Below are 57671 nucleotides of genomic sequence, written 5' to 3' on the forward strand. Positions count from 1 at the left end.
GATAATGAGCGTCTAAATAAAGATATATTTCGTTCTGATTTTGATAAACTTAAACTCTTTACCAAAATGTTACGCACAAATAATCTTTTCAATAAGGCAGTGATTATTCATAAGTAGTTTATATGGACGTTTTGGATGAAGTATTACTGCGATTTTGGAGTTCTTTAAATAATCATGATGTAAAATATATTATGGTTGGTGGATTTGCTATTAGATTTCATGGTTTTAACCGAAGTACTGATGACCTGGATATTTGGTTGTACGATACCCTGGATAATAGAAAAAATCTCAGGGCTGCATTTAATGAATTAGATTATGGTGATTTTCCTTCTTTTGAAACGATGGAATTCGTACCTGGGCGGACAAGCATCTATATAGATAATGCAATCGAACTGGATATTATGACCTCTATGAAAGGACTAGAATCCCTTTCCCTTTTGGAATGTCTTGACCTCGCCTCTATTGCAGTCCTTGAAGCTATAAAAGTTCCTTTTTTGCATATCAATCAACTAATAGCTAATAAAAAAGCTGTAAACAGACCAAAAGATCAAATCGACGTAACTGAGCTGGGAAAAATCAGGGAATTAAGAGATCATAAATAATTATATTTCTTAACTGATATTACGCAATCAGGAAAATAGCATTTGCAGCTAAAGCGTATTAAAATAATTTTGATTAGAATTCAACAAAACTATATCAGCTGTCACTTCCCTCAAAAATGGCACGACCTCATACTCAAACCACGGATTTTTCTTTTGCCAGATCTTATTTCTCGGTGAAGGGTGTACAATTGGTAAGAACGCAGGCAGATAATTACTAAAATCCCTTACCCTTTCTGTTAATGTAGTACCCTTTATATCTCTCAAATAATAGTTTTGCGCATACTGGCCGATAAGTATGATCAATCTTACATCTTTCATTTCAGCCATTAAACGCTGATGCCATTTAGGTGCACACTCAGGACGAGGAGGAAGATCGCCTGAATTACCTTTGCCAGGATAACAAAACCCCATTGGAACTAAAGCAAACAGTTTATCATCATAGAATTGCTCCTTGCTCACCCCTAACCATCTTCTTAACTCATTTCCACTCTGATCATCCCATGGAATACCACTATTCTGAACTTTTTGTCCGGGGGCCTGCCCTATGATAACAATCTTGGATTCAACACTTGCCTGCACAATGGGCCTTGGAAAATTAGGCAATAGCCCCTTACAGATTATACAAGACCGGATCTCTTCTAAAAGCTCTTTCAATGGTTTAAAATTAAAGGATAAAAATAATAAGAATAAACCAAGGTTTGATGACATCAATCTTTATATTATTTTAGCGTAATGGACCCTATCTCCCTTACCAAATCACAAGCCCGTAAAATTATCCTTAACGCTGCCGGCCTCGCCAGGAAAGCACAATTCGGAGAGGGGATCGAGGCCGTTTACAAGGTAATCGACCATTTAGGTTTTGTACAGCTAGATACAAATTACGTCGTAGAACGTGCGCATCACCACGTAATGGCCGCACGCATACCAGACTATCAAACAGAATGGCTGGCTGAACTTTCCGAAGACGGGCGCATATTTGAATACTTCACTTCAGACGCAGGTTATATCCCCAGTCGCGATTTTAACTATTCATTGCCTGTTAAAGAAGCGTTTGCAAAGAATGGAAAAACAGCGACTCCCGCAGAAACCCGGATGATGAAAATAGCGCTTGACCGGGTAGAACGTGAAGGACCTTTGATGGTGAGCGATTTCGATGACGACAGAATAGAAGCAAGCACTGGCTGGTGGGACTGGCGGCCAGCTAAAGTAGCACTCGAACGCCTGTATCTGGAGGGCCAGCTCATGATCAGCCGCACCAAAGCCTTCCAGAAAGTATACAACCTGCCGCTCAACCTAATATCTCCGGAAACAGACCTGACTATGCCAGCAAACGAAGAATTTGCCAGGTACATTATCCGTCGTACACTTGGCGCATTGGGAATAGCATCTGTTAAAGAGTTAACATGGCGGGCAAGAAGGGTAAAAGGAAATAGCGTAAAAACTGAACTGGAGCAAATGGTTACAGAAGGCGAAGTACAAATAGTCAGGGTTGACGGACTAAAAAGCACACCGCTCTATATGTTATCGGATCAGGATCTGGATATTGAACTAGCTGAAGATGTCTTCATCCTCTCCCCTTTTGACATCCTTAACGTCTTCCGTCACCGCTTAAAGGATTTCTTTGATTTTGATTACCAGATTGAATGTTTTGTACCAGCCGCTAAGCGCAAATATGGTTATTTTTCACTGCCAATACTTTCTGGTGATGTTTTTATTGCACGGATGGATGCGAAAGCCGATCGCAAACAAAAAGTGCTGATCATCCACAATCTGCATTTTGAACCAATTGATCTCGATCAAATCACTATTGAAAAATTTATCCAGACATTAAAAGCCTTCATTTTATTTAACCAATGCAGGAATATTATCCTCAAGAAATCCAATAATGAAACTTATCTCAAAGCCATAAACAAAGGTTTTTTCGAATAGCTGAAACAAGCAGTCTTTGAGATTTTACCGGTTATTTCTCTGACAGCATAGGCATTTTGTGAATAAAATCCTCGCTATATAAATTATCAATAAAGAATTTTGCCAGCAATTTGCGGCTCATCTGGAAAGGCTTTGGTGTATGATCATAACTTACTGCTAACGTTCCAATCGTATCGTTTTCATTCAATCCCGCGGGCCTGGCAATAGTCCAGGTTGTTCCAGATGCCTGAATTAAGTCTTCCTGCGCATTATGATCGGCAAATATAACTTTGAAATTGGTGAGCCTGACCAATAGCTTCACATACCATGGCGTATATTTCCAGGAATTTCCCACACCAACAGAGGATAAAATTAATATACGTTTAACTCCATATTCATTCATCACCTGCACCACATTAGCCATGCTTTTTTCAAGCACACGCGGCGCATTTATTTTCCGGAAAGAAATCGCTTCCCCCCTGGTTAAAGGGCTTAACAAACTGAGAACAGCATCGCAGCCTTTCATAGCTTTGCGAATATCATCGATGTTTGCAGGAAGCCCTTCCACAATGGTTAATCCATCATGCTGAATAGCGATCTTTGACGGATTTCTAACCAAAGCAACCACCTGGTAACCCTTTTCCAATGCCAATGGTATCGCGTATTTACCAGTTCTGCCAGTAGCACCTAATATTAATATTTTTCTTGACATACGTTCAATTTCCCGATTTTTATGCTCTCATCCCACAACTTTGATGCGACACTTTTATCTAAATCTATTTTTTCCTTTATTGCCGGTTTTGCAACCTTTGGAAAGAAATAACCAGCATCCCTGGCATCAGTATCAGCCAGTGCAATCACATTCACAATGGCGCTTTCAATACTGTTTGCCAATATAGGTCCTAAAATAAGGAATACAAGCTTCATAACGCCCTTTACCTTTCTATCAATACCGGTTTTCACCATGCCTGCATTCACAACATTAATGGGTATTAAACTGCCATATCGTTTACTGAATTCCTGAGCATGCAGGTGAATGGCGAGCTGATTTCGTCCTATACTCTTAAACAATGAATAATTGGTCTTCATTTGTAAGTCCTCGAAATTGATAGTGGCACCTTTTCTAAGCGGACCACCAACAATAATTACTTTTCCCCGTCCACTTTTCAATTCGTCCACTAATAGATAATCCAGCATAAACTTACACAAGTAATTTACAGCAAAGCTCTCGTACAACCCATCTTTCGTCTCCTGTCTTTCAGAATTGAGTGTACCCGTGGCCTGAATTAATAGATCTATTTTATTGGTTAATTTCCTGATGGCTACCGCGAGGGCTTTTATTCCTTCGACGGAAGACACATCGGCGGCAATAAACCTTGCAGTAGTGCCATTAATTTTTGAAAGTTCCTCAGCGATCTTCTTATCCTTATCAGTATCACGCCCCTGGAAAATGATGTCATTCCCCTGCTTAGCCAGTGCTATGGCAATAGCATATCCAATGCCGCCAGTTCCACCAGTAATCACAATTGTTTTATTCATGCCATAAAGGTAGATCCTGCCCAGTGCGATGAATAGCCCGCACAGGTTAAATAATAGCCCGATCAGGTAATAAAGTTTGATGCGGCAAATAGCCAAACTGCCTTTTATAAGCCTGAGAAAACTTACTCAGATTGTTATAGCCTATTTTTAAGCCTACCTCTCCAATAGTAAATCTCCGCCCTTCTATCAAATTCCGCGCATACACTAACCGGTGATACTGATAAAATTCAAAAACAGGCATGCCGAAAACCGAATGGAACAGGGTTTTTAGTTTGGAAGCACTCATCCCAGCTTGTTTTGCTAAAACGTCAATAGTTGGATAATTCATGTTCTCTATATCAAGCAACTGTTCTCTTATCCTAAAAACAGCTTCGATGTCACTTTGATGTTTAAATGCAGATAAATTTGAATTAGCCTGCAGGTCAAAAGCCGAAAAAAGATGGCTAAGTGTATCATAAGCAATTGCCTTCATTCGTAAATTGAGCGGGCCCGAATCTATTTCAAGAGTAAACAGATTTAGTGCTGATTGCAAAATTGCTGGCTTAACATGCTCGAACTTAAAAAGCGGAAGCTCAAATAATTGCTTCTCCGAAAATATAGAATCAGCATGAAATGTTTTTTTGAGCCAATCCGCATGTATCACAAATGAAACTATCTTAAATCGTTGCCGGACCTTGAATAATGACTTTAATTTTATGTGAGAATTATACAGAAGAACACCTGGAGTTGAAATTTGATAATACTCGGAATCGTACCTTGCCAAAGTATCTAAATGGCACTCTGGCAGATATAACTTGATGAACAGGTAATCCGGGGGAATGTTTAATTCTAACTTCGAAAGAATAAGATTTGATTTAATCTCGGTTAAAACCATGATCAGGCCTTCTTCCAAAACAAACATTCTGATGGAGCCCTCATCCGCAGAACCGTTCAGGATTAAGCTGTTATTTTCAACAGTACCACCAACTTGCGCAGCAATGTCTCTCAAATATTGAACCGGATCAACCCCTTCAGCATAAATCATCATCAAAGGTACATTATTATTATAGCAGGAAAAAAAATCTGTAGTTTGTACAGATATAATCACTTAGCTTACAAAACTCCCGCACAAAAACTGCGGGAGTTTCCCTGATAAACAACCCCTGGCTTATTTATTTCAAAATGGTATCATAAATCCCATTCAAAAGATCCTGTCTCATTTTTGAATTCCTTTGGTCCAGCAGGATGATGATACCCCAATTTTTAATCCTATTGTAGCATATAATCGATGATTGTCCCATAGAATCGCCTGATTTTAAATAAATTGTATTTTTTTCATCTGTTCCAATACTTAGTCCTAATCCCATTTCTCTATTTTTATCTTTATAGAACATTTTTTCCGTAATTATCGACGCTTTTCCCACTGCAGTTTTTTCATTTAAGACGGCTTTTAAATACTTAACCATATCAGAAGCATTAGATTTTACTAATCCGGCAGGTGCTGTAACATTCCATTTAAAGAATTCCTGAATACCGCCTTCTGGATTATGAGCAGTTGTCCTGTTTTTTACGTTAAAGTCTTTCGTTAATGTATTGGACATCTTTAACGGTTTAATCATTTTCTCTCTGATAATTTCATCATAACTCTTGCCATACACTTTTTCCAGTATTTGTCCTAATAAAGTATAACCAATCGTAGAATAACGGTATTTCCCGTAATCTTTAAGTTCAGTACAATTATTGATTATAGCTGTCAGCGTTTCTATAGTCACATTGTCTACAGGCTGTTGCGGATTTAGTGCAATTAACTTTGCAAAATCTATATCAGGCAAACCGGATTGATGAGAAGCCAGGTCTGAAATCCTTATTTTGTTTTTAAGGTTTTCATGTAACACATACGCTTTTGGAAGGAAGCCGTCGATATAATCATCCGTTTTTAGTTTATGCTCAATAACAGCTTGCGCAATCAAATTTGAGGTTAAAATTTTAGTGATGGATGCAATTTCGAATATGGAATTTTTATCAATTTTAATTTGACTATCTGCATTCAAATTGCCATAAGCTGTATAGTATTCTTCATTATTTTTGATAAAACCAACGCTGATACCTACGTCAGGATTTTTTTTATAATTATCCTTTATTAACGAATCAATTCTTTGCGGAATGTCTTGTCCAAAAGAAACGTTGCTTACTAATAATAGCGCTGCTAAAAATTTTAATGAGGTTTTCATTGTACCGGGTTTTAGGTTAAAAATTATTTCGATACAAATATGTGGAAGGGATCAAGACTGTGCGACCGAGTAAAAGTAGTCGAACGCATTTGTTTCAAAAAATAAGTACGAGTAATTAAAAAGACAAGTACGAGTAATTACAAAACCCTTTTTTACAGTCTTTTACGATAAGCAGTAGGTGTATTACCAGTGTGTTTTTTAAAGGCCGTATTGAAAGAAGATTTGGAATTAAAACCAACCTCGTATAGAATTTCCAAAACAGTGACCTTACTTTTGGTAACATCCCTTAAAATATCCATAGCATTCTCTATACGATAGGTGTTCACGAAATCATAAAAATGCTGTTCTAATTTATGATTGATTAAAACTGATAAGTCCCGGACAGGAATTTTAAGATCTTTAGAGAGATCTTGAATCGTTAAAGAAGGATTAAGAAATGGCTTTTCTTCCATCATATACCTCTTTAATTTCAATAAGTCTTCAGTGTATTCTTTTTCACTTACAACTAACTGCGCACTATTTTTATCTTCGGAAACTATATGCGCTACAAGTTTTAATCTTGAATCGATATTTCTAAATAAGCCCGGATTATTTAATGCTTTATATAAATACCAAAAAACAATGATCAGTTCAAATAAGTAAAGTCCAATTTTTAACCATTCGGAAATGTTAGGGTATTCAGTAAACTTGAACACATTTTTTAACAACGCCACAAAATAAAAGACTGAAAGTGCCACAGTCAACTGAAATAACCAATTAAGCGACTCCATGCTTGCCCCTGCATAGTTTTCAAGATATATTTTTCTTGCTTTTCTTAATATCATGAAAGCCGCAATGAGGTACAATATAATTTGAATATGCACGAAAACATGATTGAATTGTATTTCCAGCATACTACTGCTTTTTTTAAGAAAACTAATTTTAGAAGCCAGGCTGACAGTATAAAAGCGGGGTAATAAGATTAGATTGGCTCCCAAAAAACCAATCACATGAATTAAATGTACTGGTTTTAGCCTGAAATTGGAATAGCAGACAGATAAAACGTATAAATAAAAAGTTGGCAGTTGTAAGAAAAAAGTTAAGCTTATAAAAACTCTTGCATTTAAAGGAATATCAAACAAGTAGCCTGGATTTGAGCTAAGATCAATCGCATTTAAAACCAGGAAAAAAGCAAAAAGACGATTACTTAATTTATGTTCTGTTTTGACTGTAACCAGAAAAAATGATAAAAATAATGAAATGAACATCGCTATTACAGCGATTATAACTGATAAATTAATTTTGTCCATTAATCATTTTTCATTGTTTGTTTTGAGGAATTATTTGTTCACCTAATATGGCTAATTTAACCAATTTTTACAATTATTATTTATAATCTAAAACCTCATGTCAGCTTACTCTTGCTGCCTGAAGTTCATCGGGCTCAATTTCCTCCTGCTTTTAAAAAAGTGCGATAAATGGCTTTCATCTGTAAAGCCAAATTCGCCGGCAATATGCTTCATACTTAACGAAGGGTCCTTCAGCCGCTTTTCAATCAGCTTGATGCGGTATTCACTAACATATGCCCGGTAGCTGATCTCAAATTTATTTCTAAAATAATCACTAAAATAGGTAACAGCAATATTAAAATGAGGGGCAATATGCTTGATCCTGATTAGTGAAGGATCATAAATATGCTGATGAATGTAAGAAATCAGTTCCTCCTTTCCAGGCTGACCATCATCAATACGGATACTCAATTTTGCTGCTGCCTCTCTGATCAATCCGAATATAGACAGGATCTGATAATAAACCAACGGTGATGAAGCTACGTCTTTCCGGCAATTATAATCTACAATATTTTCTATAATCTTCCGGAGAATAGAAACACAAGGCTCATCCATTTTCAATTTCACTTCTTTCAACAACTTATGGCTCATTATAGCTTCCGGAGTAGATAGGATCAACGCATCCGGTCTGTTCATCTTATGTCCGGCAAAGTAACTGTCCGTAAATTTGATGAAGGTAAAATGCGTACTTCTCTTAATTTCAAAATGATGGTGATCTTCTGGACTCAGGATAAACAAATCTCCTGTAGTATAAGGGATTTTATTACTATTCAAAAGGTGTATGCCTGAACCTTTACGGATGTACACAAGCTCATAGTAAGTATGGCTATGTGAAGGCAGGTGAAATACTTTCTCTTCAAAATCATGTATCACTAACTGATCAAACTGTGTCCTCTTCATAAATACCTGCAAAAATCAGGATAAATCTACAACAAAACACCAGATTTCTACAAATCAAACAAAATAGGTTTACCGAGCTTTGTAAGAGCACAGGGATTCATAGCGCTCAGAAAAAACAAAGTATCAATGCTGAAGGTTTATCAATAAGCACATAAAAGTATATACCAATGAAAAATATAATTACAACAGGGGTTTTATTGCTCAGCACAACCCTGCTGATGCCCTCCTTCAAAAGTGCAGATTTACCGGGTGATGGCGGCACTTTATTGAAAGACGTTACACTGATCGATGGAAACGGCGGCAAACCACAAGAACATGTAGACATTCTGATCCAGGGCGACAGCATAGCCTCAATAGGCAGCAAATTGAAGACTGCAGGACTGCACGTTATTGACCTTAAAGGTAAAACCATTATGCCAGCACTCATCAGTGCACATATGCACGCAGGTACGTTAAAAGGGACAAGCACTAAAGCAGCAAACTATACACGAGAGAATATTTTGGCGCAGCTGAAAAAGTATCAGGATTATGGGGTTAACAATGTTATGATCATGGGTACAGACAGGCCGCTGTTATTTGAAAGCGGTCTTCGTGACTCATCGCTTAACGGCTTATTACCTGGTGCGCGGATACATTCTGCTGGTTATGGATTCGGTGTTCCTAAAGGTGCACCACCCGTTGAATTTGGAATGGACAATGTATTTCGCCCTGCCTCAGCAGCACAGGTACCTGCCGAAATGGACAGTCTGTTAAAGGTAAAACCAGATTTGGTAAAGATGTGGGTAGACGATTTCGGTGGCAAATTCGCGAAGATGAAACCAGAAATCTATCAGCGGATAATCACTGAGGCACATCAGCGCAATTTGCGTGTAGCAGCACATGCTTATTATCTGAGTGATGCACGCAAGCTCGTTAATGATGGGCTGGATATTATTGGACATAGCATCAGAGACAGCGTAATCGATGATGGCTTAGTACAACAGATGAAAGCCAAAAATGTAGTTTACATCCCTACCCTGTCGCTGGATGAGTTTGCTTACATCTATGCACGTAAACCAGAATGGCTGAACGATCCTTTTTTCAGGAATTCACTGGAACCAGGCGTATATGAAATGATCACTTCAAAGAAATACCAGGACGACCTGAAAAACTCACCAGACTATGCTAAAAATGTAAAGGCTTTTGAAACAGCACTTAAAAACCTTAAAAAGCTCAATGATGCTGGTATTCTGATAGCTATGGGCACTGATAGTGGTGCCACTCCTGTAAGAGCACAGGGTTTTAGTGAACACCTGGAACTGGAACTGATGGTACAGGCCGGTTTAACTCCATTACAGGCCATTACTGCGGGTACCAGAAATGCCGCCAAAGTGTTAAAGATAGATCAGAAATTCGGTACTATAGCAAAGGGAAAAATAGCCGACTTGCTGATCATAGATGCCAATCCCGCTCAGGACATTAAAAATACCCGCAAAATTTTCGCCGTTTACAAAGCCGGAAAAGAGGTGAGCAAAGGACCATTAAAAAAATAATATATGCTTGATCTTATCAGACTGGACCATCTGCTGATTATCATACCGCCAGGCTCAAAGAAAGCAGCTAAAAAGTTTTATACACAAGTACTGCAACTTAAGGAAATACCTGGCGCACATCCCCGTGGAGCCATATGGTTTGAAATGGCAGACATACAATTACATCTCAGGGAGGAAGAAGGCCATAAAACCACCTCAGACCGGCATCCGGCTTTTGTGGTGCCTAAATTGCAGGCCGCTATCGAATTTCTGGAACGGCAGGGTATTCCAGTTAGCTATTCATCTGAAATAGATGGCAGAGCGCGCTGTTTCTTCCGTGATCCATGGGGTAACAGATATGAACTGATTGAGTACAAAGTATGAATTGATTAAATACAAAGGAAATGAACATAATGAAACATATTATCCGGGTATCTTTTTTACTCTTAAGTATAGTTCCATGCAGTAAGCTGATCGCACAGCAACAGCAGCCAGAAGTGATCGCAAGGATAAACCCTCCTGCACCAGATATGTCTGGTATTGCTGTAACTTCAGACAACAGAGTTTTTCTTGGTTTTCCGCGTCATGCCGACAACCATCAGTCATTTGCGCTGGCAGAATTAGTGAAGGGGAAGCCTGTCCCCTTCCCCGATGCGGCATATGTTTACCCATCAACCAAAGCTTTCAAAGAATGGCTGGTATCTCCACATGGCCTGTACATGGATAAAAATGATGTATTGTGGGTTTTAGATGATGGTAAGCGTGATGGAATAAAGGAAATACCAGAAGGTGCTGCCAAAGTGGTTGCTCTGGACAGCAGGACTAAAAAAATTCTCCATACGCTGGTGATCCCAAAGCCAGTACTTTCTGATGATGCCCATTACAATGACCTGCGGGTAGATTTATCACATGGCGCAAAAGGTACAGTATACATTGCAAATTCTGGTTTCGGAGAGCGTTATTCGCTGCTGATTATAGATGTTGCAACTGGTAAAACCAGGGAAGTTTTGCTCAATCATTACAGTACCTCTCCCGAACCAGGATTTATGGGCTTTTTAGAGGGGAAGCCTCTCACCTATAGTTTTAAAGAACAAACCTTTCCAAGTGGTGGTATTGATGGCTTAGCACTCAGCCCCGACAGCAAGACCTTGTACTGGACAGCAATTACCGGTCGCAAGATGTACAGTCTGCCCACAGAAACCTTAAGCAATCCTGCTACAAGTATACAGCAACTGAGTGATTCTGTAAAATATGAAGGCGAACATCCTGCCTGCGACGGACTGGCAGAAGATGAAAAGGGAAATATTTACTTTGGTGCTTTTGAGCAGCAAGCTCTTGTACAGCGGACAGCCGACGGCAAATTTCACTTGCTTGCGCACGACAAAGATAATTTTGTCTGGCCCGATGGTCTGGCTTATCGAAATGGTTACCTGTACGTAACCCTTGGACAGTGGAACCGCCTGCCCAGCTATAACAAAGGTAAAGATTTACGGAAACCGCCCTACCTGGTGGAACGTATTAAAGTAAACGCGAATTAATAGATCATATATTAAAAAAAGAAAAATGGAATACAGACAATTAGGCGCATCGGGATTACACGTACCAGTACTGAGTTTTGGAACAGCCACATTTGGTGGTGGCAATGATTTTTTCAAAGCCTGGGGAAGTACAGAAGCCGAAGAAGCAAAGAGACTAATCGATATTTGCCTGGAAGCAGGCGTAAACTTTTTTGATACCGCAGACATTTATTCAGATGGACTGGCAGAGGAGGTACTTGGAAAAGCTATAGCCGGTAAGCAAAGAGATAAGCTGATCCTTTCTACCAAATCAACCTTTACTTTTGGTGAAGGGCCTAACAACCAGGGTTCCTCCCGCTTACATATCTTAAAGCAAGTCGAGGGCAGCTTAAAACGCCTCGGTACCGACTATATTGATGTTTATCACATGCACGGTTTTGATGGTAACACGCCAGTGGAAGAAACACTGAGAACCCTGGACGACCTGGTACAGAGTGGTAAAATCCGTTATATTGCTGCCTCTAACTTCTCCGGCTGGCATTTGATGAAATCCCTTGCAGCCTCCGAGAAAAACAGCTGGAACCGTTATGTGGCTCACCAGGTTTATTACTCCCTGGCAAACCGCGAATATGAATGGGAACTGATGCCGCTTGGGCTTGATCAAAATGTGGGCGCTATTATCTGGTCACCTCTTTCTGCTGGTCGTTTAGGTGGTAAATATGGCCGTAACAAACCTATTCCAAAAGAAGGACGGGTAGCACAAGGCGGCAGCCCCGTTCCGGAAATGGTAGTCAAAGAAGACATATTTTACAATACAATTGATGCACTGGAAGAAATAGCTGAAGAAACAAATAAAACGGTAGCACAGGTAGCCCTGAACTGGTTATTGCAACGACCAACGGTATCCAGTATTATTATTGGTGCACGTAATGAAGAACAGCTGAAACAAAACCTGGAGGCTATTGGATGGAACCTTACCGCAGCTCAGGTGAAGAAACTGGATGAAGCCAGCACTGTACCTCCAACTTATCCATATTGGCATCAGTGGCAGAATAAGTCATTGAACCCTACACCAGATTTCTATGGCAAATTATAAAAACTGATTTTAACTGTTCCGCAATTTAAAATCAACAGCAGAAAGTAATTGTGAGGGTGTCCCGAAAACACCCTCACATTGTCACAATTGCCCCCGCATTCCCGCGTTTCGTTCGTTTAACTTTATGCCAATATTAAACCTAATGCAAATAAAATGAGAAAGATCAGGATCATGGAACATATCTCAATTGACGGCATAATCCAGCAGGAAAACGGCGAAGGTTTTGCGCATGGCGGATGGACACTACCTTACCGCACTCCAGCTGGCTTAGAGGCTGTTGTTGAAGCCCAGGGCAGCAACTTTGAGCTGCTGCTTGGCCGTCGCACCTACGATAGCTGGGCCGGATACTGGCCGAAGGCAGGAGATAGTCCGATAGCGAACAGTTTGAACGCCGCAAAGAAATACGTCGCGACCCATAGACCAGAAAGCATGGAATGGGGCCCTGTTCGCGACTTAGGCGCGGACATCATCACAGGTATTCGCAAAGTCAAAGCAACAGAAGGCCCCGATCTGATTATTTGGGGAAGCTCTACACTGACCACCGTATTGCTCGACAAAGGATTGGTTGATGAAGTTGTGCTGCTGGTCTACCCAGTTTTACTAGGTCAGGGAAAACGTTTTTTTTCAGCGAATGCCGACCCACGCGAACTCGCTTTCATCAGTTCCAAGGTTACCTCTACAGGTGTGCTCATCAATACTTACCGGCATGTTGGATCACTGCCTCAATCATCATCATAAGCAGCAGCATTAATATTTTTATAAAAAAAAGTCCCTGACGGGGGCTTCTTACAATCGCTGACGAATCTAATAGCGTCTGTATAATTTACCACGTAATGAACTTTAAACCATTATCAGTTGTTTAATTTACATGACCAAGCAACAAAAACCCTCCTACCTTAATTTTGAGAAAGAAAACTACCCCTGGAAAGCTAACATAGATTATCGGGAAAACCCAGAGGCTTACCGGGTGGGAAAAGGGGAACAAGGAGTATTGATCTGCGAACCCTATAAAACAGAAATACAAAGCCACTGGCGTTTTAAAACCTCTGAAATCGCTACCAAAAGCAGCGAGGAAATATTTAGAATTTTCCAGAATTACTTAAATAAAAACGATTTCGTAGGCGCAGACATGGCCAGGAAATTCCTGCAAATGGGCTACACCCGTGCCAGGCGCTATGCGAATTACAAAGGCGGAAAAAAATACGATAAGGAAAATAATTATGTCCAGCTTGAGCGGGGAACCGGGGAAATAGAAAAAGCAGCATCAGCTGCCATTTTTTACACTAAATGGAAAGCTGCTGAAGCCGATACCAATTATGCTAAAATGAAAACAGAGTGGAAAAAAGAGCGTGGTTAATATAATCTTTGCGGCCAAACCCCAAACTTTACGCCTATATTAAAATGATTATTGGTTTAAGACAATTAAAACAATCGCAGAACATTCAGGTTACTAAATACAAAATAGACCTGAGTGATTCTTTACAGTAACATAATCATATGGTATTTCCAGAAACGACTGTACGTGAAAAAGCCCGCCTGTTAAAGCGGGCCAATCCTTGTTTAAGGTAAAAACCAAATTAATTTACAACGTCATTCTCTAAAACTTTAATTAATTCTTTAGCAACAGGCCCGGCTGATAATGGGTTCTGACCTGTAATCAGTAGTCCATCGGTTTCCACGTGAGAGAAAAAAGGAACCAAAGCAGACTTAAAATCAGCTCCAAGCTCAATAAGTTTATCCTCTAGCTTATACGGGATATTGTCTGCTCTGCCAACCAAATGTTCTTCTGCATTGGTAAAGCCTGTCAGGCGTTTGCCAGCTAATAATCCAGGTACCAGCTCAGCTGCCTTAATCAAAGCCGCCGGGCCATGACAAACAGCAGCAACAGGTTTATGCGCATCAAAGAACTCCTTGATCAATCTTGCACTAGTCTCATCATAAGCTAAATCCCAGACTGGTCCATGACCACCAGGAAAAAATACCGCATCGAAATCAGCAGCGGATAATCCAACAAGCATATGTGTATGATTAAATGCGCTTTGGGCAAATTCATCCGCTGCAAACCTGCGGTTAGCACCAGTAATATGCTCTGTCAATTCACTCATCGTATCCACTGGTGGCTTTCCACCCAAAGGACTGGCTAAAGTGACCTGATAACCCTGGTCAATAAATTCATAATAAGGATCAGTAAACTCTCCAAGCCAAACGCCGGTTTTGCTATCAGTATTCTCCATCTGCTGATGGGAAGTCAGGATCATTAATATTCGCTTCATAAGTAATCTGTTTAGGCTTTCAGGTTAAATTTTATTTTTAAATGCCACTACACTGCCATTCGCGTCAACTCTCTTCTGCGCATTAGCTTTTCAATGAGTATTTTCAGCTTTTGATGATAATCTTCCCGAAGCCACTCTGTATAATTTTTAGTGACCTTACCCAGGCATTTTGCATATTGTCTGATCCTCCAGTCAATTTCTCTCTCCAATTCACTGATCAGTGCGATGGCACCAGGAATACAATCGCTATTGTCTGCACACATTAAAGCATGCTGCCTGATAGAATCACGAATAACAATTTTAGGTTTTAAACCATTTGCCAAGGCCTGCTGATGTGCTGACTGCACATCGAAAGAAATCTCAAAACTATTAGGAAATTTAGAACGCATTTCAGCAGGCATCTGGTGTGCCTGGTAACTGGTTTTTGCCGTTAAACTTTCATGATAAACCTCAGGGTTTTCAAAAACATGTTTCCAATCAACCTCAGCATTCCAGTGGCCAAAACGATCAGTATTATTGCCCAGATCTACAATCGTAAAAGTCTTCTTTTGAGGAAGACATCGCGATCCCCTGCCAATCATCTGGTGATAAAGTGTTAAAGAAGTGGTTGCCCTGTTCAGGATCACCGCCTGCACCGAAGGCTCATCAAAACCAGTAGTTAAAATGGAGACTGAAGTCAGGATGGCACCTTTGGTTTTTTTTAACCAGCGCAAAATCTCCTCCCTTTCTTCAGGCCTGGTCTTGTTGTCCAGATGCCTTATAGGATAACCAAGATTTGAAAAAACCTCCATAACCTTACGTGAGGTAAAAATTCCCGTATTAAAAATTAAAGTCTTTTTACCTTTGGCATGAGACTCATACGCGTGAACCAGCAGATCAAGCATCGCCGGGGAAGCATATAATTCATCAGAGGTACTCACTGTAAAATCGCCATTTAAGCCTGTTTTCAAGGTGTTCAGCTCTACATCATACCTGAAAGTCTTTGGCCTTGCCAAAAAACCCTGTTCAATAAGCGCCCCAATAGGAGCACCTAACACCAGCTCATCATAATTTTTATTCATCGGTAAATTAATATCTGAACTGAAGGGAGTAGCAGTTACACCAATAACCGAGGCATACTCAAACTTGCTGAGGAGTTTATGAAAAGAATTGTGGTGGGCCTCATCCACTATAACCAACCCTACACGTTTCACATCAATCAAACCATCCTTGATCCGGTTCTTTAATGTCTCCACCATCGCAACATAACAAGGATAATTATCTCCCCGGCCTATTTTTTTGAGCGCACTGTTCACCACTTTGTTGGATATGCCCGCTGTTTTCAAGACTGAAGAAGTTTGCCTGCATAGTTCTTTGCGATGCGTCAGCACGATCACTTTTTTCTGGTATTTCGCAATATATCTTCGGGCAATCTCTGAGAAGATTACAGTCTTTCCACCACCAGTAGGTAACTGGTATAGTAACCTGTGATTGCGCTCATGAGCTCCTAGTTTTTCAAATAATATGCTGATGTCATTTTCCTGGTAAGGATATAACTGTGGGCTGCGTTTTGACTGAGGGTTCATCATCACAATCCGAATTACTTAAGTTTTTTCAAAAGTTTTTCCACTTCAATGGCCGATGTTCCAGCTGACTTAACTGCTTGCTTTAATTGATCTGGCGTAACTTTAAATTTTTTAGACCAATATTCCAGTTCATAGCTTTCTTTGACATTGATTTTGTCTTTATCAGGACTTCCTGTTTTCTGTTTGTTATCCATAATGCAAGTTTTTTGGGGCTATAACATCTTTATTTTAAAGTTGTTTTTTAATTCTATTTGAAATGCCCTCCTCATAAAATGTATTTTTTGATACTGTCTTCAAGACTTTAGGAGAAATTAATGAAACATATAGCAAGGATAAGCTGTTTAGAATCTGGTGATCACCTAATACGATTAAAATTTACACTAAGACAGCTGTAATCTTCTCATTCGTATAATAAAATTGAAATAATGAAAGAAATATCCTCAAAATTTGGCAAAGTTTTAAATGCGTCCGCGTCTAAAGTAAATGTAGACCATGAGCCCGATTCCAGTAAAGAACAACAACGTAATACGCCACAAAAATCCATGCCTTTTGCAGATCAGATTGGAAATTATCAACGGAACATTGGCATTCCATTAAAATCTTATAAGAATAGTAAAGTTTACATTATAGGTAGTGGTATTGCTGGCATGGCAACGGCCTATTATCTTATTCGTGATGGGCAGGTCCCGGCCAAAAACATCACCTTTTTAGAACAACTGCATATTGATGGAGGATCTCTTGACGGTGCAGGAAATGCTAAAGAAGGGTATATTATCCGTGGTGGCAGGGAAATGGATATGACCTACGAAAACCTTTGGGATATGTTCCAGGATATTCCTGCTCTTGAAATGCCAGCTCCATATTCTGTGCTTGATGAATATCGCCTGATCAATGACAATGACCCAAACTATTCTAAAGCAAGGCTTATTCACCACCAAGGGGAAATTCAGGACTTTAGCAAATTTGGTTTGAATAAGTTAGATCAGCTGGCTATCATTAAACTGTTACTTAAGAAAAAGGAGGATCTGGACGACTTAACAATTGAAAATTATTTTAGCGAGTCCTTTTTAAGCAGTAATTTCTGGACATTCTGGCGGACCATGTTTGCCTTTGAAAACTGGCACAGTTTACTGGAATTAAAACTTTATATGCACCGCTTTCTGCACGCTATAGATGGGTTAAATGATTTTTCTTCTTTAGTTTTCCCAAAATACAATCAATACGACACCTTTGTAACGCCACTGCAGAACTACCTGAAAGACAAAGGTGTAAGCATCCAGTTTAACACACTCATTAATGATCTCGATATACAAATCAATACGGAAGGAAAAGTCGTAGCGGGAATTATCATGGAAAAAGATGGTAAAGAAGTGAAGCTTCCGGTAAGAGAGGAAGATTTTGTGATTGTAACTACCGGGTCTATGACTGAGGACACTTGTTATGGTGACAATAAAACCGCTCCTATCATAGCAATAGACAACCATACCAGCGGAAAAAGCGGAGGCTGGAAACTATGGAAGAACCTTGCTGCAAAATCAGAAGTTTTTGGAAAACCAGAAAAATTCTGCAGCAACATCGAAAAGTCGTCCTGGGAATCCGTGACTTTAACCTGTCGCCCGTCTGCACTCGTTGATAAATTAAAGGAATACTGCGTCAATGATCCATACTCCGGAAAGACAGCTACAGGAGGGATTGTTACCATTACAGATTCAAACTGGCTGATGAGTTTTACCTGTAACAGACAACCTCATTTTCCTGAACAGCCAGATGACATCCTGGTTCTTTGGGTATATGCACTGTTCATGGACAAGGAAGGAAATTATATTAAAAAACCGATGCCTGAATGTACAGGAGACGAAATCCTTGCCGAATTGTGTTATCATACAGGTATCATAGATCAGTTGGAAAATGTGGTCAAAAGTACTATTGTGCGCACTGCATTTATGCCTTATATCACCTCCATGTTTATGCCAAGAGCTAAAGGTGATCGTCCGCGTGTGGTTCCCGAAGGATGTAAAAACCTCGGATTGATCGGGCAGTTCGTCGAAACAAACAATGATGTCGTATTTACGATGGAAAGTTCTGTGAGGACAGCAAGAATCGCCGTTTATGAGCTGTTGAAACTGAATAAACAAGTACCGGACATTAACCCGCTGCAATATGATATTCGTCATTTGCTGAAGGCGGCAAAAGCACTCAATGACAATGAATCTTTTTTGGGCGAAGGTATATTGCGTAAAGTATTAAAAGGAACCTACTTTGAGCATATTTTGCCAGCTGGTCCTGAAGGAGATCAAGAACATGAATCTTTTATAACAGAACAAATGCACAAGTTTAAGGATTGGATAAAAGGTGTAAAAGACTAATAAACATCCTGATAAATTTCGGTGGGGATGTTACTATCCCCACCGAAATTAATGTTAAGCTTATTATTGCTGCGCATAGTACAGCTAACCGAAGAATTCGACCTTCCCATTGTCCACATCATAAACAGCTCCTATAATCTTAATGTCCTTCTGCTGCTCTAGTTCAGCAACAATCTGACTTTCATTCCTAATGCGTTCAATTGTTAACTCTACATTTAGTTTAGTGACATTATTTACAAATGAAGGATTTGAGCCATTTCTTTCCGTTTGAGTAGTTTTCTCGCATGCTATTGCCGGCATTACCTTCTCCAGTAATCCCGTAAGATTACCCATTTTCACCTCATTACAAGCTCCAACGATAGCACCACATTTAGTATGCCCAAGCACAATGACTATTTTAGTACCTACTACCTTAGTCGCAAATTCCATACTGCCTAAAATATCTTCATTCAGAATATTACCTGCAATGCGAATACTGAAAATATCACCAAGCCCCTGGTCGAAAATCAATTCTGCAGAAGTCCGGCTATCCATACAGCTTAAGATAGTAGCAAAAGGAAACTGTCCGTCAGAAGTCTCATTGACTTGTTGTAAAAGGTTCCGGTTTGCTTTCAAATTATTGACGAACCTCTCGTTTCCTTCTTTTAAAATTTCCAGTGCCAGATCAGGTGTTAAACTATTTTGTGTTTCTTTGGAATGGGTACGCATAATTAACGTTATCAAAGTTTATATAAAAAAAATGACACTAAAGTCATCAGTTGACAAGCGCTAATATAATAAATCATCATTTATAAAGTTCCCGGATAACCAAATCAAGGTCCATCGAACTTTGAACAATCATCTTCACGGCATCCTGCATATCATCAATCTCGTCAGCCGCCTGGATTAATTTTCCAAGCCCCACTAAATTTGCAACATGCCGTCTTACCAAATGAGAGTGACTCATCTTTACTTCTTGAAGTTCTCCGCTAATTTTCATCAGTTCTGTGATGTCATGGCCAATACAATAAATCCCGGCAGGTGAACCTTCCTCATCACATGGCCTTATACTCCCAGCGGGTAATTATAAAGCCACCATGACCATCATATTTACGAAGAGTTGCAGGAAAAACTGAATCTGGATAGCTAAAGGCCATTTGAGAAACAACCTGACATGTTTGCTGATCATCAGGATGCATTGTCACAGCATAGTGCCTGCCTACAAGATCCCCGTGGATAGGTTTGAAAATATCTGCATAACGTTTATTTACATAAGTGTAATTGGAACTCATGTTTACCGCTATAAGATAGTAGGTCCCTGAATTTCCCAGTAAATCTTTAACTGCTTCAAATTGTTGCTTTCCGGTCATGGTATGAAAATAAAAAATCTGCAGTAATTGTTTATTTTATTTTTGATTCAAATCTCCAGCCCGGCTGCTCAAAAATGCTGGCAATTGCCGCACAAGTCAATGGTCAGCTATGATCTTTAGTCCACTATCAATTACTTTCAAGGCATGTTGCCTAAGTCCCTGATCACCTTTGGTCATCGTACCTAATAACAACTTCTTTTTCTTCAGATATACTTTTGCATGCTTTTGATCAAACTTTAAAACCCAATCCATATTATAAAGCAGATCGCAATATTTAACGGTCTGGGCTGCCGGGCTCATCTTGATCAGACGTTGCGCTTCAAGCTCTTTTCGTTCCGACTTGCTCAGCTCAGGATAAGCAGCAGCAGTAAAAACATCCGTAAGCTCATTTACACAGTATACGATTGAATTGGCATCACTCAAAGTATAGCCAAAGCCAACCAAAGCCTCGTTCAACTGCTCTGCACTTGTATTTGTATCTTCCAGCAGGTCATGACAAAGACCAATCTCATAGCCAAATGCAACCGCAGGTTTTGCCATTTCAGCTACAGCAATCAAATGATTAAAATAGGGCTTTCCGGTACGCCTGATTAATTGACCGGCATGCCTGGATGCTACCCAATCCGATAATTTTTCAGCAGCTATCATTTGAGCTTATCAAGCTTAAGATAACCTAAATGGATAATATCCTTTTCCTGTCCGGCTGCCGGGGTAACCGATAGATGATACTTATCTTTAAACTCATCTGCAAGTATATCCTCTATCTTATAAATATCATCTACATCTATTCCGTATTTTTCATCAATATGGGAACCAGCACCTTTAACTTTATTCTGCTTAAAAAAAACAGTTTTCTTGGCCTCTTGGATTGCCTGCGTACGTTCCTCGTGAACACTCAATACAGTATAGTGCTGTTCTTCCAGAATATCAGCCTGATAACCTCCAAGATTAATAAAGAAAAGCTTCCTGGACGAAAGTACAGAAGCCTCCTCTTTTAAAACAACCTTAACCTGGTAACCATCTACCAGGGTTATCTCCCGCCAGCCATCTAAATGAATACTATTTCCAGCTTCCGGCCAGAATGAACGGATTGCAGGTACCAGCTCCTTTAAATTATAACCGATACCGAAAAAGAAATCGTGCTGTTCTACATTTCTTCTGGGGGCTTTCGAGCCTAATAAAATCATGAATAATTTAAGTTCTCCGGATATTTCTTCGCTCATTTTTATGCTAGTAATTGTTTAATAATTGCAGCCGAAGCTGCCTCACTGAAATCCAGACCAGAATAGTCAGGATTGTAGCCACCGATGTAAGGTACAGCCATCATATAAATACGATCATTAAGTGCACCATACGCATCAACTACCTGGAAATGATCATTAATGGTAATTCCTGAAACTTTCAAATAATAGTCTCCATTTTGATCCAGTGTGACCTCTTTACCATTCGCCAATGCTTTTTTACCTTCTTCCAAAGACCGGAACCTGATTTTGGCAGGGCTGACTGTCCTTCCGCTCAATAAACTTTTAAAAGGGAGATCCTCAAAAGCCAGGTGAGGCTGACCTACACAATCAACATAAGTATTAAAATATACGGCTTGGTCCTGACCAGACTCGTCCGTATAATGGTATGTTGCCCCCCCCTTGTCGTTGGCCTCGATTTCACTCTCATCCCCTACCGGGATAAGTTCCAGCACACCTGCCTCATACATCGCTAAAATTTCTTCACTGGAACTTTGAGGGATATAGGCAATCACAATGGAAATTAAAGGAGTCAGGGATTTGTGTAAACGCTGCATATCTTCTGCAGACAAATATTTGGCCGGATAATTCAAAGCAAAACTTAATACCCCAAGCATTTCCTTCCAATAAACTGACTTTTTCCTTAAAATAGATTTCTCAGCTTCAGCATATTCAGCTTTCAACAACTGAAAAGGATTTAGCCGCTCTCTCAAATCCATCATTGCGCTGACGAATTCTTCCAGCTCCATATTTTTTATCTTTTCATAAAACTCAGGTTCCTTTGCTTGTATTGGCAACTTGAAATCTCTTTCAAATATGTAGTCCAATGATAAAAACCCGTCATTTGACGCGATATGCGCAGCTAACTCTTCCTCAGTTAACAGAGAATCATTAGTTAAATGCGAATCTTCCAGATGAAATCTGACCGCAGGCAGCATTCCATTCCGCGTATGCAATACCAGTTTAAAATTTGGGCTCTGATCCAGCAATTGATAAAAAAGATTGCCGTTACTATCCTTATCAAAAGTCCCATTATAACGCGCAAGCGTCCTGATGGCATCAACTGCAGTTAACGACGACCCCTTGATCGCCACAGGATGATCAAGTTGTAATGCAAGTTTGACGGGTGGATAGGGCGAATCGAAATATCCCGGCACCTTACCCTCATGCCTGTGTGGCCAGTTATGACCTGTGCAAATAATCACGTGGTCAAATTTAAATTGCTCCTTATTGTTTATTTCTACAACAACCCGCTGTTGATCCGGATAATCAATAATATCAGTAACTATACTTTTATAATATACCTGGTAATCAATTCCATTGTCGCTGGCCATTTTTTGCAGCAGCGCAAACTGGGCAGTTAAGTATTGACCGAAAAGCAGTCGTGGAAGAACTTTATATTCATTGAAACGCGATGGATCAATATGAAATTTATCAAGGGTATCTTTAGGAACCGATTTGATCCAGTCGGCAAGTGAAGTGACCAGCTGAGGGATTTCATTACTTGACACATTAGTAATATGCTCATCATTAGCTCCTTCCGGGCTATAGGGCATCCCTACGCCTAACTTGTTCTTTCTTTCGAATATCTTGATCACCAGGTCCGTTCTGCCCGATTCCACCAATCGTTTGAACATGAATAATCCGCTCGGGCCACCACCGAGAATAGCTATATGTTTATCGTTTTCCAATTTTTTTACAGGCTTAAATAAAGATTATAGCATCAACACGATTTGCCAGCAAATGTTTTATTAGAAATTATTTCAGCTACAAAACAAATTATGATCTTTTCCTGTTTTTTTACGATAATTGCCTGTTTTTATTCCAAAGTATTGCCAGTTTTTATTCCAAAGTTATGATCAATCCCTCTAAAATACCTGTACCTGATGAACATAAGCTTGCTGCAAATGAGGAGCGTTTTAGCGCGTTGGTCACTGCCACCTCTGATGTCATTTATAGCCTGAGTGCCGACTGGAAGGTGATGCACGAACTTGACGGACGCGGTTTTTTGAAAGACTCCTACGAACCCACCACTGATTGGATGTCTGACAATGTCTATCCACAGGATATGGAAAAGGTAAAAGTGGCTATAGCAGATGCCATCAAAGAAAAGAAAATATTCCAATTGGAGCACAGGGTAGTAAGAGCCGATGGTACAACTGGATGGACATTTTCAAGAGCAGTCCCTATATTGGACGATCAAGGTGAAATCCAGGAGTGGTTCGGTACAGCTAGCGATATTACTGACTATAAAAATGCTGAAGAAGCTTTGAGAGTATCAAGGGTACAATCCGACCAGCAAAAAAGAGTGTATGAAACAATTACCTCCTGCACACCTGATTTAATGTACGTTTTTGACCTTGATTATCGCTTCACCTATGCCAATAGCGCACTCCTTTCCATGTGGGGTAAAACCTGGGACAATGCAATCGGCAAAGGACTATTGGAAAACGGATACGAACCGTGGCATGCCACAATGCACGAAAACGAAATCGATCAGATAAAAAGGACTAAACAACCCATTCGTGGTGAAGTATCTTTCCCACACGCCACTTTAGGAAAACGGGTTTATGATTATATTTTAACGCCTGTACTTAATGAACAAGGCGATGTAGAGGCTATTGCTGGTACCACCCGTGATGTTACAGAGCGTAAACAATGGGAAGAATCACTGGCAAAAAATTCGAAGGAATTACGGACTATCAATGAAAAGATGGCCTCTACCAATGAGGAGCTCGCTGCCACCAATGAAGAACTTGCTGCTTCCAATGAAGAATTGACTGCAATGAATGAAGAGCTGGCCTTTGTCAATCACGAACTGGTCATTGCCCAGCGAAAGATTGAAGAAGGGCAAGTGGCCTTTCGTTTAGCAGTTAATGCCGCTAAATTTGGCACCTGGTTTATCCATTCGGTTACGCGCGAATTAATTTCTGATGATCGCTTAAAAGAGTTATTTGGATATTATCCCGGGCAATCCCTTTCCATTGAACAGCTATTAGCACAGGTTACAGAAGAATATCGTGATGAGGTAGCCGCAAAAATGGAGAATGCTATTTATAATAACGATGATTATGATGTCATCTATCCGGTGATTGGGCTGAATGACAATCGATTGCGATGGGTCAGGGCTATTGGCAATTTAAAAGTAGATCCTTCCGGCTCATTTTCTGCTTTTACCGGTTTAATGATGGATATAACAGAGCAATACCTGGCAGCTGCAGAAATTAAACGTGCGGAAGAGAGCCTTCGCATTGCGATTGATGCTGCCGGATTGGGTACTTTTTACATCAATGCTACAGACCGTATTTTTATTACCTCACAAAAGTTAAAAGGTTTTTTTGGTTTCTTACCAGAGGAAGAAATCCCTTACGCCACTGCAATCAATCAGATCCATCCTGATTACCGCCAGGAAGTTGCTGACCTTGTGGAATCAGCTTTTAATAAAGGTACCAGGTTTGACATGGAATACCCGATTATTGGTTACCATGATGGCAAGGTCCGCTGGGTACGCGGAATAGGTGAAATGCAGCACAGTGAAGGAAAGGACTACTTTACAGGTGTACTTCACGAGATTACAGAGAAAAAGCAAGATGAAATCCGCAAAAATGACTTCATAGGAATGGTCAGCCACGAACTTAAAACACCACTCACTTCCATGAAAGGCTACATCCAGCTTTTGCTGATTAAGCTAAGAAAACAGGAAGATGATTTCATGGTAAGTGCATTGGAAAAAGCAAATGCACAAGTCACAAAAATGACCGGCATGATTAATGGATTTCTAAATATTTCCAGGCTTGAATCAGGTAAGATACATATTGATCGCCAGCACTTTGACCTCGCCATGCTGATTAAAGAATCTGAAGAGGAGTCTTTAGCCACCATTTTAAGCCACACTATAATATTTGAACCAGTTGAAACCACTTTTGTGAGTGCTGACAGGGATAAAATTGGACAAGTGATCCATAACCTGATCAGCAATGCGGTGAAGTACTCCGTCCAGGGCAGCATCATCGATGTTTCCTGTGTCACAGTTGAGGGCATTGCAAAAGTCAGCGTTAAAGATCAGGGAATGGGTATTAAACCTGAAGATCTTTCAAAAATATTTGACAGGTATTACCGTGTTGAAGGTAGTCATATGTACTCAATCTCTGGTTTTGGGATCGGACTATATTTATGTTCGGAAATCATCAACCGGCACCACGGAGAAATATGGGCAGAAAGTGAGTTCGGCGAAGGCTCCACATTCAGCTTTAGCCTGCCGCTGCCAACTTCATCAGAAGTAGAAAATGATAAAATGTAAAAACTTTCTGCAAGCGGAACTTGTAGTTATTATAATTAAAATTTATAAATTAATTAAAATACTATGGGACAATTAAGCAATCGGAATATTGCCGTTTTATCTGAAAGCGGTTTTGAAGAAACAGAATTGACCAGTCCGGTTCAAAGATTAAAAGAAGAAGGTGCTACAGTTCATATTATCTCTTCCAAACCAGGAAAAATTCAGGCGATGAAGGGCGATCATGACTGGACTATTGAAGTTGATGTTGATAAAACAATCTCAGCAGCTAATCCAGAAGATTATAATGGCCTGTTAATTCCAGGAGGAGTATTAAACCCTGATGCGTTGAGAAAGAATGACGAAGCAGTTGCATTTGTGAAAGCCTTTTTTAATGCAGGAAAACCTGTAGCCGCCATTTGTCACGGCCCTCAGGTGTTAATAACAGCTGAAGTAGTGAAAGGCAGAAAGATGACTTCAACAAAAACTATAAAAATTGATCTGGTGAATGCAGGTGCCCATTGGGAAGATTCAGAGGTTATTGTTGATCAAGGGTTGGTCACCAGCAGAAGCCCCCACGATCTTCCTGCATTTAATGATAAAATGGTCGAAGAATTTGCAGAAGGAATACATGAGAAACAACACGCTTAGCAAAACATAAAAAAGGGAATCTTAAGATTCCCTTTTTTAATATTATACGATATGGCTGACCATTATTTCCTGATAGCCGTATTGGGCTTATAAGCTGAATACCATTTTCCAAGTGCTGTCAGGTTGCCATTGGCATCTACTAGCGCAGAAGACCAAAGTCTTGCACTGGTTGGTGAACCTGAAAACCAGCTGTACCGCTGTACAAAATCCAGTGCTTCAAGCTGGGGTAGTAATCTTTGCATAAAAGCCAGTACCATTTCTGGTGTATATGGATTCTGAGCCATTGTAGTTGCATTATTTTCAACAGTGGCAAACTCAGTAATCCAGATCGGCTTTTTATACTTGTTATGCAGATCTTGTAAAACTTTGACAAACGCTACGTCATCTGTGCCTACGTACATATGTACACAAATAAAATCGACACGTTTATTCTGCGCAATTGCCTGGTCCAGGAAATCATACATCCATTGCCTGGTTGGCCACGCTGTTGCAGGACTACCTAAAGGCAAACCTATAGCTTCTAGTTTAGGCCATGCAGCAAGCGCATCCTGTACAGACATATTTGACTGGTCGGCTAAATCAGGCTCGTTAAATCCAAGGATAAATTTTGCTTTTCCCTGTACGCCGAGCTGTTTAGCATAGGCAATATTGCTATCATTGACATTTGCTTTGCCCCAGAACATAGGTACAAATTCACAGTTTTGCGGGGCAGACTGCAACGGAAGATCTGTGCCCCAGGTATAATACCAATGGCTTTGCAGGTTGATAACATTTCCCCACCACGTGCCATTCTGGTTGTTTACATTGAAATCTGCTCCCTTTTTACCAGTAGCGACGACCGTATTGCCCTGACTATCGGGCGCTGTATTATTACTCTTACTACATCCAGCAGCTACTGCGCAAAAGAAAAGAAGCCCTATCTTGAATATTCTGATCATCATCAGGTGAAATTAGTGATTAATTTTATTGCTGTGCGGAGTATTTACGATGAGTTTTTCAAACGCCATAAAATCTCTGTCCAGCTTAGTCAGCAGTTGTTTTCTCACAGCCTGTTCCTTGATAAAGGAATAATTTATACTGTTATAAACGATTCTTTTAATCTCCTCATAAGTAAATTCCGGGTACCTGCTGGCCAGTAATACATATTGATCCGTCAAATTGGTCCTCAGTACCCCCGCATCATCCGAACTGATTACAATAGGAACATTAAACTCTTTATAAAGTGTTACCGGGTGACGGTCACCTTTCACTTTCAAAATGAATTCATTACTGAACAGGTTTATTTCTACAGCTATCCCCTTTTCTTTCATATAATTCATTAAGGCATAGCTATTTGCTTCATATGGCATATCTACACCATGTCCGATACGCGAAGCACCGGCATCATAAACCGCAGCACCAATATGCCAGTTCAATTCTTCAGGCTTAACCAGGCCTAGCGTAAGTTCACCTGCATGCAGCGTATATTTAACTCCAGGATATTTTTTATGGCAGTACTTGAACATCTGCATATGTAACCAGTAGTCACGCATAGCTACTTCATTGTTTTCTGGAGAAAGGATGTTTACACCAACTATAAGCGGGTTTTTACTGGCCGCCTCAAAAGCTAACAACAACCGTTTGAAAACTTCACTCGCTTCCAGAATTCTTACAGTATAGGTCTGGTAACGCATGATAAATGAATCATCATCGATGTGCAGTGAATTATGTAGTTTGTTAATCGTATTTTCACTGAAGTTATCCGCACAGGAAACGATATTTTTTTCCATCAGCTTCCCATAAAGTGTATCCAGCAGTGCCTGAGTGTGTTTTTCATCTTTTTGCTGCAATACCGTGTGAAATTTCGGATCGAATTGTGCGCTCAGCTCCTCTATACGATCACACTTAACCGAGCCAAGCATAGTTTCTATATAGCTGACATGTTCTTTGACCGCCCTGTTTTTTATCTCCAGTAATCCGGAGTCAATATCTTTTTCGCTTGCAATATCAAAAGCCGGAAAAGTTTCAAAGAATTGTTTATCAGAAGGAATACTGACATTATTATAGTCTTTAACAGACCATTTCTTTAAAAGCCTGAATTTATATTCATCCAATTGCCGGTCTTTTGCCAGCACGCTGAATCTGCTCCAGTCTTTATCCTCTGATGGTTTCTTTTCAGCAATCTGAAGTGTTTCCCGGTTGATGAAATAATCATTTTTAACTACGTAATTGATGAAGCTTTCTGCATAAACGGAGCCACTGTAATGGTGATGGAGATCGCCTCCTTTAGGCATTTGCGAAAAGAAAGCAGTAAGCTTGGCCGGGTTGTTCCTGATTTTTTCCAGATAGTTACTGACAGACTGCGCTTGGGCTTGAAATAAAAAGAGGGCAAAAAATAGGGTTAAATAGTTTCTCATGAACTAGAATGGATCGTTATTAGATGAAGACGTAAAAATAATATTTATAAGTTTATAATTGTAAAGTATAAATCAGCTCATCTGCGCTTACACCATCTGGCCAGCTGGCTTCTTTCGCAGCTACATATTTAAAACCAAACCGCTGATTTGCAGCTTTGGAAATTTCATTCCCAACCCGATGGGAAACTGTAATTGAGCTGCAATTTTTGAGTTTTGCCCAATCGATACGAGCCTGGTAAAATAACCTGGATAAACCCTGACCACGGTATGCTGACTTAATGAAAGAGGCAAATAAAACCGCTGTTGAGGGGTCGTCTTTTTTTAAGGTCACCGCAGTTAAACCGATTAATGAGCCCATATCATATAAAGCAAAAATGGCACGTGCATCATTTTCCAAAAAAGCTACCCAATCCTGCTGCTTATAGGCAGCTTCTTTCTGATAATTGCTCCCAAACATAGCAGGATTTGTTTGCAATGCTTCCAGCCTGATTGATTTATAGTCCTCCCATTTAGATGGAAGCAGACGGCGGAGGGAATAATTATCTTTGGAGTTATTTTTCATGATTAAGATTTAACAGCTAACCAGCGTTAATAAATGGCAATATATATTTTCTGTAAACCAATTATTATCTAAATTTAATTAAAATGAATATTGAGTTGTAAACTGCGTGAAATAAAACCGCGTAAATCAGCCCATAGCGCACCCTGATAAAAGAGAGAATTAATCCGCCTATAATATAGTTCGCCAGAACAATTGGGCTAAATAATAAAAGGTTTGGTGTGATCTTGTAATTAGTAAGATGCAGATAACCAAATATAAAGCTCGAAATAATTGTAAGCTTTCTACTATTGCTTTTGAATACGCGCATCAGGTTCAGGTCTATTTTCTTCAAACCGATAAATGAAAAGCAACCCATCACAACACCAATCAGTATTGTTAAAACACCTACTTTAATATACTGTGAGCCATCGGCTAAACCACTGTAGAAATAAAGTTTATAGCTCAATGCTGCCAGGATAGTACCAATTGCAATTGATAAGTTGGTTCTGCTGTAGACAAGCCAGATCCGAAACATTAATTCCTCTATTAAGGGAGCAAACAAGCCTGCCAATAGTAAGGCCATACCGGGATTGGGAAATATTTTCGCCTCCATTACAGGAGCTGTCATTACCCCCGCTTCTATGAATAAAGTAGAGATAAAAACTCCAAAAACAATCAACGCCAGCCAGTTGAAGATTAAAAGAACCAGACTGCCCACAACTTTATTCAGCACTGTATCCGCCTGGAAAATTAGCTTTGAGGGGTATAAATAAAAAAATATAAAATATTTGACAGTCTGCATTTACCAGTTTGATCTTCTTTGCTTTAGCATCCATTGGTATATTTTTGGATCTTCATACAAATATTGAATTCCATGACCTCCATTTTTTATAGTGGTAAATCTAATCTGGCTTTTAAGCCCTTTTAATTTCTTATAAATACGTTCAGTTTGCGCTATAGAAATCATATTGTCAGCAGTTCCATGAAAAGTCCAGATCGGTAAATGTTTAATTTTTGAAATATTAGCGGTGTCACTATCATTAATGCCGCCGCATAGGGGTATGATTGCTGCAAATTTATCCGGATAATCCATTGCAGCCTGCCATGTACCATAACCCCCTATGCTAATTCCTGTTACATAAATTCTATTGGAATCAATACGATATTTTGGAATCAACGCTATAGCTAAAGAGTCATACCATTTTTCCGAAGTCCATGTTTTACCTTCAGGACATTGAGGCGAAACTATAATAAAATCAAAATCCTGACCTTTTGCAATAAGATTTGGCGGCCCGAAAGTCTTTAGTTTATTTAAATCAGTTCCCCTTTGAGAGCCACCTCCCAGGTAAATCATTAAAGGATAGGCTTTAGTGGTCGTCACGTAATCTTTGGGTAAATACAACAAATAGTTGTAATTAGCTTTCACTTTTTGTTCGTTTTGAGCGAACGCCGATAAATTCATTGCAATGATTAATATAAAAAGGTATAAATTTTTTATCATTTTTATTTCTTAAGTAAGTCATGTGCCGCCCAGTGCATTTTATTCCGCACTGTTTGAAAGGACAAAACAGAAACTTCTGACTTTGAGTCATAGTCAATATTAAGCCAAACACATTCATCTTCTATACCAGTTTTCATTCTTAGTTTTCCGCGTTCCCCAAATTTACATTAAATGTATTCATAATTATGCCTCGATTCCAGCCCTGTCAGGACCAGGGGAAGGACTTATGAGGTATTTATAGTCTTTAAAGATGTCATGAGCGATGAGGTTTCCAAAAGTGTCTATTGTGGCAGCTTTTTAAATTAAAAGCTATCCTTCTGCAAGTTCCTTCACCTTCTGCAGTGCTAAAGGCCAGGTTTCTTCCATATAGTCCACATATTTCTCGTTCATATCCATATCCACGCGCCACAACGTTTGATTACCATTCACGACTGTAAGCGTGTAATTTTCCAACGCGTCCCCCCATTCTCCTCCCTGGTAGGTAGTCGGGTCTTCCACCCCATTCTTCACCTCGCCAAGATGATGAATGGATAGAAACTTTCCAGGAATGCTCTCCACGATCTCGGAAACCATACCATTCCCCGAACCATCCCCAAAAATTGCTTTACTTCCTTTTTTCCAGTCTGTTTTCACCGTTGAGCCCGGAGCAAAAGGCGCAGTCCATAAATCGTACGTATCTTTTCCAATAATCACCTCCCATACTTTTTCAGGCAGGGCATTAATTGTAATACTGAATTCCATCTTTTTCATAGCTTACTTCTTTTCCTAAAGTTAACCACTCAGTTTAGTAGTTATAAGGGGCAACAACGCCATTATCAGGAGCAATTCGGGACAAAACTATACCTGCAAAAAAACTATATTCACAATAAAGCCCAGCCTGCATGATGCTGGCAAGGCTTTATCCCTGAATACTAAAATTTCAGCTTAGTTTGCATTTTTCTTCAACCATTCCAATCTTCGCTGATCAGCTAATTGTTTGACCGAAAAACCTTCAAATTTAGCATTAAAGCCATTTCCATCCGGACTGGCCGCCATAAACCCAACCATTACAGGTTTATTATCCTGCAGATAAGCATTACGCAGCATCACATATGTTTTATCATCATAAGAATAAAATATCTCAACCGCATCCAATCTTCTCACCGCTTTTATCCATACAAAATCAGGGGTCTTATCTAACGTGGTTACACTCCAATCACTCGTTTTATGCGTCACCACAGTACTCAGATTGTACTTTCCGTCTACAAATTCAATCCCTGCTTTGATATAATTTTCATGATCTGTACGCAACATTAACCCCATCTGATCGAAACGTGCTTTATAATTTCCGCTGATCTTTACTTTCGCTTCAAACTCTCCTCCATAAGTACTGTAATAGAATGGTGCATCGTCAACCGTAAAGCCGTAATGTGAAATTCTCCAATAATCACTTTGAGGGGTTACCAGCATGGTCAGTGCATTGTTTTTAATTTCCCATTTTTGAGGTTCGTTAAACCACTGCATCTTTTCCAGGGTCTGCGCAAATCCTGTTTGCGCGATTAAGAACATCATGATACTTAAAATAATTTTCTTCATTTGTTGTTTTGAGTTAATAACCATACGTTATATTTACCTACAAATGTAAAATCCAGTGCACGGCTCTCCAATGCTGATTAATAACCATATTTAAATGAATATTATCAATACCCTGAATGAAAAACTATTAAAACAACCTTTTGATCAAGAACACCATAAACTGGGAAACCTTGCTCAATACCAGTATATGGCCTTCATGTACTCCCAAATAGAAAATTCTGTGGCTGTATTAAGTGATATGGAGGCTAATAAAAGTTATATCTATAATGGAAGAGCTGCGAAAGAACTGGGTTTTGATGAAAATGACACCTCCAAAGAGATCAATTCCATCTGGGAAGAAGATATTTTCAACAAGATCCATCCAGATGACCTTGTTGAAAAACACTTGCTGGAGCTTCAGTTTTTCAACCTATTAAAGAATCTGCCCATTAACGAAAGATCTGATTACCAGGTGAAAAGCAAAATCCGGATGCGCAACAAAACCGGCAATTTCATTACTGCAGAGCATCGTATGTTTTATGTATGCAGCACGTTAAATGGCAGTCTGTGGTTAGCCCTTTGTCTTTATAATCTTTCTGATGAAGCAATGGCAGGAACAACAACTGGTGTGATTTTCAATTCTGCTACAGGCATTACGTTTAAACCAGATCAGCAAACCTATACTAAGATACTATCTGTTCGCGAAAAAGAAATATTAAAGCTGATCCGAAAAGGTAAAATGAGTAAAGAACTTGCCGATTTATTATCTATCAGTGTCAATACAGTCAACAGGCACCGTCAGAATATATTAGAGAAATTAAGGGTCAGTAACTCTCTGGAAGCATGCCGCATCGCAGAAAGAATGAACCTGATCTGATTAATTCGCCCTTTTTCTCTCCTGCTCACTCGCTGTAGTTCGCTGACGTGCCGCAGCTACGCTTTTACCCAGTTTATAAGAAAGACTTACTGTAAATGTCCGTGTATCATTTTTCTGATAAATACCATTGTTCTGACCCTGATTATTGATTAAAATCCGGTATGGATTACTATAAAGCAAATCCGCGGCGCTAAATTTAAGGGTTCCCTGTTTATTGAATACCTGTTTACTGATACCCGTACTTAAATCATAAGTTTGAGCAACCCGCAATGTTCCTTGCTGTACCGCGCTATTATACCAGGCACTGACCTCCGCCTTCAACCCGCTGTTTTTATCAATTGTAAAGGCATGATCGGTTCTCAGGTAAAAATAAAACTGGCGGTAATTATAAGTATTTCCCGGCTGATCTGAGTTTTGTGTTCTGAAATATCCCTGGGCAGTGTTATTGATTTCCCACCAGGAAGCCGGATGATGAACAGAAGAAAGTTCTGTACCGAGATCTTTGATACTTCCGATGTTTTGTTGCGTATCATAAAAGGTTTTATTTACATTATCCTGAACAGTCACATTACTCGCCAGGTCATCTATCTGTGTAAATACCGCAGAGAAAGTATAATTCTGGTGTAAAGTATAACTCAGCTGGAAGCTATTGATAATAGCAGGCTTCAGAAATGGATTACCACTCCAGTAATTATATGGACTTGAATAACTTTTTGCAGGATTGAGCTGCCTGTAATCCGGTCTGTCTATTCTTTTTGAATAGTTAAAACCAAACTCATTATTTTCTGAGGCTTTATAAGTCACGAATACAGTTGGAAATATCCGCAGATATTTATTGACATTGATAGAGTCCAGAGACTGTGATAAGCCCTTGGTTGACGTATATTCTGCACGCAATCCGCCTTTAAAATTCCAATGGCCAAAAGCTCCGTTTATATTGGTATAACCAGCAGCTGTATTTTCAGTATATTTAAACTGATCGCTCTTTGATGGATCAAGTACTGGGGCGGCCCCGGCAGTATTAAAAAAATCGAATTGGTTCTCACTCACGGTACTGGTGTATTTAAGGCCGGATTCCATCGACCATATTTTTCCCAGCTTATACGTATAATCCAGCTGCCCGGACCAGATGTTTATCTTTTGAGTGGCCGGGAAAGAAGTATGATAAGGCGCAGAAGCTAAACTTCCATCCGGCAAATACGTGAGGTTATTCAACTGCTGCGTGTTATTCCGGGTATAAGGTGCATAATCCAGATCTACATTCAGGCCCCTGCCAGAACTGTCCAGTTTTGCTTTATAATTCAGGTTAAAACTGTATTGATTGGTCTGTCCTGCGCTATTGCTGCCAGTATTCAGTACAGAATCGGGGTTAACATGATAATTATTATAAATGTTAGTCATGGCTTTACTGCTGCCGGTATTTGCAGAATTGTTCCCTGTAACCAGCACACCAATTACCTGGTTATCTGTCAGATTATAGTCTGCACCTGCGGTATAATTATTCACTTTATTACCGGATATATTGATTTTGTTCATGTTCCAGTACGCATAAGAAGATGGTGTTTGAAAAATGGTATATTGCTCTAAATTACGCTGAACATCCCGGTCGCTATAGCTATAAGTACCAAAAATATTCAGCTTATTTTTACGGTAATTAAATAGGCCACCACCGGTAAACCTGTTTAACTGCCCACGGGTATAACCGCCATTTAAACCTGCGTTAAATCCATCTGCTTTTATTTTCTTAGTGATAATATCAATTACAGCGCCCCCTTGCGCCTCATATTTGGAAGAAGGATTGGGCATCACCTCTATCTTTGAAATCTGATCAGAAGGAATACTTTGCAGGTAAGCTGCAAGATCGTCCCCGGATAATCTTACTGGTTTACCATCCATATAAACTGTAACCCCTTTATTATTTGCTTTGACAGCCCCATCATTCGCCGTCTGTACACCCGGAGCCTTCCCTAAAGCATCCCATGCAGTTCCCCCACTGGCCATAATGCTGTTTTCTACGTTAAAAACAACCCGGTCTATTTTTCGTTCGACCGTAGGTTTAGTAAAAGTAATTGCCACTTCTTTCAGCTGCTTGCTATCACTCAGCATCATTAAGCTGAGACTATCTTTTGGTAAATTAAATGTACGTAATATTGATTTATAGCCTATCAATGAAACTGAAAGCTGATAAGGTGACTCATTCAGACCAGTCAGCGTAAATTTGCCCAGATCAGCCAATTGACTGCTGATTACTTGTCCATGCTGTGAAATTGTCAGGGTAGCCGCATCCAGTGGTTTACCCTGTTCATCCTTCACAATTCCGCTTAATTTCTGCTGAGCGGAAAGGTGAAAAGGAAGGAGCAATAATAAAATATAAAATATAGGTTTCATCTGTTTAAATTATATCACAAACCTACCCTGTTGCTTCCTAAACGGAAGTTAAGTTGAGTTAAATAGAGTTAAATCGTATCTTAATGGGATCGTAGCAGATAAATTATGAGGAACTTCACCCTATGAAATGGTTCAAAGCAAAATATACTTATATACTGATCGTGCTTTCCTTACTGGTAAGCACAGGACTTCAGGTAGTATGGCTACAGCAACTTTTTGAGGCGCAGCAGAAACAGCTCAAAGATGAGATAGAACGTTTGGTAAGCAGAACTGCTCAAACCAATTCATATTATAGCCTTTCCACATTTACAGATCCGGGTAATCTGCTGCTGGCTAAGCAACTTTTTCTTTCTCCGCAGTGGGAACAGCTGCGCCAGGCATTTGATAACATGAAAATACAAGGTATGCGCGCTTCCTCCAGTATTATTGTTGATAATGATAGTACAGCAGTTACTTTGAGCTTAAACTTAAAGGATAGTTCTTCAAACAAACGCAGAAGACCTGTGGTATCCAGTACAGGAAAGACTCCGGAGGAACTGCGATTAATTGATAGCCTGTCCCTGGTAAAAATGAAAAAAACCCTGAGTACCAGCTTAAAGAAAATTGGTATTAACTCCAAAGCTTATTATAACATCTATTCCTATAACACTACAAAAGCATTTAAGAGCGATGCTCCAAAAGGATTCAAACCAGCATTTGTGAGCAGAAGTTATCTCTATAATATTCAGAACATCTATAGATGTCAATTGAGCCTGGCTAGTATCAATACCGTAGTTTGGTATCGGATGCGATACTATCTGGCCTCCTCCATCCTTATGATTTTACTAACCTGTACCGCTTTCTATTTTATACTCAAACTGTTACGCAGTCAGGAATTATATGCAGCAGCAAAGGCAGATTTTATCAGCAATATGACCCATGAGCTTAAGACACCTATTGCAACAGTACTGGTCGCGATGGAATCTATCAAAAAATATAACCTGATCAACAAGCCAGAAACCCTGCAAAGTTATCTTGACATTAGTCAGCATGAAATGCGAAGGTTAGACCTGATGGTTGAAAAAGCATTAAATAGTAGTAGCGGAACTGAAACAGATCAGCCGCTGAACCTGGAATTATACGATGTACAATCAGGTCTGCAGCAAGTAGTCACCGCTATGCGGTTACAAAACAGTGAGGCAAATATCCAGTTCAACCTTTTAAAGGAACCTTGCTTTGTTTATGGTGACCCGGTTCATCTGACCAATATATTTTATAACCTGATTGATAATGCTTTTAAATATTCAGGGAAGAAACTGTCCTTGGCAATCACGTGTAAATATGATACGGAGAAAGTAACATTGAGTTTCAAAGATAACGGACCTGGAATTGATAGGATTTATCATCAAAAGATATTTGAAAGATTCTTCAGGGTTCCTGTGAAAGGTGATACGCATGATATTAAAGGATCTGGTTTAGGGCTTCATTATGTCAGACAAATCGTACAAAAACATGGCGGAACTATCAAAATTAAAAGTGAGCCCGGAAATGGAACCAATTTTATCATCACCTTACCTATAGCATCATGAGCCTGAAAGTATTATACGTAGAAGATGAGCCATTTTTATCGCATATTGTTAGTGACGGGCTAAAAAGCAGCGGTTATACGGTTCAGGTTGTTGGAGACGGCAATTTAGTCATGGACGCTTACCTTTCCTTAAAGCCTGATATTTGTATTCTGGATATTATGCTTCCTTCTAAAGATGGTTATACGCTGGCAAAAGAACTCAGGGCTAGTCAGCCGGATCTGCCTATTATCTTTTTAAGCGCCAAATTACTTCCGGAAGATGTGGTAAAAGGCTTTAAATCCGGCGGCAATGACTATCTCAAAAAACCATTCAGTATGGAAGAATTACTGGTTAGAATGGAAGCCTTGTTACAACGTTTCGGGAAAGATACAATCGGTGAGACAGTTGAAACCAACAAAATTTATTCCTTCGCCAATTGCCAGCTGAATACCGTTTTACAGAAATTAAATACCTCATCAGGTGAGCATTCCCTTTCTTTTAGGGAATGTGCTTTACTGGAAATGATGATTTTGCGCAAAAATGATGTTCTGGAGCGTCAGGAGGCACTGATTAAGATCTGGGGGGACGACAATTATTACAATACCAGGAGTATGGATGTATTTATGACCCATTTAAGGAAATTGCTGAAGGATGAGCCGGGTATTCAAATCATGAACTTGAGAAGTATTGGTTATAAATTGATCTGTTAACTTAATTGTGAGGGCTAAATTACCAATTCCCTCGCAAAACCCTTACCTTGCAAGGCTCCACTAAAAACAGGGGTTAATAAAAAAAAGATGGCACAGCAAAAGATTCACGTATGGGCAGGGACCACAGAGAAGTCTGAAGAACAATTTGATAAATATTTTGATCAGTCTAAATTCATCAAAGATAATTCAGATCCTAATCAGCGCAGCCAGTTCGGCAAAGATCTGAACCTGGAAAATGCTTATGATGAAGATTGGATTACCGTATACCATAGCAGAAAAAGGATCAGTATTCAGAGCGCTATTGAAGAATTACCGATATGGGACGACCAGTTAGAGGTTGCGATTTACCAGGCAGGTGTTAAAAAAGGAATGACTTTAGTCAATGCAATCATCAGTTATGCAAATGACGAGCTAACTATAGATAAACCATTAAACAGCTATAATAACCTGGTTTACCTGGGTAGCTTTACTAATCCTTCCTAAATTAAACTCCGGCTTATAGTTATTAAAAGCAGGTTATCATGATAAAAAACATCAATGCCGAAAATCCTGTTTCCGGCATTGATGTTTGTATGCTGCTGTATAAAAGGATACCGTTAAATCCTTCTTTCCCAAAATGGCTCTTCTGCCCAGCGCTGTTCTGTACGATAGTATTGTTTACGCAAGTCCAGATACTGATTAAAGATACTTTTTATGTCCTGCTGATAAGATTTGATACCATCCGCATTGCCGCTAAAGAAATAATCCACTGCACGGGCAGCATTACAAGCGGAAGAAACAGCAAAACCTATTCCCATGGAAGAAATGGGGTCAAATGCTGCTGCAGCGTCGCCTATGGCCAGAAAGTTACTCCGGGAAGAGGAATCAGTAAGCTGTGAGAAAGCATTTCTTACCCAGGGCTGTTCATCAGCAACTGCATGCTGAATCCGCTTTTTGATATTTTTGGTGGCCGACAACAACGCATTCCAGTTTTCCGGCTGCCGCAATTGCTGTTTTTTGATAACATCTGCGTCACTAAACAGCGTGACTACCATACGCTGTCCGGGCAAAGCAGCACAATACCACCAGCCATCTTTTACCGTTTCAATGAACATTTCCTGAGCAATTACTTTAGGCACTTTAAAATGCAGAAATGCACCTACCCCGACTAACTGATCATATTTAACAATAGGCAAATCCAGCATCCGGCAAAGATGGCCCTGTCTGCCACTTGCATCGAACAGAAATTTTGCATTGATCATAAAATCCCCCCTGGTCTGATGTTTCATCTGCAGTTCCCAATGCCCATTTTCCTTTTGTATAAGGTTTGTACATTTTGTTCTGGGAAAGATCTTTCCGCCTCTTTCCACAACTTTAGAAAGCATCAAAAAGGGTTAAACAAACTGGCATCTACGTGTTCTCCAATTCTGCTGGTATCAAATGCGGTATGATCTGTGAGGATAACTGTTAAAGAGGTCTGATCCAGCAAACTTAAAGCGGCGGAGGTGCCCGAAGGCCCTCCGCCGATAATCAATACATCGGTATTATAAATTTCTGACATCGCTTATCTCCTGTTGCGTGAGCCCGAACGCGGAAGTCCCAGGCCTGCAGCACTGACAGCGATAGGTTTGAATGCTTGTGTTTCCAGGAAGTTAGCGAGCATTTCTCCTCTGCCGCCTCTGTTTCTGATTAGCCTTTTGTCTGGTTCAATAAAATAAACCGGAATGGTTGTTTCATCGTCCTCCGGATTTCCGCTGATCTCCCCTACACCCACATCTTTATAACTGAACAGCTCATTCACACGCTCTGTTTCTACAATATACGGGAAACCTGGCTGCCCGGCATTCTGATCGCGGATAAATCCTAAGGATGACCAATGCTCGACCATTTGTACAAAAGTATTTACTCCGCGTGCATAATTTACTTGTACACCCGCCGGATTATGTGAAGCCAGCTGCCCTTCAACGGTTAGTTCGCCTACAATCACATCCCAGGGACTTTGAGGCGGCCACCAGTAAGAGTAATAAGTGGGTGGCTTTGGCTTACCGTTCTCTTTATTAATGGTAGGATCAGTAAAATTAACATACTGTACTGTGCATTGGAAAAAGTCTGCTTGCCACGGACAAGCCATCCTTTTCGTCAAATCTCCAGGTTCGCAGCCTCCGCCTTCACATTCGTCTCTGGAAGGGGTTAATCCATTTTCCTGGTAATAAGCTTCATCTTTGTGGTGTTTAATTACATAAGGTGATTCATATAACTTACTGTTTTGCAGACTCCAGGTCACTTCGATTCCCGGGCACATCGGTAAACCGACACAGTTTCCTACACTTGCGGTATCGTGTGGATTTACGGGGTAAGGTGCAGGAACAGCATCATTTACGAACCACCCTTTTGCCCATTGACTTAACAGGAAATATTGCGTTTCATCTAAAGCGAGGAATTTTACAATATTAACCTCACTGACCGAGTTACTGCCTGAACCTGATGGCATCATCGGGAAATAATCTTCTCCTTGTTCCCTGAACAATTTCTGCTGAGGCTGTTCATCCGGCGGTAATACAGGCGGAATATCATCGGGTCTTCTGAAATAAGAAAAATAATTCATCCGGTTATCCAGATTATCCGGTGATGGGTCTGAGAAATCAAAGATATTAGAACAAAAAGCCGACATAGCCTGTACATTGGATACCCATTGATACCGGTTGATCCGCTGAATAACCGGAAGAATATCCCGCTTATAGTCAGCAACATATGTGGTACTATATTGACCATTGTTATACAATTGGGGAACCAGGTTAAAATGTCTGACTCCAACATCAAACATCGTGTCACTCAGATTTGAAATATTGACGATCTCCGGGGCAAAATCTGGTGAGCCAACAATGATCCATGCGGTTAGTTTTTGCTCAGGCTCCCCATTGTTAAATACAACAGTCGCGTAGACAGGGCCATCCGATATATCATCGTGCCAGGTATCAGAACCACCATAATTAGTCAATGGCTTATCTCCGCCGGCATTTCCATAACCGCCCAAAACGACTAGACGACCTTGATTATCAGTACGAAGATCTCCTAAAGTCCTGATAGGTGTGCCGTAAGTCACTTCTGCAGGCGGGTATTCCACCGGATAACCGGCAGGTGCATCATTTTTAGTAAAAGTAATGGCTTGTTCTCTTCCAGAAATGGTTCTCGGACCGGGATCTACAAGCAGCGTCTTTCTATTCGATCCGGTTACCGCGTCGTTGCGAAATTTCACACCTGTATTATGGTAACTGTTTGAATTGCCATACAAAAGATTGCCCTTCAATTCACTAAATTGATACCAGGCAGCTTTTTTACTGGCCAGATGCACTGTCCAGGTAATTGACTCCACATCAGGAGAGTCAAGTGTAAGCTCTGTTCCATCGTCGCTGTAGATTTTAAAAGGCTGTCCTTGCCGTTTAACCAGCCCGATTTCATCTTTAAATTTAATCACGTGCCCGGTAGTTACGTTTCCGTAATAATCAGCCTCAAAGGGCAGCCCTCCGATAGTAACCGGAGTAAGGCAAATTTGATCCGGGCTATTGCCCAAACGGGCAACACCGACAGATGGGTGAATTTTTAATGTCATAATTTGATAGGTTAATTTAGATAATGATAGCCTTGCAGGTGATTTGAGCGTTCTTGTGAGGCTATATAATTTAAGAAAATAAAACACATAAAACACTATATTTCAGATATTTAAATTAGACAAACAACAATTTAAATCAGACAAACAAAAATTAGATCATATAAACAACAATTAAATTATCCCGCTTTTAATCGCAAAACCAACGAGTGCAATTGCATTTGGCATATTGGTTTTATGCTGCATACTTCTGCGGTGATTGATCACCGTATGCTCACTAACAAATAATTTATCAGCTATCATTTTACTGCTTAAGCCTTCAGCCATCCATAACAGGACTTCTTTTTCACGTTTGGAAAAAATCTGATCTTCTTTATTTAAGTAATAAACCTTCTTACAAATAACTTCATTTTCCCTGGCCCTATTTTCGTCAATTCTCTCTACTGTTTGAATTACAGGGCCGAAACCATTGATTTTTATCAGGATTCCCATGCTGTACACCGGATTCCGTTCCTCGTCTGAGATAAAGCAGTTACGCTGTAAGAAATGCTCGTGCTGACCGTTTCTGTTTTTGATCATAGATTGATAAGAAAAAATATGATTTTTGTGATCTTCGAATGCTATGTTCTCTAAAATCTGCAAACGGTCAGGAAAGATCTCCTCATTGAATAGCCTTAAATGGTCCTGCTGATAAATTTCAAGTGTATGGTTAATACCGTTTTTCAAGAAACATTCAGCGTTATAACCTGCGAAATTTTCAGACATATTAATGTATAAGCCACTTTTATAATTCAGCAAATAGATGAAAGGGATACTGTGCATTAAAAACGATTGAGCGAAGTCGTTAGCGAGGAAAAAATCATCAAAGCCTGTTAATTTTAATTGTTCAGCTTCGACTCCTTTATTTTTGAGCGCACTTAAATAGCCAAGCCAGGTTGGCTTGTTGTTCGTTTTCATTGGAGCGTTAATTCGATGTAAACTGGTTAGGAATACACATCACAATATACAGACAATCTGTTACATAGCAATAAAAAAAAACAGTAATAGCATGGGTTATTATTTACGATAAAAAGGCATTTACATGCGTTAAGATAACGCGTTATTTTATAGTTAAAACGTAAATATAAAAACAGTATCGGTTTAGCAATTCGTGGTTAATTTGAAAAATAATGCAGGCAAAGATTTATAACCGGTAGCAATAAAATATACATTAGTACCAATAAAATACTATTTTTAGTCTATGACTCCTCCTGCTCTGCTTAATTCATTAAAAACGACACTGCAAAAAAGCAAAGTAGAAAAACTGGCACTGATTGCAGCAGAACAGGATTTTTCAACAAAGGAACTTATCGATTTGACTTTTCATCAGGAGGAAAAAATTGCCTTCAGAGCTGCATGGGTTTTGGAAAATGTATTTTCCTTAGATCAGGAAAGGTTTTTACCCTATGCAACCTATTTTCTGGCCAAACTTCCGGATCAGAACAATCTATCTGCACGCAGACATTACAGCAAAATCCTGGCTTTGATGACTAAAAAAAATGCACCAGTAGCTTTAAAAGAGATTGTTGTAAATTATGATACAGAAATCCTCGTCAATACGGTGTTCGGTTGGCTGATTGACGAGAAAGTCCCTGTAGCTGTAAAATCGCATGGTCTGAATATCCTGGCCAATCTCAATACCAAACATAACTGGATTAAAGAAGAGCTTCTTCAAACCATGGATTTCCTGGTTGATAAAGAAAGTATCGCATTCTTTGGCAAGGTGAAAAAGATCAGAAAACAACTGATGTAAATTTGTTCTTTATGGAGAGGCTGGTTTGCCCGGTTATTCTTGGTTTGCCCGGTTATTTTCAGCTTACCTGGCTATTATCAGTTTGCCCGGCTATTTTCAGTTTGCCCGGTCTGCTTATTTTGATAAACAGAGTTTTTCAGTCTCCCAAAAGTATAACTTGCAATAAGTCTGAAATAATTTGTATGGAGAGTCCGGTCAAAATAAATATCTGTTTGTCCTACTCCATAATTTCCCGCAGTATTTGATTTGTGAAAAATATCATTTGCAATTAACCTCCCTTTCAACGAGTTATGAAAGAAATTCTTTTCCAGACCTAAAGTAATTGTAGACCTGCTTTTATTATAATAAAGCCCATAATACCGATCACCCACATACCAGGCAAGCACTTGAACCTTAAACAGCTCACGTACATTAAAAGTATTATTTGAGTACAAATATACCTGCGGTCTTGGCGTTACGGTCACAAAAGAAAACTGATGATCAATTGATTTACTATAACTCAAATTAACCGTATTTACAGTTGTCCACCATTTGGTATTGAAAGAGGCCGACAAGGAGGTAAACCAGGTATGGTCGCGTTCCAGATTAATTGCTTTTAAGACATAACTATTTGGTTTTTCACCTCTTAAAGCCGCCGCACTTAAAGGATTTAACGTGTAATTATAACCCGCTTTCAGGTCAAATATTTTATAATTGGCCCCTAGTTCAAAAGCGTGTACTTTTTCCGGAATCAGGTTAGGATTCCCCTCTATACTGGTAAAAGGGTCCTGATAAATTACAAAAGGATTCAATGCCTGGTACCTCGGTCTTGTTATTTTTGAGGTATAAGCGGCACGTAGTTTAAGATCCTCTGAGATATTTCTCTGGATGAACAGGTTAGGGAAAAAATTAAAATACTTATTTTCAACTACTTGTCCACCACCCACAGTAGTTTTCAAGCTATAATCCGTCCATTCTCCCCTGATCCCAAATCCATATTTTGTCTGTTTATCCATAGCGTCACTATAGTTAAAATAGGCAGCAGGTATACGCTCGGTATAATTGAAATCACTGGACAAATCCTTAGCTAAAGTAAAGTCCTCCCCATTTTCAGCAACCAGAAATTTTGTACCTGATGAGGTATGGGCATAGCTGAATTTAGTACCCACTTCTAGTTTGCGGTTAGCATTGAACGCCTTCGCATAATCTAATTGCGTGCTTGAAATCGTGATTTGATGCTGCACATCATTCTTTAGCAATCGATAGGTATTGTTATCATTTACAGTATTGGTTTCTGAAATCAGATCATGAATAGTCGTGTTAAAGTGTGAATATTGACTTCCTGCAAAAAGCACCGATCCCAGTGTATCCAGAATTTTATTATAATTTAAAGTCAGCGAGTGATTATGCCTGGCCTCATCTTTAGCAATATTGCTGGTATAAAAACTGGAACCCTGATTTGATATGATCTTATTTTTACTGTGCTGACTTCCGCCCAAATCCTCAAGATTGCCACTATATCCCAGGGAAATATTCTGTTGCGGGTTCTTATTGTATTGGATTCCAAAACCAAAGTTCGAAAAGTTATTGTATTTACGTTTCCAATCTGTCGTTAATTCAGACTTTAAATAATCCTGCTGAGCCGGCCTGGTCCTGGTTGTATATAAGATCTCCCTGCTTTTTCCAGTTAAAAGTCCATAATTACCTGTCATGGAGAATTTGCCTTTAGCAGAGCTTAAATCCAGTAAAGTGTTCGCGTCGGCACCTGCAAATTTTGAGGCACTAACCTGCTGAATGGCAGAGCCGAAAACCCCCTCCATGGTATTAGATTTCATTACAATATTAATTACGGCTTTTCCCTCTGCGTCGTATTTCGAGGATGGGTTAGTTATGATCTCAATCTTTGAAATTTGCGAAATCGGGATAGAGGCCATTCTTTCTGTCGTAATTTGTGTACCATTCAGGTAAATAATAGCGTCTCCTTTACCGAATATGGAAATCCTCCCTTCGTTGACGATCACATTCGGAGCCTTTGATAAAATTTCATTGACTGAACTACTGCCAGCCAAAATGGTGCTGGCTACATTGACCTCCATATTTCCATTAGGGTTTGATTTGATTAATGGGGTCTGGCTCCTGATCTGGATTTCGTTAAGCTGCATCCTGGTGTCTCTGATTATAATACTCCCCAGGTTAATGAGCGCTTGCCCCTGATACTTTACGTGTATGATGGTATCCGCAAATAATAAAGAGGTAAATTTCAGTAAGACTTCTTTATGCTGTAGGTCTGAAATTTCAAAGTTACCATTGCTAAAACTGGTTCCTTTAAGAAGAGTGGAGTCATTGACAGCCAACACGGCTATATTCCCTATCAATGCGTCCTGGTTTATACTTTTAACGTGACCTGAAATGGAAATGATATGCTGGGCTTTAAGCCTTGCCGGAAAAAAATTGAGTACAGTAAAACTGACTGCTAAAAGAAAAAAGAGCTTCATGGATTTTTAACGATTGAATTTGTTTCAAGGCGAAAGTCCAAAAGAAATCGTATCCAGAGGTGCTATAAACAGGAATCAGGAGTACGGATTTATAAATCCATACTTCATGCGCTATTGTTTCAGCATACTTTGCTGATAATTTAAGGGGGTAGTATTGGTTTGTTTTTTGAAGGCAGCAAAGAAGGTGGATTTAGAGTTAAACCCTACTTCATAACCGATAGATTCGAGGGTAAGCCTGTCATCCGTACTGATAATTTTGCAAGCTTCTTTTATTCTGAATTCATTAACGAATGTGGTGAAGTTCTTCCCAAGATTATCATTTAATAATTGTGATAACTGGTGACTGGAAATGTTAATTCCTTTTGATAGATCACTTAGTTTGAGGTCAGGATTCTTATAAAATTCGTTTTCAAGCATTATTTTTTCGAGCTTCCTGATCAGAATTTCTGCGTCTGCTTCATTTACTCTTTTAACAGGCGGTTTATTTGGTGTCAGCAGGAATAAATCATCTGTTTTCTTTCGGTACAGGATGACAGAAATGATCAGGTATAAGATGAAAGAGAAAACAACTGCTCCACTGATATAAGAGGTAAAAGGTGCATTGATAAGTGCAAGGAAATAAAAGATAAAGATGATAGCATTACTAATAAAGATCATTAAAAGCCATGTTTCGGGCGCAGTCATTGGAGATTCTTTCAGCAGCAGCTTTTTAAACATTCCTTTGAGTAAAAATCCGGCAGAAAGCAGGTAAATGAGCCATTGTGTATAAATTGCCCATACGAAATAATGGGTCCAGAGCACCGGGTAATCCTGGTATGGAAATCTTATCCCTGCTGTTATAATGAGCGTAAACAGTAGTGCAAGACTCCAGGTCCAGCTGCGTTTGAGTGTACCGATTTGCCCTGTAGCAGATCTCAGAAAATAATAAAGAAATGGACCGATGAAAAAACAGGCAGAAAGACCAACTTGCAGATAAATTTTAGGAAGACTTCCATTAAAATGCAGGAAAACGGATTTTCCGACCCGTACACTCAGAACAAACAGCAAAGCACCTAAAAAATAATTCGTCAGATACTTTTTCCGCGTAAAGAAGAAAAAATAAACGCCAAGAATCAATGCGTTGAAAGTACCCAAAGCACTGAAAAAGAATAAGAGTCCCTGGCTGACGTTCATATATAAACTATTTAATCTTTAGTCCTGTTAAATATTAATTTTCCAATTTAAACTACAGCGTGTAATTTCATGAAAAATAAGGAATATTAAGATTCAATTATATATTTTTAATTGATAATTTAGTTAAACCAGCTTATAGATACTACTGACTTCATTGAACGGTCGCCAGTAAATCATGTGGATAGCCTAAAATAACAGCACTCAGCTGATCGAGTTGAATGATATGATCAGGACTTAATTCAACAGATGTAGCTTTTAAACCAGCATTGATATGATCAATTGTACGTGCCCCGATTATTGGGAAACCACCTTTTGATAAAATCCAGGCTAAAGCGACCTGACCAGGTTCAACATGAAGTTCATTTGCAATGACAAAGAGTTGATCGATTATTATTGTTGTGAGCTCATTTTCCTGGTAATCCGAAGCTTGATTAAGCTTCATACGTCCGGTTTCACCTTTACGATACTTTCCTGTCAACAGACCACCTGCTAATGGCGAATACATCATGGTAGCTAAACCAAATTGAGCAGCCATAGGAATGAATTCACGATCAGCAGTGCGCTGCAATAAGTTATATTCCAGCTGAATGGCAGTTAAATGTGAGGAATTCGCAATGGCAGCTGTCTTCCAGGCGGGAAAGTTTGCCAAACCAGTATACAGGATTTTTCCGGAACTCACCAAGTCTTCAAGCCCTCTTATAATTTCATCAAAAGGAGTTACGCCATCATCGAAATGTGGCATATAAATATCTATGTAATCAGTTTTCAGGCGTTTCAAACTTAATTCTACACCTTGTTTCATTGCCTTACGGTGATTTCCGGAATTACTGATGGCCGGTTTGGATTCGCTACTTCGCGTATATTTAGTGGAAATGATAAAATTACTCCGCTGATGTTCAATAAATTTTCCGACCAGCTCTTCAGATTCACCAAATTGATAAGTATCGGCAGTATCTATAAAGTTACCTCCGGCATCTGCATAAGCAGCCAATATCTGCTTTGCATCTTCAGGTTTTGCGCCGTACCCTTTTCGTGTTCCAAGCATGGAGGCACCTAATATGAGTTCACTAGCATATAATCCTGTGTTTTTTCCAAATAACTTATATTTCATGATTTTGATTTTATGTTGTTGATTTATGTTGTTGATTTATGTTGTTGATTTATGTTGTAAAATTCATCATACGAGCCATAAGATACAAGTACGGCTAAATTCAGCTATAGCTAATAGTATATTTGTATGACCTATATTTGAGCCTTAAATCAATTTGCTGTGTACGAAAAAAAGATTCCAGTTTCACTGGATTGCGGATTACACTTGTTCATGGAAGTGATCAATGGAAAATGGAAGATCAATCTGATCTGGTGTATTTATTCAGGTATTAAACGCCCTGGAGAGTTACAGCGAAAAATACCTAAAGCATCCAGAAGGGTTTTAGATACGCAGCTGAAACAGCTAACCGATCATGGTATCATTTCTAAAATTACTTATCATGAAAGTATTTTAAAAGTGGAATATGAATTGACTCCTTTGGGGAAAACATTAATACCTGCGATTGGTTTTGCCGCCCAGTGGGGAGAAGATCATCGCGCAGCATTAGAAAAAGTGATAAAATCGCAGGAATGATTACCTCTTAATCTTCATTTTTACTGCGAGAATGTGTTTACACAAACCTCTGTTATTTTGATGCGTAGTAAACCAGTTGCAGGTACATTGAAAAACATCATCTTTCTTTCCCGATACATCTTTCTTTCCCAAAATTGTATGTATTACACCAGAACTTCCTTTGACCTGCGCTTTGATGCTATTTTGGTCCTGCACTAAAATCTCAATATCCCCCTGATTAACAAGCTTAATAGCATTTTGAATTCTTGGATTCAAGCTTTTAAGCCGTGATAATCTAAAAGGCAGCTTTCTGTAAAAATAAGAATTGGTATATAAATCATACCCCAGTAAGCCAATGCTTGAAAGCGAGGCCTGCAAATTATCCATGGTTGTAAATTGAAGGTCATTTGCTATAGAAATAAGTGTTGGCTGAAAGATTTCATTTGTCTTGAACAAATGATTAATATCAGTTATCAATTCATCCGGTAGTTCACTTGTCAGATTTTCAAGATTCTTCCCTTCTCCAGAAAATCCTCTGTAAACACTATCAGATAATAAGAATAACATACGAATATCTTTAAAATCTAAAGTAATCGCGGTACTTTGCTGATCCTGACTCTGATAAAAAGAAATACTATCAATAAACATTAATAAATTTTCGATCAGACTAAGCCGGTGTATACCTCCAATTCTGACACTATCAGGTTTTTGCTGTGTAGAAAAACTATAGGCATTTCCCGATTTCACGAGAAAATAATCTCCTTTAACAGGTGTCTTTGGCAAAGCCCGGAACAATTGTATAGCCTGGATTTTATCAAGTTTAAAAATCAAATTCATTTGAGATAAATAAACTTGCACATTTCCCAATCCTTTGATCCACCGATCTGGCAAACTTACTTTCTTTTCTGTAGTTGCTGCGTTTTCAGTGATGACCTGCATGTCTTTGGACCCCACAGCAATCAACAGTTTTTCATTTCTTCCAACCGTATTGAAAGCTCTTATTGTTGCATCATTAAAGTCTACATTGGTACATCCTGGTTGAATAAATTCGCCATCAATCCCTTCTTTTAGTATATCTATCCTTGCATATATACTATTGCAGGAGGAAAATGCTTCAAAATGCAACTGTTCATTCCCTACAGAAACAATAGGATCACGCAGGCTAATCCGCTGATCAGGAGTAATTGCAAAATGAGCACGAACAGTTTTCGCCAGTGTGCTTAAGCATTTTGAAGCGATAAATGAATTGATAATATTTCCATAAAAAAAACAAGGTACATAATTATCTTTCTCTACCTCTGAACAGTGGGACAGGATAAAAGATTTATCATTTCCTTTAATTGTTATGGTAGAGGCACTTTTATAACGATATTCAAAATCCGGGATCATTTGCCTTTCAATTTTGCTAAAGTGAGGGTATCAATTTCTTTACTAAGAGATTTTGACCAATCTATATAGTAAGCAATTATCTTTTTGCTGTTAGCAGGTATTTTATTGACATCAAAATGCTGAATACAGCTTTCTAAAACAAGCAGCTGAAATTCTTTAATTTTTATGGAGCCCACAGGCTTATCAAAATATTCTATTAATCTATTGACAGGAGAAAAATTCAGTGCAACCAACCTCCCTATTATTGTGGCTAAAAAGGCTAAATTCTGCTTTTTATTTAAAATTGAGAACTCAATATACTCAGCAGCAAGATCTCTGGAAATTTTCTTTTCAAATAATAGACAGACTGCAATGTAAAGCCATCCGCTATGATATATCCTTAATTGATGATTTAGCAAAAATTGAAGCGGATATAAACAATCTTCCAGTTCAGCAACTTCATTTCCACTGGAGGTATCAGGAATATACCTGCATAACAAAGCTTCTAAGTATTGAGGTGTCAAGCTCATCTGATAAGGGATCTCTTCTCTATAACCTGTTTTAAAAGGAGCCAGATTATAAAAAAGCGTGGGATAAGATGTTGTTCTCTTTTGATAAAACCAGGCACTATTCCAATTATCTTCTAATGCTAAACGATACCAGGTAGCATATTCATTTTTATCGATCTCCACGCTAAAGTCAAGATTAAAAGGTTTGCAAACAGTCGGATATGCTTTAGCGCTGGTACTTTCGAATCGATCGAAATTAGAAGACGGGTGTTTTATTCTCGCAATCTGCGTCCAAAGGGGTAATAAGTCATTTGTTGGTTTAAGTTCATCCGAGATACCCAGAGCGTAGTGAATAGCATCTGCATAATTTCCTTTTAATGTTTTGGCTAACCGGATACTTTCTTCGTTGACAAAACTATAAAGCAGTCTATTACATGCCACAACCAGATCTTCAGGTTCAATCTTTATGTTTTGGGCCTCATATTGAAGCAAACGTTGGATAAGGATTTCCGGGTGAATGTAAAATGGAACATGTGTAGGGGTAGAAAGAAATGGTATTTTAAGCTTAGAAATTAAATTCCCTGAGAATGAAGTATTAGATGCCGAATTACCGGAAGCTAATTTTTGCTGCATCCATAGGGACTTATGTTTTAAAAACGGGACCGACTCTTCACTCCTTTCGTTAACAATAGCCTTTTTATTGATCCAGTAATCCATAAAATCAGCAAAACAAGTCATGACTTCATTTCCCCAGAACTTATTAAAAAGTTGTTTACCATAGGGTTTAAGTTGCTTTTCAAAGCCGGAAGGGATTATATCCTGCAGCTGATTCAATCCTTCAAAAAACAAGTCAATATCTAACGCAGATTTCGTTCTGATACAGGCACCAATTTGGAAAAGTAGCTCTTCCCAGGTAGATGGGATATTGACCGGAACAAGTAGTAGATCTTGTTCAGCTTTATGCCTGGCAATTTCTGATTCATGGGTGTCAATTTTAGATTCATAATTTTCCGTTTCTGTTCCAAGATTAGCACTTTCCGATCCGTGATTGCCAGTTCCTGTTCCTTGATTACCAGTTTTTGTTTCTTGGTTGCCAGTTCCTATTCCTTGATTTCCACTTTCCGGGTTCATATTTACTACTGAATTATTCAGACCAAGAATAGATTTAGGTTTCCCTTTCAGATTATCATGATAAGGTTGAACGAGTTCATTTAAAAGTTCCTTAGCAATATATTTCACCAGCATCAGGGCCGTTTTTTCCTGAATTTTAAGATCAGGCTGTATTAATAATAAGCTTAGTTCTTCAGCAATGCTTTTATCTTTATAATCAGGTTTTGATAATATAGAATCTACTATTTCCAGACTGATCAAAATTGATTTCTCACATTTCTCTTTTGAAAAAATAACAGGAATATTAGCTAAAAACCCGGCATGATCGAAGTCTTCATCTTTGTATAACAAATGAATTTGTTTGACAGCAAAATTTATCAAACCCGTGCTGCCAGTATTGAGTAAAGAAAACAGAAGATTTTGATGAAGTAAGTATTCTCCTTTACTGGTTTTTAACAGTTCCAATAGCCGGGTATGCCAATCAAGATGTGGTTTTTTCCAATTGTTTAACAATGATTCCATCAGCTGCTGAATAAGAAGCCGATCAAATACGTACCCCTTTTCCAAAAGAAGCTGAAATATTTCTGTCCAGAATTCAGTCACTCTTTTACAGACAGTCCCATTTGGTGTTTCCCATTTAGAAGTGTCCAGAACAGGGATTTCATATTTATAAAACTGAAGGAAAACCTTGGTCAATACTTCTGGGTTGTCCCATAAATAATCAGCATCTTCCCGGGTATTTCTTTTGAACATAGGAATTGTAAAGAGTGCCCTGACAAACAACTCTTCATCAAACTTGATTAACCCATGTTTATACAACTCCCATAATACAGTAAAATCTAATGTATGCAGATAAGCAATTGTCTGAGTACGTTCCTGCACAGTTAAAGCCTTATAATAATTTAAAACCTCCTGCCAATTCTTATCCTTTATAAACTGTTTTATTACATCCATATTTTTCTTTCTTAATCATTGGGGTTATTCCAGATTATCACAGATAATATCCGATAATCAGAAATAGCATAATAATAATTATCCCCAATTTCTTACCTGATTATTATTCAACTGCACCTAAAGCGATTAAGTCATTAAACCCTTCTATATTTTTAAAAGATTTTGCACGCTCCAGAGCCGACATTTCAACAGATTTTGAATTAATATCTGCTCCTTTATTGATCAGATATTCAAAGATATTCCGCTTTCCCCAGCCTCCAAGGAAAGCAAGTGCATTTACAGGTACTTCTGCCCCATTTTCAACCAGGTATTTAATCAATAATACATTCTCAGTATCAAAAGCACGCGTTAAAATAGTTTGGGTGGTATAAAAGCCAATCTGCCAGTGCTCTTCTATATATCCTCTGTTAACTTCTGCACCCGCCTCTACAGCCTTTTGAATTTTCGGAAGCTCCATTGTCGTCACTCCATCATTCAACAGATTTTGAAGAGCTATAGCCCTATTCAATGGGAAAGCAATGTTATCCCAGGTCAGTTGATCTTTTGATATTAATATTTCATTCAGTTTATCTTTAATTTCGCCCTCAGTTTTATACACTGGTATTAAAGTATAAATTGTTATCATTTCTTCTGCATCATTCAAACCTTCCTCCTGATGAGGGTTTTCATTCCAATTATAGTTGACACAAACTAAACCCTCAAGCTCTTGCTCCCATGAAAGCTTATTCCATGGTGCTTTATTACGATCGAGAAAAAGACCTTCGGTAATTTTAAATGCCGACTTTTTACGTTCAAGTTTTATAGTCAGCTCTTTTAATAAGTCAACCATAAAGGTTTCTTCTATAAATTGAGAAGTAACAAAGCGCCTTATCTCCCACTCTTTTGGTAAACAAAGACACAATTCTATATTTTGAAGTTCAAATAGTCCGGTAGTAAACAGCAATTTCAGATCGGTATCTTTTACTTCACATTGGTCGATAAAAATTTCATACTGAGCGCTTAAAGCTATAGGTGGAGCCTGTATAAGTTTTCCAGTTGTACTGGCAAAAAAACTGCTGATCGGATTGATTTCCTTAGCCTCCAGATTATATACATATTCTTTCCGGCTTATCTTCAGGGCTTTATTCATTATTGGTGAGCTTTTAAAGGTCGGTTATAAACAATGCGGAAGATAATCAAATAAAGATATTACCGGATAGGTTAAACATTATTCTTTGACTAGAAAAGTAAAGGATTCTTTGAGGAATGGTTATTGGCTTTAGAAACCATATAAATACGCATTAATGAATATTATTAGGCTGATAATTTATAAAAAATTTTTATGTTTGTTGTCTAATACAAAAGATATGAAAGATAACACAATAACAGCCCTTTTAGGTTTTTTCTACATTGGAGTATGGGTATTTATTACTTTGGGAGTTTTATATTGTTCATAGTTATATAACATTACTGGCTATAAAACTTATAGCAATACTTGATTATCCTTGCAAATCCCTTATTTGCAGGGATTTTTTTTGTTCTTAAATTCGGATTGTAACAAAATTTATAAATATTGATCTTATACATATCACCTCTTAATTGAGGCAGAAACGATGAAAATAGTATATTAACCTCTCCTTACAAAATGAACTTCAAACTGCTTACAGTCACGCTCCTGATTTCCGGAATGCTAATCCCTGATTTATCTAAGGCACAGAATTCTGATCAGCCAGATAGTATTGATGTATTTATCACACAAAAAATGCAGCAACAGCACATTCCTGCGTTACAACTGGCCATAGTCCGTCACGGAAAACTGATCAAACAAAAAACTTATGGAACGGCCAATCTGGAAAATTCTATTGCTGCAACAGATCAAAGCATCTTCTCTATCAACTCAATTACCAAAGCTTTTTCTGGAGTTGCAGTGATGCAATTGGCGGAGGAAGGGAAACTAAAAATCACCGACCCTATTTCACTTTATATAGACAGCTTGCCGGTGTCCTGGCAGGGAATAACTTTACAGCAGGTATTAACCAATACATCAGGCTTACCAGATATTCTTGATGAGAATGAACAGGTATTGGAAAATGCGAATGAGAGCCGCGCGTGGGAAAAAGTAAAAACATTACCTCTGGAATTTAATGCTGGCGACAGATTCAGTTATAACCAGACTGGTTATGTTATTATTGGAAAAATCATTACTAAGCTAAGTGGTGTACATTTCACAAAGTTTATAGAAGACAGGCAGTTTAAAGTGGCCGGAATGCAGTTAACAAGGTTTGGCGATTCGTATGATGTGGTTCAAAACTCTGCGGGTGCCTATACAATGAATAAATTTATTAACGGCCGGATGGTGAGAGGTAAAAGTCCCGGCACTGCCTATATACAGTTTCCTGTGTTTTTCAGAACAGCCGCGGGAATTTTATCGACTTCAAAGGATATGGCACAATGGATCATCGCCCTGCAGAGTGGGAAACTATTAAAAGATAAAACCAGTATAGACGCATTATGGACAGCAGCAGTATTAAATAATGGAAAAATAGGCGGGTTTAATCAGCTGACTAATGGCTATGCCCTGGGATGGCCAACGGTAACCAGAGCGGATCATCCTGCTGTTGGCCCGGTAGGTGGCGGCAGATCTGCTTTGTTCGTCTACCTGAAGGATGATCTTTCTATAGTAGTACTAACTAATTTATTAGGCGCTAATCCGGAAAGGTTTATTGATGAAATAGGCGCATACTATATTCCCGATATGCACGAAGCAAATGGCTTTGGTTTATCTCCGGTTATTCAAAAGTTAAGGACAGCATTAATGAAGCAGGGTTTTGATAAATCAGTTGCCGTAATGGCCGGGCTCAAAAAGAAAGATCCGGCGTTTTCTCCTGGAGAAGATGAACTCAATGGCTGGGGATATAAATTGTTAAGCCAGAAGGAAATAGCCAAGGCTTTGGCAATTCTTAAATTGAATTCGATCCTTTACCCTGAAAGTGCAAATACACATGATAGTTTAGGAGAAATTCTTGAAATCACGGGCGATTATAAAGCAGCTCTTCTGAGTTATAAAAAATCATTAGCCCTGAATCCTAAGAACACTAATGCTTCAAATCGTATTAAAGCGCTTTCCGGCAGTTAAAACAAATAGTTTAGTCAAACAGATAACCAGAAAGACGTTAATCAAATAATTAAACAGGCCTCACAGCAATGTGGGGCTTTGCTTATTTAATCGCTTTACAATCCATGGCAAACTTAATCCTTGCCCAATCAGTGTAAACAGTACTACGGCTACTGAAATAAATATAATAGCATTACGCTGAGGAAAAGGGCTTCCATCAGCTAAGCTGCGTAAAACCTTAAAATAATAAATAACCTATACAATCTTCATTAAGGCCTGCTAATAATTTATACTGATCATCTGCTATAGAAATGATCACAATATCGTCATCAGAATTAGCTTCAAATTGTCCGTCAGCAATCTTTTCCTGAAGATATTCCGCTTTATTGTACAAGATTGATAGCTTACATTTTTCATAAAAAGGTCTTAGCTCCTTTGCGCAAAAGCCAATACATTCAATCTTCCGGGTCGTTAAATTATGGACAATATGCTGTAGTAGCTGTTGTCCGTATCCCCTATTTTTAGTTACAGAAACAAGACCAACCAGCTCACAAATATTGTATACAGAATGATTCAACTCTATTTTAAAGTCAAAATTAATCCGTGTCAAACAATATATGCCGGAATTTTCATCCCGCAAAAGATGAAACTCGGAACCGGAAAATTTCTCTTTAAATTCCTCCACGGTTAAAGTGTTCCATTCCCGCTCTTCCCAATAGTTGAGGATTACCGCTATTTCTAAGGGAGAAAGCTCATCAGCAGGTTTAATTTCATAAGTAAGTTTCATTTATTCTTTCAGCCCTTTAAGCAGTGCATAAATAGCCATCGAATGTCCATGCCCCAACTCAAATTCTTCTTTTAACCAGCTTACAATCTGCCCGGCTTTGACCTCTGGTTTAAGTTTCCCATTTTCAGAAAACCCTTTTTGGTCGGCAAGTTGTTTCAATTCGTCAGGTCCTTTACCTGTTTTCTTTTTAATAGTGTCGAGATATGCTTGAAATGACATAAAATTATATTTGTTACGACAAGATAGGATTTATAGCGCAGCAAAAAAAGACAAACTATCTCTATCGGTATGCGCATCAAAGCGATAAATTATTGTAAAGATTCAGACAAAAGACATTATACAGGAAAGACTTTATTTTAATTATTAACAATAATATCCATCATAATAAATTAAATTAATCGCATATTAGATCGTTTTTATTAAAAAGATGAAAACAGAAATATTAGAACGATCTATACCCATGAAAAAAACAGTACTATTTAGTCTCTTCCTTTTAATAGGAATGAGCACCACATTTGCTCAGAATCAGGACATTAAAGAATTATACTTTGAGTATACGCAGTCCAGGATGAATGAAGATCAAAAGGCAGTTACGATTGAAAAAGCATCTTCCTTATTGAGCCGTTCCACCGAATTGAATGACAAACAAGTTGCCAATGTTAGTTTCCACCTGGCCAGAATATATGAGTCCATGGGCAAACCTGAAAAAGCCGAGCCTCTTTATGAAAAAGTGACTAAACTTGTTCCGGGTTATTATGTAACTTATTCTGCGTTGGGATTTATCAATTTAAAGAAATGTGATACTTTAGGGCGTAAGGTAACCGAGGCTGCAAAGCTTAAAAATGCAGAATTAAATGCGGCTGCTTTTAAAGCCTATAAAATTCAGGTACTGAAAACTATTCCCTATTTTGAAAAATCTGAGGCTTGTGAAACAGATGAAAGAACTTTAGGTATCCTGACTTCACTTTATAAAAGCATCAAAGACACGACTTCATTAGCTAGTCTTCCTGAACGTAAGGCTCTGCTTGGAAAAGATTGTGTTTCTTTACTGGACGACGAATAGTTTAAGGAATAAAAGTATAGCTTAAGATTTCTGGTTATTTAGTCAATGACATGTTTAATTTTGGAAATGATAGGCTGAACATTAAGCAGTGCAGCCCTGGAATGAGGAGGAAAGAAGAAGAACAAACTAAAATAGCAAATGCCCCCAATTCATATAAATTGGGGGCATTTTAGCAGGGTAAAGATTCCCTTTTTCTAAATGGTTACTTTCCTCCTTTACTTCTTTTCAAAGCCTCTAAATAATAGTAATCCGCATAAATAATGGGTACATCTATTTCAGATTTCGCAGGTTTATGACCAGTGCTGTGTGCTA

The 57671-nt window shown here is 38.9% G+C and carries 56 protein-coding genes (1 of these 56 running past the window's edge); 19 read left to right on the forward strand and 37 right to left on the reverse strand.

Annotated elements, in window-relative coordinates:
* Nucleotides 1-122 precede the first annotated feature (122 nt).
* On the forward strand, nt 123-602 hold the full coding sequence (locus LY11_RS21450; RefSeq protein ID WP_111635680.1) for a hypothetical protein: 480 nt from the start codon (nt 123-125) through the stop codon (nt 600-602).
* Between the two features lie 48 nt (nt 603-650).
* Here LY11_RS21450 and LY11_RS21455 read toward each other — a convergent pair whose 3' ends face one another.
* Entirely contained in the window at nt 651-1310 is a 660-nt protein-coding gene (locus LY11_RS21455; RefSeq protein ID WP_245952854.1) for a uracil-DNA glycosylase family protein, read from the reverse strand.
* 24 nt (nt 1311-1334) lie between these two features.
* Between LY11_RS21455 and LY11_RS21460 the strand changes: the two genes are divergently transcribed.
* Complete coding sequence (locus LY11_RS21460) at nt 1335-2531, forward strand: winged helix-turn-helix domain-containing protein (protein WP_111635681.1); 1197 nt, start codon at nt 1335-1337, stop codon at nt 2529-2531.
* 31 nt (nt 2532-2562) lie between these two features.
* Here LY11_RS21460 and LY11_RS21465 read toward each other — a convergent pair whose 3' ends face one another.
* From LY11_RS21465 to LY11_RS21490, 6 genes are all read right to left on the reverse strand, one after another.
* Nucleotides 2563-3222, reverse strand: coding sequence for an NAD(P)-dependent oxidoreductase (locus LY11_RS21465; RefSeq protein WP_111635682.1), 660 nt, complete (start codon nt 3220-3222; stop codon nt 2563-2565).
* Nucleotides 3204-4145 carry an SDR family NAD(P)-dependent oxidoreductase gene (locus tag LY11_RS21470; protein WP_146610888.1) on the reverse strand — a complete coding sequence of 314 codons (942 nt, stop codon included), beginning with the start codon at nt 4143-4145 and terminating at the stop codon, nt 3204-3206. Before LY11_RS21470 ends, LY11_RS21465 begins: the two co-directional genes overlap by 19 nt.
* On the reverse strand, nt 4096-5076 hold the full coding sequence (locus LY11_RS21475) for a helix-turn-helix domain-containing protein (RefSeq protein ID WP_146610889.1): 981 nt from the start codon (nt 5074-5076) through the stop codon (nt 4096-4098). Before LY11_RS21475 ends, LY11_RS21470 begins: the two co-directional genes overlap by 50 nt.
* 124 nt (nt 5077-5200) lie before the next feature.
* On the reverse strand, nt 5201-6259 hold the full coding sequence (locus LY11_RS21480; RefSeq protein WP_111635685.1) for a serine hydrolase domain-containing protein: 1059 nt from the start codon (nt 6257-6259) through the stop codon (nt 5201-5203).
* A gap of 152 nt (nt 6260-6411) precedes the next feature.
* Complete coding sequence (locus LY11_RS21485) at nt 6412-7548, reverse strand: helix-turn-helix domain-containing protein (RefSeq protein ID WP_170132743.1); 1137 nt, start codon at nt 7546-7548, stop codon at nt 6412-6414.
* 105 nt (nt 7549-7653) lie between these two features.
* Nucleotides 7654-8487 carry a helix-turn-helix domain-containing protein gene (locus LY11_RS21490; protein WP_111635687.1) on the reverse strand — a complete coding sequence of 278 codons (834 nt, stop codon included), beginning with the start codon at nt 8485-8487 and terminating at the stop codon, nt 7654-7656.
* A gap of 167 nt (nt 8488-8654) precedes the next feature.
* Between LY11_RS21490 and LY11_RS21495 the strand changes: the two genes are divergently transcribed.
* The 6 genes from LY11_RS21495 (at nt 8655) to LY11_RS21520 (ending at nt 13968) form a co-directional block, all read left to right on the forward strand.
* The gene (locus LY11_RS21495) at nt 8655-10019 is read left to right on the forward strand and encodes an amidohydrolase family protein (RefSeq protein ID WP_111635688.1); all 1365 of its coding nucleotides are present in this window, start codon (nt 8655-8657) and stop codon (nt 10017-10019) included.
* A 3-nt stretch (nt 10020-10022) separates the two neighbouring features.
* A complete protein-coding gene (locus LY11_RS21500) occupies nt 10023-10382 on the forward strand; it encodes a VOC family protein (protein WP_111635689.1) in 360 nt (119 codons plus the stop codon).
* A gap of 20 nt (nt 10383-10402) precedes the next feature.
* Nucleotides 10403-11536: an L-dopachrome tautomerase-related protein gene (locus tag LY11_RS21505; protein WP_111635690.1), complete on the forward strand. Its 1134-nt coding sequence runs from the start codon at nt 10403-10405 to the stop codon at nt 11534-11536.
* Nucleotides 11537-11561: 25 nt separating this feature from the next.
* Complete coding sequence (locus tag LY11_RS21510; RefSeq protein WP_111635691.1) at nt 11562-12611, forward strand: aldo/keto reductase; 1050 nt, start codon at nt 11562-11564, stop codon at nt 12609-12611.
* Nucleotides 12612-12764: 153 nt separating this feature from the next.
* On the forward strand, nt 12765-13349 hold the full coding sequence (locus tag LY11_RS21515) for a dihydrofolate reductase family protein (RefSeq protein ID WP_111635692.1): 585 nt from the start codon (nt 12765-12767) through the stop codon (nt 13347-13349).
* A 130-nt stretch (nt 13350-13479) separates the two neighbouring features.
* Nucleotides 13480-13968 (forward strand): DUF4385 domain-containing protein, encoded by a 489-nt coding sequence (locus tag LY11_RS21520; protein WP_111635693.1) that lies wholly within the window; start codon nt 13480-13482, stop codon nt 13966-13968.
* Between the two features lie 220 nt (nt 13969-14188).
* Here LY11_RS21520 and LY11_RS21525 read toward each other — a convergent pair whose 3' ends face one another.
* From LY11_RS21525 to LY11_RS21535, 3 genes are read right to left on the reverse strand one after another with little or no spacing between them, the layout of a single operon-like run.
* On the reverse strand, nt 14189-14884 hold the full coding sequence (locus tag LY11_RS21525; protein WP_211321623.1) for a type 1 glutamine amidotransferase domain-containing protein: 696 nt from the start codon (nt 14882-14884) through the stop codon (nt 14189-14191).
* Nucleotides 14885-14931: 47 nt separating this feature from the next.
* Nucleotides 14932-16452, reverse strand: coding sequence for a DEAD/DEAH box helicase (locus LY11_RS21530; protein WP_111635695.1), 1521 nt, complete (start codon nt 16450-16452; stop codon nt 14932-14934).
* Nucleotides 16453-16463: 11 nt separating this feature from the next.
* Nucleotides 16464-16643, reverse strand: a complete 180-nt coding sequence (locus tag LY11_RS21535) for a DUF3606 domain-containing protein (RefSeq protein WP_211321624.1) — start codon at nt 16641-16643, stop codon at nt 16464-16466.
* A gap of 231 nt (nt 16644-16874) precedes the next feature.
* Between LY11_RS21535 and LY11_RS21540 the strand changes: the two genes are divergently transcribed.
* Nucleotides 16875-18815, forward strand: a complete 1941-nt coding sequence (locus LY11_RS21540) for an oleate hydratase (protein WP_111635697.1) — start codon at nt 16875-16877, stop codon at nt 18813-18815.
* 84 nt (nt 18816-18899) lie between these two features.
* Here LY11_RS21540 and LY11_RS21545 read toward each other — a convergent pair whose 3' ends face one another.
* The 6 genes from LY11_RS21545 to LY11_RS21570 all read right to left on the reverse strand — a co-directional run bounded on the left by LY11_RS21545 (nt 18900) and on the right by LY11_RS21570 (nt 23096).
* Nucleotides 18900-19523 (reverse strand): carbonic anhydrase family protein, encoded by a 624-nt coding sequence (locus LY11_RS21545; RefSeq protein ID WP_111635698.1) that lies wholly within the window; start codon nt 19521-19523, stop codon nt 18900-18902.
* A 76-nt stretch (nt 19524-19599) separates the two neighbouring features.
* Nucleotides 19600-19761, reverse strand: coding sequence for a hypothetical protein (locus LY11_RS26775; RefSeq protein ID WP_170132744.1), 162 nt, complete (start codon nt 19759-19761; stop codon nt 19600-19602).
* Between the two features lie 88 nt (nt 19762-19849).
* Entirely contained in the window at nt 19850-20164 is a 315-nt protein-coding gene (locus tag LY11_RS21555) for a hypothetical protein (protein WP_111635700.1), read from the reverse strand.
* A gap of 96 nt (nt 20165-20260) precedes the next feature.
* Nucleotides 20261-20812: a hypothetical protein gene (locus tag LY11_RS21560; protein WP_111635701.1), complete on the reverse strand. Its 552-nt coding sequence runs from the start codon at nt 20810-20812 to the stop codon at nt 20261-20263.
* Nucleotides 20809-21387 carry a DUF1543 domain-containing protein gene (locus tag LY11_RS21565; protein WP_111635702.1) on the reverse strand — a complete coding sequence of 193 codons (579 nt, stop codon included), beginning with the start codon at nt 21385-21387 and terminating at the stop codon, nt 20809-20811. Before LY11_RS21565 ends, LY11_RS21560 begins: the two co-directional genes overlap by 4 nt.
* 2 nt (nt 21388-21389) lie before the next feature.
* Nucleotides 21390-23096, reverse strand: a complete 1707-nt coding sequence (locus tag LY11_RS21570; protein WP_111635703.1) for an FAD/NAD(P)-binding protein — start codon at nt 23094-23096, stop codon at nt 21390-21392.
* A 164-nt stretch (nt 23097-23260) separates the two neighbouring features.
* On the opposite strand from LY11_RS21570, the gene LY11_RS21575 reads away from it, so the two are divergent.
* On the forward strand, nt 23261-25705 hold the full coding sequence (locus LY11_RS21575) for a PAS domain S-box protein (RefSeq protein ID WP_111635704.1): 2445 nt from the start codon (nt 23261-23263) through the stop codon (nt 25703-25705).
* A gap of 63 nt (nt 25706-25768) precedes the next feature.
* A complete protein-coding gene (locus LY11_RS21580; protein ID WP_111635705.1) occupies nt 25769-26332 on the forward strand; it encodes a type 1 glutamine amidotransferase domain-containing protein in 564 nt (187 codons plus the stop codon).
* Nucleotides 26333-26394: 62 nt separating this feature from the next.
* On the opposite strand, the gene LY11_RS21585 is transcribed toward LY11_RS21580, so the two are convergent.
* The 7 genes from LY11_RS21585 to LY11_RS21615 all read right to left on the reverse strand — a co-directional run bounded on the left by LY11_RS21585 (nt 26395) and on the right by LY11_RS21615 (nt 32345).
* Nucleotides 26395-27273: a glycosyl hydrolase gene (locus LY11_RS21585; RefSeq protein ID WP_245952855.1), complete on the reverse strand. Its 879-nt coding sequence runs from the start codon at nt 27271-27273 to the stop codon at nt 26395-26397.
* A 9-nt stretch (nt 27274-27282) separates the two neighbouring features.
* Nucleotides 27283-28728, reverse strand: coding sequence for an amidohydrolase family protein (locus tag LY11_RS21590; protein ID WP_111635706.1), 1446 nt, complete (start codon nt 28726-28728; stop codon nt 27283-27285).
* 52 nt (nt 28729-28780) lie between these two features.
* The gene (locus tag LY11_RS21595) at nt 28781-29290 is read right to left on the reverse strand and encodes a GNAT family N-acetyltransferase (protein WP_111635707.1); all 510 of its coding nucleotides are present in this window, start codon (nt 29288-29290) and stop codon (nt 28781-28783) included.
* Between the two features lie 64 nt (nt 29291-29354).
* On the reverse strand, nt 29355-30002 hold the full coding sequence (locus LY11_RS21600; RefSeq protein WP_170132745.1) for a CPBP family glutamic-type intramembrane protease: 648 nt from the start codon (nt 30000-30002) through the stop codon (nt 29355-29357).
* 69 nt (nt 30003-30071) lie between these two features.
* Nucleotides 30072-30731, reverse strand: coding sequence for a carboxylesterase family protein (locus LY11_RS21605; RefSeq protein ID WP_211321625.1), 660 nt, complete (start codon nt 30729-30731; stop codon nt 30072-30074).
* Nucleotides 30732-31079: 348 nt separating this feature from the next.
* On the reverse strand, nt 31080-31520 hold the full coding sequence (locus LY11_RS21610; RefSeq protein ID WP_111635710.1) for an SRPBCC domain-containing protein: 441 nt from the start codon (nt 31518-31520) through the stop codon (nt 31080-31082).
* Between the two features lie 174 nt (nt 31521-31694).
* Nucleotides 31695-32345, reverse strand: a complete 651-nt coding sequence (locus LY11_RS21615) for a DUF1349 domain-containing protein (RefSeq protein WP_111635741.1) — start codon at nt 32343-32345, stop codon at nt 31695-31697.
* 94 nt (nt 32346-32439) lie between these two features.
* Between LY11_RS21615 and LY11_RS21620 the strand changes: the two genes are divergently transcribed.
* Nucleotides 32440-33201, forward strand: a complete 762-nt coding sequence (locus LY11_RS21620) for a response regulator transcription factor (protein WP_111635711.1) — start codon at nt 32440-32442, stop codon at nt 33199-33201.
* On the opposite strand, the gene LY11_RS21625 is transcribed toward LY11_RS21620, so the two are convergent.
* Nucleotides 33202-35589, reverse strand: coding sequence for an outer membrane beta-barrel family protein (locus tag LY11_RS21625; RefSeq protein WP_111635712.1), 2388 nt, complete (start codon nt 35587-35589; stop codon nt 33202-33204).
* A gap of 122 nt (nt 35590-35711) precedes the next feature.
* On the opposite strand from LY11_RS21625, the gene LY11_RS21630 reads away from it, so the two are divergent.
* The 3 genes from LY11_RS21630 to LY11_RS21640 all read left to right on the forward strand — a co-directional run bounded on the left by LY11_RS21630 (nt 35712) and on the right by LY11_RS21640 (nt 38329).
* Nucleotides 35712-37157, forward strand: a complete 1446-nt coding sequence (locus LY11_RS21630) for a sensor histidine kinase (protein WP_111635713.1) — start codon at nt 35712-35714, stop codon at nt 37155-37157.
* A complete protein-coding gene (locus LY11_RS21635; RefSeq protein ID WP_111635714.1) occupies nt 37154-37846 on the forward strand; it encodes a response regulator transcription factor in 693 nt (230 codons plus the stop codon). The genes LY11_RS21630 and LY11_RS21635 overlap by 4 nt, the downstream gene beginning before the upstream one ends.
* 87 nt (nt 37847-37933) lie before the next feature.
* Nucleotides 37934-38329 carry an immunity 22 family protein gene (locus LY11_RS21640; protein WP_111635715.1) on the forward strand — a complete coding sequence of 132 codons (396 nt, stop codon included), beginning with the start codon at nt 37934-37936 and terminating at the stop codon, nt 38327-38329.
* A 113-nt stretch (nt 38330-38442) separates the two neighbouring features.
* Here the strand turns inward: LY11_RS21640 and LY11_RS21645 are convergent, their stop codons facing one another.
* From LY11_RS21645 to LY11_RS27255, 4 genes are all read right to left on the reverse strand, one after another.
* Entirely contained in the window at nt 38443-39210 is a 768-nt protein-coding gene (locus LY11_RS21645) for a tryptophan 7-halogenase (protein ID WP_111635716.1), read from the reverse strand.
* Nucleotides 39210-39386, reverse strand: a complete 177-nt coding sequence (locus tag LY11_RS26780) for a hypothetical protein (protein ID WP_170132746.1) — start codon at nt 39384-39386, stop codon at nt 39210-39212. The genes LY11_RS21645 and LY11_RS26780 overlap by 1 nt, the downstream gene beginning before the upstream one ends.
* Before the next feature lie 3 nt (nt 39387-39389).
* Nucleotides 39390-41435, reverse strand: a complete 2046-nt coding sequence (lodA, locus tag LY11_RS21650) for a CTQ-dependent lysine 6-oxidase LodA (protein WP_111635717.1) — start codon at nt 41433-41435, stop codon at nt 39390-39392.
* Nucleotides 41436-41606: 171 nt separating this feature from the next.
* Nucleotides 41607-42389, reverse strand: coding sequence for a response regulator transcription factor (locus LY11_RS27255; protein WP_111635718.1), 783 nt, complete (start codon nt 42387-42389; stop codon nt 41607-41609).
* Between the two features lie 283 nt (nt 42390-42672).
* Between LY11_RS27255 and LY11_RS21660 the strand changes: the two genes are divergently transcribed.
* Entirely contained in the window at nt 42673-43224 is a 552-nt protein-coding gene (locus tag LY11_RS21660) for a hypothetical protein (RefSeq protein WP_111635719.1), read from the forward strand.
* A 77-nt stretch (nt 43225-43301) separates the two neighbouring features.
* Here LY11_RS21660 and LY11_RS21665 read toward each other — a convergent pair whose 3' ends face one another.
* The 3 genes from LY11_RS21665 to LY11_RS21675 form a co-directional block, all read right to left on the reverse strand.
* On the reverse strand, nt 43302-45698 hold the full coding sequence (locus LY11_RS21665; RefSeq protein WP_111635720.1) for a TonB-dependent receptor domain-containing protein: 2397 nt from the start codon (nt 45696-45698) through the stop codon (nt 43302-43304).
* A gap of 111 nt (nt 45699-45809) precedes the next feature.
* Nucleotides 45810-46871: a helix-turn-helix domain-containing protein gene (locus LY11_RS21670; protein ID WP_111635721.1), complete on the reverse strand. Its 1062-nt coding sequence runs from the start codon at nt 46869-46871 to the stop codon at nt 45810-45812.
* Nucleotides 46872-47022: 151 nt separating this feature from the next.
* Nucleotides 47023-47982 carry an aldo/keto reductase gene (locus tag LY11_RS21675; protein WP_111635722.1) on the reverse strand — a complete coding sequence of 320 codons (960 nt, stop codon included), beginning with the start codon at nt 47980-47982 and terminating at the stop codon, nt 47023-47025.
* Nucleotides 47983-48141: 159 nt separating this feature from the next.
* Between LY11_RS21675 and LY11_RS21680 the strand changes: the two genes are divergently transcribed.
* Nucleotides 48142-48495, forward strand: a complete 354-nt coding sequence (locus LY11_RS21680) for a winged helix-turn-helix transcriptional regulator (RefSeq protein ID WP_111635723.1) — start codon at nt 48142-48144, stop codon at nt 48493-48495.
* Here the strand turns inward: LY11_RS21680 and LY11_RS21685 are convergent, their stop codons facing one another.
* The 3 genes from LY11_RS21685 to LY11_RS21695 form a co-directional block, all read right to left on the reverse strand.
* The gene (locus LY11_RS21685; RefSeq protein WP_211321626.1) at nt 48496-49863 is read right to left on the reverse strand and encodes an SWIM zinc finger family protein; all 1368 of its coding nucleotides are present in this window, start codon (nt 49861-49863) and stop codon (nt 48496-48498) included.
* Nucleotides 49860-52415 (reverse strand): DUF6493 family protein, encoded by a 2556-nt coding sequence (locus tag LY11_RS21690; protein ID WP_111635724.1) that lies wholly within the window; start codon nt 52413-52415, stop codon nt 49860-49862. Before LY11_RS21690 ends, LY11_RS21685 begins: the two co-directional genes overlap by 4 nt.
* A 103-nt stretch (nt 52416-52518) precedes the next feature.
* Nucleotides 52519-53544, reverse strand: a complete 1026-nt coding sequence (locus LY11_RS21695) for a hypothetical protein (RefSeq protein ID WP_111635725.1) — start codon at nt 53542-53544, stop codon at nt 52519-52521.
* Between the two features lie 495 nt (nt 53545-54039).
* Here LY11_RS21695 and LY11_RS21700 point away from each other — a divergent pair, with 495 nt between their 5' ends.
* Nucleotides 54040-55530: a serine hydrolase domain-containing protein gene (locus LY11_RS21700; RefSeq protein ID WP_211321627.1), complete on the forward strand. Its 1491-nt coding sequence runs from the start codon at nt 54040-54042 to the stop codon at nt 55528-55530.
* 217 nt (nt 55531-55747) lie between these two features.
* Here LY11_RS21700 and LY11_RS21705 read toward each other — a convergent pair whose 3' ends face one another.
* The gene (locus LY11_RS21705; protein ID WP_111635726.1) at nt 55748-56296 is read right to left on the reverse strand and encodes an N-acetyltransferase; all 549 of its coding nucleotides are present in this window, start codon (nt 56294-56296) and stop codon (nt 55748-55750) included.
* Complete coding sequence (locus tag LY11_RS21710) at nt 56297-56515, reverse strand: DUF4287 domain-containing protein (RefSeq protein WP_111635727.1); 219 nt, start codon at nt 56513-56515, stop codon at nt 56297-56299.
* Between the two features lie 241 nt (nt 56516-56756).
* Here LY11_RS21710 and LY11_RS21715 point away from each other — a divergent pair, with 241 nt between their 5' ends.
* Complete coding sequence (locus LY11_RS21715; RefSeq protein WP_146610890.1) at nt 56757-57359, forward strand: tetratricopeptide repeat protein; 603 nt, start codon at nt 56757-56759, stop codon at nt 57357-57359.
* A gap of 202 nt (nt 57360-57561) precedes the next feature.
* Here the strand turns inward: LY11_RS21715 and LY11_RS21720 are convergent, their stop codons facing one another.
* Nucleotides 57562-57671, reverse strand: the 3' portion of a protein-coding gene (locus LY11_RS21720) for a glycoside hydrolase family 88 protein (RefSeq protein WP_111635729.1). Its footprint extends 1078 nt past the window's final position; the window shows 110 of its 1188 coding nt (coding positions 1079-1188); the start codon falls outside the window, past its right edge; its stop codon occupies nt 57562-57564.

Source organism: Pedobacter cryoconitis, from assembly GCF_003259615.1.
In the GTDB taxonomy this organism is placed as follows: Bacteria; Bacteroidota; Bacteroidia; order Sphingobacteriales; family Sphingobacteriaceae; genus Pedobacter; species Pedobacter cryoconitis.

Bases quoted from the DNA above. Each gene is read 5' to 3' on its own strand.
- LY11_RS21630 (WP_111635713.1), top strand. From the start codon at position 35,712: ATGAAATGGTTCAAAGCAAAATATACTTATATACTGATCGTGCTTTCC.
- LY11_RS21625 (WP_111635712.1), bottom strand. From the start codon at position 35,589: ATGAAACCTATATTTTATATTTTATTATTGCTCCTTCCTTTTCACCTT.
- LY11_RS21675 (WP_111635722.1), bottom strand. From the start codon at position 47,982: ATGAAATATAAGTTATTTGGAAAAAACACAGGATTATATGCTAGTGAA.
- LY11_RS21580 (WP_111635705.1), top strand. From the start codon at position 25,769: ATGGGACAATTAAGCAATCGGAATATTGCCGTTTTATCTGAAAGCGGT.
- LY11_RS21715 (WP_146610890.1), top strand. From the start codon at position 56,757: ATGAAAAAAACAGTACTATTTAGTCTCTTCCTTTTAATAGGAATGAGC.
- LY11_RS21450 (WP_111635680.1), top strand. From the start codon at position 123: ATGGACGTTTTGGATGAAGTATTACTGCGATTTTGGAGTTCTTTAAAT.
- LY11_RS21535 (WP_211321624.1), bottom strand. From the start codon at position 16,643: ATGGATAACAAACAGAAAACAGGAAGTCCTGATAAAGACAAAATCAAT.
- LY11_RS21490 (WP_111635687.1), bottom strand. From the start codon at position 8,487: ATGAAGAGGACACAGTTTGATCAGTTAGTGATACATGATTTTGAAGAG.
- LY11_RS21505 (WP_111635690.1), top strand. From the start codon at position 10,403: ATGAACATAATGAAACATATTATCCGGGTATCTTTTTTACTCTTAAGT.
- LY11_RS21640 (WP_111635715.1), top strand. From the start codon at position 37,934: ATGGCACAGCAAAAGATTCACGTATGGGCAGGGACCACAGAGAAGTCT.
- LY11_RS27255 (WP_111635718.1), bottom strand. From the start codon at position 42,389: ATGAAAACGAACAACAAGCCAACCTGGCTTGGCTATTTAAGTGCGCTC.
- LY11_RS21705 (WP_111635726.1), bottom strand. From the start codon at position 56,296: ATGAAACTTACTTATGAAATTAAACCTGCTGATGAGCTTTCTCCCTTA.
- LY11_RS21595 (WP_111635707.1), bottom strand. From the start codon at position 29,290: ATGAAAAATAACTCCAAAGATAATTATTCCCTCCGCCGTCTGCTTCCA.
- LY11_RS26780 (WP_170132746.1), bottom strand. From the start codon at position 39,386: ATGTCAGAAATTTATAATACCGATGTATTGATTATCGGCGGAGGGCCT.
- LY11_RS21660 (WP_111635719.1), top strand. From the start codon at position 42,673: ATGACTCCTCCTGCTCTGCTTAATTCATTAAAAACGACACTGCAAAAA.
- LY11_RS21510 (WP_111635691.1), top strand. From the start codon at position 11,562: ATGGAATACAGACAATTAGGCGCATCGGGATTACACGTACCAGTACTG.
- LY11_RS21685 (WP_211321626.1), bottom strand. From the start codon at position 49,863: ATGATCCCGGATTTTGAATATCGTTATAAAAGTGCCTCTACCATAACA.
- LY11_RS21610 (WP_111635710.1), bottom strand. From the start codon at position 31,520: ATGAAAAAGATGGAATTCAGTATTACAATTAATGCCCTGCCTGAAAAA.
- LY11_RS21620 (WP_111635711.1), top strand. From the start codon at position 32,440: ATGAATATTATCAATACCCTGAATGAAAAACTATTAAAACAACCTTTT.
- LY11_RS21565 (WP_111635702.1), bottom strand. From the start codon at position 21,387: ATGAGCGAAGAAATATCCGGAGAACTTAAATTATTCATGATTTTATTA.
- LY11_RS21590 (WP_111635706.1), bottom strand. From the start codon at position 28,728: ATGAGAAACTATTTAACCCTATTTTTTGCCCTCTTTTTATTTCAAGCC.
- LY11_RS21525 (WP_211321623.1), bottom strand. From the start codon at position 14,884: ATGAAGCGAATATTAATGATCCTGACTTCCCATCAGCAGATGGAGAAT.
- LY11_RS21500 (WP_111635689.1), top strand. From the start codon at position 10,023: ATGCTTGATCTTATCAGACTGGACCATCTGCTGATTATCATACCGCCA.
- LY11_RS21695 (WP_111635725.1), bottom strand. From the start codon at position 53,544: ATGAATAAAGCCCTGAAGATAAGCCGGAAAGAATATGTATATAATCTG.
- LY11_RS21560 (WP_111635701.1), bottom strand. From the start codon at position 20,812: ATGATAGCTGCTGAAAAATTATCGGATTGGGTAGCATCCAGGCATGCC.
- LY11_RS21545 (WP_111635698.1), bottom strand. From the start codon at position 19,523: ATGCGTACCCATTCCAAAGAAACACAAAATAGTTTAACACCTGATCTG.
- LY11_RS21530 (WP_111635695.1), bottom strand. From the start codon at position 16,452: ATGATGAACCCTCAGTCAAAACGCAGCCCACAGTTATATCCTTACCAG.
- LY11_RS26775 (WP_170132744.1), bottom strand. From the start codon at position 19,761: ATGAGTCACTCTCATTTGGTAAGACGGCATGTTGCAAATTTAGTGGGG.
- LY11_RS21575 (WP_111635704.1), top strand. From the start codon at position 23,261: ATGATCAATCCCTCTAAAATACCTGTACCTGATGAACATAAGCTTGCT.
- LY11_RS21465 (WP_111635682.1), bottom strand. From the start codon at position 3,222: ATGTCAAGAAAAATATTAATATTAGGTGCTACTGGCAGAACTGGTAAA.
- LY11_RS21515 (WP_111635692.1), top strand. From the start codon at position 12,765: ATGAGAAAGATCAGGATCATGGAACATATCTCAATTGACGGCATAATC.
- LY11_RS21605 (WP_211321625.1), bottom strand. From the start codon at position 30,731: ATGAATTTATCGGCGTTCGCTCAAAACGAACAAAAAGTGAAAGCTAAT.
- LY11_RS21495 (WP_111635688.1), top strand. From the start codon at position 8,655: ATGAAAAATATAATTACAACAGGGGTTTTATTGCTCAGCACAACCCTG.
- LY11_RS21585 (WP_245952855.1), bottom strand. From the start codon at position 27,273: ATGATGATCAGAATATTCAAGATAGGGCTTCTTTTCTTTTGCGCAGTA.
- LY11_RS21635 (WP_111635714.1), top strand. From the start codon at position 37,154: ATGAGCCTGAAAGTATTATACGTAGAAGATGAGCCATTTTTATCGCAT.
- LY11_RS21710 (WP_111635727.1), bottom strand. From the start codon at position 56,515: ATGTCATTTCAAGCATATCTCGACACTATTAAAAAGAAAACAGGTAAA.
- LY11_RS21665 (WP_111635720.1), bottom strand. From the start codon at position 45,698: ATGAAGCTCTTTTTTCTTTTAGCAGTCAGTTTTACTGTACTCAATTTT.
- LY11_RS21700 (WP_211321627.1), top strand. From the start codon at position 54,040: ATGAACTTCAAACTGCTTACAGTCACGCTCCTGATTTCCGGAATGCTA.
- LY11_RS21690 (WP_111635724.1), bottom strand. From the start codon at position 52,415: ATGGATGTAATAAAACAGTTTATAAAGGATAAGAATTGGCAGGAGGTT.
- lodA (WP_111635717.1), bottom strand. From the start codon at position 41,435: ATGACATTAAAAATTCACCCATCTGTCGGTGTTGCCCGTTTGGGCAAT.
- LY11_RS21540 (WP_111635697.1), top strand. From the start codon at position 16,875: ATGAAAGAAATATCCTCAAAATTTGGCAAAGTTTTAAATGCGTCCGCG.
- LY11_RS21520 (WP_111635693.1), top strand. From the start codon at position 13,480: ATGACCAAGCAACAAAAACCCTCCTACCTTAATTTTGAGAAAGAAAAC.
- LY11_RS21455 (WP_245952854.1), bottom strand. From the start codon at position 1,310: ATGTCATCAAACCTTGGTTTATTCTTATTATTTTTATCCTTTAATTTT.
- LY11_RS21460 (WP_111635681.1), top strand. From the start codon at position 1,335: ATGGACCCTATCTCCCTTACCAAATCACAAGCCCGTAAAATTATCCTT.
- LY11_RS21475 (WP_146610889.1), bottom strand. From the start codon at position 5,076: ATGATGATTTATGCTGAAGGGGTTGATCCGGTTCAATATTTGAGAGAC.
- LY11_RS21485 (WP_170132743.1), bottom strand. From the start codon at position 7,548: ATGGACAAAATTAATTTATCAGTTATAATCGCTGTAATAGCGATGTTC.
- LY11_RS21615 (WP_111635741.1), bottom strand. From the start codon at position 32,345: ATGAAGAAAATTATTTTAAGTATCATGATGTTCTTAATCGCGCAAACA.
- LY11_RS21670 (WP_111635721.1), bottom strand. From the start codon at position 46,871: ATGAACGTCAGCCAGGGACTCTTATTCTTTTTCAGTGCTTTGGGTACT.
- LY11_RS21480 (WP_111635685.1), bottom strand. From the start codon at position 6,259: ATGAAAACCTCATTAAAATTTTTAGCAGCGCTATTATTAGTAAGCAAC.
- LY11_RS21645 (WP_111635716.1), bottom strand. From the start codon at position 39,210: ATGCTTTCTAAAGTTGTGGAAAGAGGCGGAAAGATCTTTCCCAGAACA.
- LY11_RS21555 (WP_111635700.1), bottom strand. From the start codon at position 20,164: ATGACCGGAAAGCAACAATTTGAAGCAGTTAAAGATTTACTGGGAAAT.